The organism is Mycoplasma sp. 4044, from assembly GCF_053851695.1.
In genome coordinates this window covers 230,687-288,357 of sequence record NZ_JBSQBD010000001.1, presented here as the reverse complement: position 1 = coordinate 288,357, position 57,671 = coordinate 230,687, and the positions used below count along the sequence as shown (strand labels likewise).

At 31.8% G+C, this 57,671-nt stretch carries 32 protein-coding genes and 1 pseudogene (2 of these 33 running past the window's edge); 26 read left to right on the top strand and 7 right to left on the bottom strand.

Annotated elements, in window-relative coordinates; all coding sequences use genetic code 4:
• The 7 genes from ACWXVN_RS01305 to ACWXVN_RS01275 all read left to right on the top strand — a co-directional run.
• On the top strand, positions 1-7,998 hold the 3' portion of the coding sequence (locus ACWXVN_RS01305; protein ID WP_455978850.1) for a hypothetical protein. The gene continues 465 nt to the left of window position 1, outside the view; only the last 7,998 of its 8,463 coding nucleotides appear in the window; its start codon lies off the left edge, out of view; the stop codon is at positions 7,996-7,998.
• Positions 7,999-8,018: 20 nt separating this feature from the next.
• Entirely contained in the window at positions 8,019-16,460 is an 8,442-nt protein-coding gene (locus ACWXVN_RS01300) for a hypothetical protein (protein ID WP_455978849.1), read from the top strand.
• A gap of 85 nt (positions 16,461-16,545) precedes the next feature.
• Positions 16,546-18,723 (top strand): ATP-dependent DNA helicase, encoded by a 2,178-nt coding sequence (locus ACWXVN_RS01295; RefSeq protein ID WP_455978848.1) that lies wholly within the window; start codon positions 16,546-16,548, stop codon positions 18,721-18,723.
• A 9-nt stretch (positions 18,724-18,732) separates the two neighbouring features.
• Positions 18,733-19,287 (top strand): aminoacyl-tRNA hydrolase, encoded by a 555-nt coding sequence (gene pth, locus ACWXVN_RS01290; RefSeq protein WP_455967644.1) that lies wholly within the window; start codon positions 18,733-18,735, stop codon positions 19,285-19,287.
• The gene (gene tilS, locus ACWXVN_RS01285) at positions 19,280-20,155 is read left to right on the top strand and encodes a tRNA lysidine(34) synthetase TilS (protein WP_455978847.1); all 876 of its coding nucleotides are present in this window, start codon (positions 19,280-19,282) and stop codon (positions 20,153-20,155) included. The genes pth and tilS overlap by 8 nt, the downstream gene beginning before the upstream one ends.
• Before the next feature lie 57 nt (positions 20,156-20,212).
• Positions 20,213-22,462 (top strand): ATP-dependent zinc metalloprotease FtsH, encoded by a 2,250-nt coding sequence (ftsH, locus tag ACWXVN_RS01280; protein ID WP_455978846.1) that lies wholly within the window; start codon positions 20,213-20,215, stop codon positions 22,460-22,462.
• Positions 22,463-22,542: 80 nt separating this feature from the next.
• Positions 22,543-25,098 (top strand): MIP family Ig-specific serine endopeptidase, encoded by a 2,556-nt coding sequence (locus tag ACWXVN_RS01275; RefSeq protein ID WP_455978845.1) that lies wholly within the window; start codon positions 22,543-22,545, stop codon positions 25,096-25,098.
• 152 nt (positions 25,099-25,250) lie between these two features.
• On the opposite strand, the gene yidC is transcribed toward ACWXVN_RS01275, so the two are convergent.
• The 3 genes from yidC to rpmH are packed head-to-tail and all read right to left on the bottom strand — an operon-like array spanning position 25,251 to position 27,744.
• Complete coding sequence (yidC, locus tag ACWXVN_RS01270; RefSeq protein WP_455978844.1) at positions 25,251-27,287, bottom strand: membrane protein insertase YidC; 2,037 nt, start codon at positions 27,285-27,287, stop codon at positions 25,251-25,253.
• Positions 27,256-27,588: a ribonuclease P protein component gene (gene rnpA / locus ACWXVN_RS01265; RefSeq protein WP_438341521.1), complete on the bottom strand. Its 333-nt coding sequence runs from the start codon at positions 27,586-27,588 to the stop codon at positions 27,256-27,258. The genes yidC and rnpA overlap by 32 nt, the downstream gene beginning before the upstream one ends.
• Before the next feature lie 6 nt (positions 27,589-27,594).
• Positions 27,595-27,744 (bottom strand): 50S ribosomal protein L34, encoded by a 150-nt coding sequence (gene rpmH, locus ACWXVN_RS01260; RefSeq protein WP_438341802.1) that lies wholly within the window; start codon positions 27,742-27,744, stop codon positions 27,595-27,597.
• 308 nt (positions 27,745-28,052) lie between these two features.
• Here rpmH and ACWXVN_RS01255 point away from each other — a divergent pair, with 308 nt between their 5' ends.
• Genes ACWXVN_RS01255 through ACWXVN_RS01245 form a run of 3 tightly spaced genes read left to right on the top strand, consistent with a single transcriptional unit; the run spans position 28,053 to position 30,799 of the window.
• Positions 28,053-29,438, top strand: a complete 1,386-nt coding sequence (locus tag ACWXVN_RS01255; RefSeq protein ID WP_455978843.1) for a DnaA ATPase domain-containing protein — start codon at positions 28,053-28,055, stop codon at positions 29,436-29,438.
• A gap of 9 nt (positions 29,439-29,447) precedes the next feature.
• Positions 29,448-30,584, top strand: coding sequence for a DNA polymerase III subunit beta (dnaN, locus tag ACWXVN_RS01250; protein ID WP_455967638.1), 1,137 nt, complete (start codon positions 29,448-29,450; stop codon positions 30,582-30,584).
• Complete coding sequence (locus ACWXVN_RS01245; RefSeq protein WP_438341524.1) at positions 30,584-30,799, top strand: RNA-binding S4 domain-containing protein; 216 nt, start codon at positions 30,584-30,586, stop codon at positions 30,797-30,799. The genes dnaN and ACWXVN_RS01245 overlap by 1 nt, the downstream gene beginning before the upstream one ends.
• 72 nt (positions 30,800-30,871) lie before the next feature.
• On the opposite strand, the gene tpx is transcribed toward ACWXVN_RS01245, so the two are convergent.
• The gene (gene tpx / locus ACWXVN_RS01240; protein WP_438341525.1) at positions 30,872-31,354 is read right to left on the bottom strand and encodes a thiol peroxidase; all 483 of its coding nucleotides are present in this window, start codon (positions 31,352-31,354) and stop codon (positions 30,872-30,874) included.
• Positions 31,355-31,586: 232 nt separating this feature from the next.
• On the opposite strand from tpx, the gene ACWXVN_RS01235 reads away from it, so the two are divergent.
• The 7 genes from ACWXVN_RS01235 to ACWXVN_RS01205 all read left to right on the top strand — a co-directional run bounded on the left by ACWXVN_RS01235 (position 31,587) and on the right by ACWXVN_RS01205 (position 45,919).
• On the top strand, positions 31,587-37,238 hold the full coding sequence (locus ACWXVN_RS01235) for a PDxFFG protein (protein WP_455978842.1): 5,652 nt from the start codon (positions 31,587-31,589) through the stop codon (positions 37,236-37,238).
• Positions 37,239-37,246: 8 nt separating this feature from the next.
• Positions 37,247-40,282 (top strand): ABC transporter substrate-binding protein, encoded by a 3,036-nt coding sequence (locus tag ACWXVN_RS01230; RefSeq protein ID WP_455978841.1) that lies wholly within the window; start codon positions 37,247-37,249, stop codon positions 40,280-40,282.
• A 2-nt stretch (positions 40,283-40,284) separates the two neighbouring features.
• Positions 40,285-41,340 (top strand): ABC transporter permease, encoded by a 1,056-nt coding sequence (locus tag ACWXVN_RS01225; protein ID WP_455967635.1) that lies wholly within the window; start codon positions 40,285-40,287, stop codon positions 41,338-41,340.
• A gap of 29 nt (positions 41,341-41,369) precedes the next feature.
• A complete protein-coding gene (locus ACWXVN_RS01220) occupies positions 41,370-42,356 on the top strand; it encodes an ABC transporter permease subunit (RefSeq protein ID WP_438341529.1) in 987 nt (328 codons plus the stop codon).
• Between the two features lie 7 nt (positions 42,357-42,363).
• A complete protein-coding gene (locus ACWXVN_RS01215) occupies positions 42,364-43,572 on the top strand; it encodes an ABC transporter ATP-binding protein (RefSeq protein ID WP_455978840.1) in 1,209 nt (402 codons plus the stop codon).
• Between the two features lie 131 nt (positions 43,573-43,703).
• Positions 43,704-44,930 carry an ABC transporter ATP-binding protein gene (locus ACWXVN_RS01210; protein ID WP_455978966.1) on the top strand — a complete coding sequence of 409 codons (1,227 nt, stop codon included), beginning with the start codon at positions 43,704-43,706 and terminating at the stop codon, positions 44,928-44,930.
• On the top strand, positions 44,930-45,919 hold the full coding sequence (locus tag ACWXVN_RS01205; RefSeq protein ID WP_455978839.1) for a hypothetical protein: 990 nt from the start codon (positions 44,930-44,932) through the stop codon (positions 45,917-45,919). The genes ACWXVN_RS01210 and ACWXVN_RS01205 overlap by 1 nt, the downstream gene beginning before the upstream one ends.
• A 42-nt stretch (positions 45,920-45,961) precedes the next feature.
• Here the strand turns inward: ACWXVN_RS01205 and eno are convergent, their stop codons facing one another.
• Entirely contained in the window at positions 45,962-47,329 is a 1,368-nt protein-coding gene (gene eno / locus ACWXVN_RS01200; RefSeq protein ID WP_455978838.1) for a phosphopyruvate hydratase, read from the bottom strand.
• Positions 47,330-47,464: 135 nt separating this feature from the next.
• On the opposite strand from eno, the gene ACWXVN_RS01195 reads away from it, so the two are divergent.
• Genes ACWXVN_RS01195 through tig form a run of 3 tightly spaced genes read left to right on the top strand, consistent with a single transcriptional unit; the run spans position 47,465 to position 50,079 of the window.
• Positions 47,465-47,923, top strand: a complete 459-nt coding sequence (locus tag ACWXVN_RS01195; RefSeq protein ID WP_455978837.1) for a hypothetical protein — start codon at positions 47,465-47,467, stop codon at positions 47,921-47,923.
• Entirely contained in the window at positions 47,913-48,623 is a 711-nt protein-coding gene (locus ACWXVN_RS01190) for a hypothetical protein (protein WP_455978836.1), read from the top strand. The genes ACWXVN_RS01195 and ACWXVN_RS01190 overlap by 11 nt, the downstream gene beginning before the upstream one ends.
• Before the next feature lie 58 nt (positions 48,624-48,681).
• Complete coding sequence (gene tig, locus ACWXVN_RS01185) at positions 48,682-50,079, top strand: trigger factor (protein ID WP_455978835.1); 1,398 nt, start codon at positions 48,682-48,684, stop codon at positions 50,077-50,079.
• 719 nt (positions 50,080-50,798) lie between these two features.
• On the opposite strand, the gene ACWXVN_RS01180 is transcribed toward tig, so the two are convergent.
• Both ACWXVN_RS01180 and ACWXVN_RS01175 read right to left on the bottom strand, forming a co-directional pair.
• Positions 50,799-51,986: an acetate/propionate family kinase gene (locus tag ACWXVN_RS01180; RefSeq protein WP_455978834.1), complete on the bottom strand. Its 1,188-nt coding sequence runs from the start codon at positions 51,984-51,986 to the stop codon at positions 50,799-50,801.
• Between the two features lie 22 nt (positions 51,987-52,008).
• A complete protein-coding gene (locus ACWXVN_RS01175) occupies positions 52,009-52,980 on the bottom strand; it encodes a phosphate acyltransferase (RefSeq protein WP_438341537.1) in 972 nt (323 codons plus the stop codon).
• A gap of 263 nt (positions 52,981-53,243) precedes the next feature.
• Between ACWXVN_RS01175 and pdhA the strand changes: the two genes are divergently transcribed.
• The 6 genes and pseudogenes from pdhA to lpdA all read left to right on the top strand — a co-directional run.
• Positions 53,244-54,341 carry a pyruvate dehydrogenase (acetyl-transferring) E1 component subunit alpha gene (gene pdhA, locus ACWXVN_RS01170; RefSeq protein WP_438341538.1) on the top strand — a complete coding sequence of 366 codons (1,098 nt, stop codon included), beginning with the start codon at positions 53,244-53,246 and terminating at the stop codon, positions 54,339-54,341.
• Between the two features lie 43 nt (positions 54,342-54,384).
• Positions 54,385-55,383, top strand: a complete 999-nt coding sequence (locus tag ACWXVN_RS01165) for a transketolase C-terminal domain-containing protein (RefSeq protein ID WP_438341539.1) — start codon at positions 54,385-54,387, stop codon at positions 55,381-55,383.
• 169 nt (positions 55,384-55,552) lie between these two features.
• The gene (locus tag ACWXVN_RS01160) at positions 55,553-55,774 is read left to right on the top strand and encodes a hypothetical protein (protein ID WP_455967626.1); all 222 of its coding nucleotides are present in this window, start codon (positions 55,553-55,555) and stop codon (positions 55,772-55,774) included.
• A gap of 3 nt (positions 55,775-55,777) precedes the next feature.
• Complete coding sequence (locus ACWXVN_RS01155; RefSeq protein ID WP_455967625.1) at positions 55,778-56,506, top strand: 2-oxo acid dehydrogenase subunit E2; 729 nt, start codon at positions 55,778-55,780, stop codon at positions 56,504-56,506.
• 2 nt (positions 56,507-56,508) lie between these two features.
• Positions 56,509-56,738 (top strand): annotated as a pseudogene (locus tag ACWXVN_RS01150) (biotin/lipoyl-containing protein); the annotation flags it as partial.
• A gap of 312 nt (positions 56,739-57,050) precedes the next feature.
• Positions 57,051-57,671, top strand: partial view of a dihydrolipoyl dehydrogenase gene (lpdA, locus tag ACWXVN_RS01145; protein WP_455978833.1) — the 5' end (the start) only. Its footprint extends 807 nt past the window's final position; the window shows 621 of its 1,428 coding nt (coding positions 1-621); it begins with the start codon at positions 57,051-57,053; its stop codon lies beyond the right edge, outside the window.

The following is a 57,671-nucleotide window of genomic DNA, read 5'->3' as shown; positions in this document are numbered from 1 at the left end:
AAGGCTGATAGTGACTCATTTGATTTCACTAAATTTTATTCAAACTTTGATGGAATGGTGAATAGTAGCAACAAGTCAACTTGAGATCTTGAAAAAGAATTTTATCACCTAATTGAAAACAACATTTATGACAATTCATTCTTAAAAAATTCAACTGACAAAGCAAATGTTTTTTCAGCTATCGACACAATTAGAACAAACTTAAATGCCGAAAACTTAACTAAAGATTATTTACAAACCTTAAATAGCATTTTTGCTAATGTTTTAAATACAGCAGCAACTAACATTGATGAATCAATGCAGTCTTTAAGCACAGCAAATCTAGAAAGTATCAACACAAAATTAAACTCTCTAATTGACGAAATTAATGCTTCACAACTACAAAAAGATTCAAAAGATAAATTTATCAAAGAAGTTTCCGATTTCAAAGAAGCAATCCTAAATTCTTACGCTTTAGTTCCAGCAAACAATTTAAGTGCTCAAAGCGATGTTAGTGATTTTATTAATACGGAATTTTCAAAAATTAGTGCCAACTTCTTAACAGATGAAGAACTAAAAAAATCAGCTCAAACTTTACAAAACAGCTATCAAGAAAACAAAGATAACTACGGAATTTTTAGCTCACAAGTTGAAAAATTAATTACTTCAGTTGACACAAGTTCTGTGAATGTAGAAACATATATCAAGATGCTAGACGATAGTTTCTTGATTTCAACTGCTAACCGTTACAGCCAAAAATTAAAACAATTACTTACAAATGCAAAAGACAATCACTCAATTAGTAGTGATGATTTCGATAAATACATTAACAATGAATTACTAACTCAAAATGTTGAAAATCTAGGCGAATTCGTTAAAAAATTATCAGATTTATACAATTCATTAGCCACATCAATTTCTTACAATGAACAATTAATTAATCAATTAGAAGTACTTGAAAAACAAGTAAAAGTTTCTTATCAAAATTTAAAATATACAAAATTGGATTCAGAAAATCAAACTAGAATTCAAAACCTTAAAGATAAATTGTCTAAATACCTTGCACAAAGTCACACCATCAATGAAAATGAAAAAGCATTGGCTGAACTAACCGAAGAAGAAAGACAAATTAACAAAGAGGAACTTAAAGGTTGAGTCACAACCTTGAGTAAATTAAAAGATTCAATTGTTGATGAAACTGAAAAACAAAACGTTCAAAACTGACTTGATAAATGACAACTAAATGATGTCTTTTTAGTTGCTACCCTGTACGATGGTTCAACTCGTCAAGAATTACAACAAGATATTGCTTGAGCTCAGGACGTTTATATTTACCAAAGAGTAAAAATTAAAAAAGACGATGTTCAAAGTTATGCTGATGTAACAAAAGAAAAAGTTGTGGATGTTTTTGGTGAAAAATGAAGCAAAGGAAAAGAAATCTTACTTACTCAAATTAGCACTTTAAGAAACGATGCTGATCGTGTAGACTCAGATAAAACTTTAAGTGTTGAGCAAAAAGAAGAACAATTGCAAAAAATCTACCAAGAAATTAAGGCTATCAATGATAATGCTGAGAATTTCCACAAACTTGACACTATTTACCCAGTAGCACAAAACACAATTTCAAATCTACCTGAAAGTTTAAAGATTGAGCTAGGCGAAGAAATTAAAAACATTGAAAAATTGCTAAGCAGAGCAAAAGAAGATTTTGACAATCCACAAAATTCAGATCCTGTTGATACATACGAAAGATTGCAAAGAGCAATCGAAGATTTCAACGAAAAGAAAAAACAATTTGATGTTAATAGTATTTACAAACCTACTCTACAAGCAATTAAAGATGCTTTTGAGCCAACTCGTTACTCAAGTGAACCAACTGCAATCGAAAAAACTTTCTTAGATAAATTGGAAGCTTTAAAGACAGCTTATTTAGCAACTGAAAATACTGATGAACGTGAAGAAATCAAAAACCAAATGTTGACAATGCAAAAATCTGCTCCACAAGCAGCAAATTTAGAACTTGCTTTGCAAGCCTTGCAATCAACATACAATAGCTCAGCTTCTTCTGTAAATAAAAATGGTGAAAACTATCCAGAGTTAAAACAAGCATACAACAAAGCACAAGAGCTATTGCAAACATACAGTAATGGTGCTGATTTCAATAAAGACAATATTAATGAAGCTAGCGAATACAACCAAATTCAAGCTCAAATTGATGAAGCAAATAAAAACTTACAAATTCAAGTTGCTTTGGCAGAATTGAAAAATGAAGCAGCAAATCTTGCAAAAAGTTTGTATACTGGAGACAACAAAAACTTAGAACCTTATGCTTCAGTAAATAATTCAATCCAAGCTCTTTTAGATCAAAAAGATCAACTTTTAGCAAATCCTGATGCTACTGTGGAACAAATTCAAGAGATGACTGAAAAACTAGCAAGACAACAAAAACTTGCTAATAAACTTAACGATGCTTTAAGTCGTTTAGACGCAATCGATAAAGAAACTAATCCAGTTGCTTGACAAAAATTTGCTGACACCATCAATGAATCACTTGTTAATGATGGTGACAATGCGTTACAAATCCAAGAAAAAATTAATAATCTAAATGAAGAGCTTTCAAAATCAAATAGTTACATAGAAGCTGAAAACGCAATTAACCAACTAAAAAGTGTTTACAATGATGCGGAGAAAAATAAGGCTATCTATTCAGCTCCTGCAAATGAACTTGAACAAAAAATTAACAAGTTGAGTGAAAGCTTAAACAATGAACCAATTACAATTTCTGAATTAAAGAACTTAAAAGTTGAAGCAGTTAAAGAATTAAGAAAACGCAATAGCGAAAAAGATCAAATCACTAGTGATTTTGCCAAAGCTAAAAGTGATATTGAAGCTAAATATAACGATTTAGTAAACGACGCCAAGGCAAAAGACGTTGTCAATGGTTCAGAAGCAGTAGTGCCTAAACTAAATGCTTTATATGAGCAATATCAACAACTAAAAGATGCTGATAGTACCACCCAACAACAACTAGACGATATTTATAATCAAATGAATTATCAATATCAAAATGATTTATTTGATTTCCAAAAACAATTAGCTCAACAAAAACTTGATGAACTAAGCCAAAGCCCTTACTCAGAAAGTCCTTTAGCACAAGAAACAAAACAAAAATTACAAGAATATTTAAATTCTATTGATAACCATGTACAAAGTCTTCAAGTAGGAGATGAAAAAGAAATCGCTAATGAAACTGAAAGATTAAAAAACTTAGTTTCTTTAGTTGATACGCAAAAGAAAGTCTTCGACAGAATCAAGGACCTAAAAGATAATCCACCTGCTGATGTAACTATTACTCCTGATTATCTAGAACAATCGATTCGTGATAACACTCCTTCAGCTGCTGACAATACAACAACTGAGCAACTAAAAACTGAAAAACAAAATCTTGAAAACGCTTTAATTGACTCATTGTCATTAGAACAAGCTAAAAGACAAGAAGCACAAAAGATCAATACTGCTAAAAAAGATTTCGATAACTCGATTAACTTAAGTGAAACCGATCAGGACTACAAGGATGCTATTGATGCCTTATTTGATCAACTTTCACAAGAAAATACAGATGCTAATACAACTGCAGATGTAAAAGTTGTTGACACAAAATTAAATGATCTTGTTGGACGTTTAGAAAAAACTCGTTCACTAGCTAAAGTAGTTAAGAAAGCAAGTGATTTAATCACCAACACTGGAACTCAAAATCTAAGTCAAGCCGAACAAGAAGCGGTTCAAAAGCTACAACAAAAAATAGCAGAAGCTAAGACAAAATATGGTTCAGATAGTGCAACAGAAGCAGATGTTTTTGAACTTTCAGAACAAATTAATGAACTATTAGATAAATTACGTAGTTCAACCAACTTGCGTCAAAAATATGCTTCAGTTAAAGAAAAATTAGCAACAATTACTTACCCACAAGGAAGTAATAATTTTGGTACACCAGATGCCAAAAAACAAGAAGTTCAAAACTACATTGACCAATTGTTTAAACAGTCAGAAGCATCTGACACAACAAATGAAGAAGTAACAAGAATAACCCTTGAAATGAACAAATTGAGCAATTTATTTGATAAACAAATCGAAAAAATTGCAGTGCAATCAAGTATTAAAGACGAAATCTTGTATCAAACAAACAAATTTGATATTGATACAACCAACATGGCTGATGCCATTTTAAGAAGTGTTCCTAAATATGCGCTATCAGGACAAAAATTACAGGAATCAAATATTAATGACTTGGCAAGTGATTTAGATGATATGTTTGTTTCTTTAAATGAGATTTATCAAACAAGAAAAGAAGTTGCAAACGTTATCATCAACACACCAAACGAAAACTTGATTGATAAAACCAAAGCAGCATTGAAACAGGAATCATCAGAAGATGTTGAAGCAAAATATCAAGACTTGCAAACTGCTATGGTAAATTACTTCACCAGTCAATTAGAACAAACAAAATCAATCAACTTTGTAAATCCTGCTGTTGTCCCACAACAAAACAACTTTGACAATGTTATTAATAAATTGTTAGATGTTAAAAAATCTTCTAACAATGCTTTTGGTGTGCTAAGTTTATACAAAGATATTGCTGACAGCATTGCTAAAGCACAAGAAGAAATAACAAATGTAGAGTCGAATGATGATATTAAAAACAATCCAAAAATTGTTGAACAATTGAAAGTACTAAAAGGAGATGCTAGTGCAAATCCTGCTGTAAAAGGTCTAATCGAAAAAGGTAAAGAAACATATGCTAAAGATTTTGTTGATCTAAACCTAAGAACAAGAAACACTGAAATTTTAAATGCTATTGCAAAATTAAAACTTATCGCAGCATATGCAACTGCATTAAATCAGCTAAATACCAATAATTCATTATCAGAAGAAGAAAAGACACCAATTAGAGACATTCTAGAAAACATTTTTACATTGTTAGCTAACGATAGCACTTTAGAAAATGAAGAAGGTTACAACTCTCTAAGACAAAAATACATTGAGAGTTCAGGACCTTATTCATATACAACAGCAATCAATGCTACAACCCAACTAAAAAGTATTATTGCTGATGCTCAAAATTGATACAACCAAAAAGATGTAAATGCACAAACTCCAGCAATTCAAGGTTTATTTACAGAATTAGGAACTGCTATTGAAAAAGCAAAAGCAAATACAACCAAAACAATTGCTACTGCTAAGAGTGAAAACACTCAAAATATGACAACTGATCAAGCGATTGCTTTATTAAATTCAAACAAAGAAGAAAACATTAATAAAATAAGTGATTCATTTGATGGATTAATTGCTAAATTAAAGAAAACAAAAGAATCAGAAGCACGTAATTTGTATGATGAATCAAAATCATTATTCAGCTTTATGACACTTCAAGGAATAGAAACACTTGATAGCATTTCTAATGATCCATTCAGTTCAATGAATAATGTTCAAATTCAAGACACTGACAAATTTAATGCTATTTCTGAAAACTTTAATGAAGCAACTACAAAATATCAACAAAATCTTTCATGACTGTATGAAAGTTCATGATCTAGAATCTATTGAGAACACAAATGACTAAAACAATTCATTGACAGTATTAATAATGCAGGAACAGCAAATACTGCTCAAGATTGACAAAACTTGCAAAAATCACAAGTTCTGGAATCAATGAATATGACTGAACAAGATTTAGAAAGTTTCAACACATATCTAAACAGCTTTAGCTTTGATTTAGAACAAAAACCGGATGAAACTCACACAGCAAAAGGAACAGACTTATTTGCCAATTACCGTTCAAATATTATTAACAACTATGTGCCTGTTCAAAAAGCACTAGAATCACAAATCAAAAACTTATGATCTAAGTTTGTTATAACCACCCCGCCTTTATTAGCTCAATATAATGACTTTGCTAATGAAATTAAGTCACACTTGTCAGATGATTCAAACTCAACATACTTTACTCAAGTTCTAAAAAATATCGATAGATATTCAGAAATCGAAAATCTTATTGCTGCTTTTGCAAATTCAGACACAAGTTCGTCAGAAACTGCATGGGCTAACTATCAAAACTCTCCATTTGCATTTTCGAAATACAAATTTACTTTTGATAAAGCAACTGTCAAAGAAGATCGAAGTGATGCAAACAATAAAGTAAATGAATCAATGAATGGTTGAATTACAACAGTGGCTAATATTTGAAAAAGACATGAAAAATTCAACAACATGGTTTATGGAACTTCTTCAAATGAAGATGTGTCATTGAAGAATATTTTTGCAAACTATATAGATGCCCGGGTTGATTTACGTGTATTTTTAGAGAACATTGCAGGAAGAGAATTCACTGCTAAGTTGTATAGTTTGGAAGATAATGCTCCAAGTAATGCTCCTTTCCTAGATGCTACAACTTCGTACAAGGGAATTGCATTTTCTTCGCTTAATATTAAAAACTCATTGTTGCAATCATGAAACAAAAATCAAACTAACATTTCAAGTGTTGTCAATAACGTTGAAAAGGCTTATAAAATGACAAACAACTTGTGAAAATGAATGCATGACAAATCGAATTTGGATTTATTCTTTCAAGCAATAAGAGAAAATTTTATCAGTAGACAAGTTTCGTTGTATCCTGCCCAATCTAACACTCTTGCTGAAACTGTTATTCAAAAACTAAATGAGATTCCTGTAGCAAGTGATACCTTTACAAAAGATGGAAAAGTGTATCAGTACAAGGAAATCAACGGACATACTGAATTTACAAACTTGTTTGGTTTTTTTCCAGTTTTAAAACTCTTTGATGAGAGTGAATATAGAATTATGGAGTCATATAATCGACAAAATGTGAAAGTTTGAATTTATAAAGAACAAAGTGAGGAAGATTTTGCTAAGGTTATTTTACAATCAGACACTAGTGTAAAGAAAGTAAGTTTTAACATAAGAATTTCATATACACCAGCCGATTATGAGCAAAACTCTATATTTAAAGATGTGCCACCTTTCTGAATTGATATTGAAAATCTAATGGCAACGTTTAAAACACTCGATGTTTCAACATTAACTAAAGAAAACTTTCTAAGTCCTGATGCTATGAGAAATGCATCATTATTCACAATGAACGAAGCAGGATGAAACAAATATACTGCAGTACCTAACTACTTAGCAGCTTACTTGAAATATTCTTATTATGATCTACTAAAGAGAAAAATTAAGTCATTCGCTTCATACTCAAAATTAGGTTCTTCAGAAGGCAGAGATGATGTTAACAATAAGCAAAATGAAAACTTTGAAGTTAAGTTCAAATTCAAAGATGACTTTAGATTAAATATAGAAGGATATAAATACAAACAATATGTGCGTCCAAATGGAGATGCAATAATTTACTGAGCTCCAATGGAAACTAAATTTGAAGTTGAAGGAAGCATATATAAATACTCATATTACATCGATATTATGGTTCCAATGGTAGAAGAAAATCAAACTGTTTCAGAAACAGAAGTACCAAGAGTAGCAATTTACAACTTGCATACATTTGTTGGTGGAAGCATTGACACGTCATCAAATGAAAACTTCAGTTTCAAATTAGGATATTCGAAACAAAGTAGTAGTGTTGGTTCAGAGGGAAATGAATGAAGAGCATTTTGACCTAAGCAAAGTTCTACTCGTTCTCAAAAAACAATTACATTGAGTGATGGGACACAAAAAACAATCAACACTAATATTGATGCAGATTCGTTAACACTAGCGCTAAATGAAGGAAAAGAGAATGGCTTAATTAAATACATTCCAGAAATTTATGCTCGTCGAGCTGCAGAAACAATTACTGGACGTGCCGACCGTCTACGTTCTATTTGAGATAGTAGCTGAGATAAAGGTACCTGATGAGACGGAGCTATTTATTCAAATGGTGATTACTATCCAGGGGATCCGAAATTTGTTGAGGCCGTAGAAACAATAAACATAAAAATAAAATTACACTAATTAGGAAATAAGGAGATATTATGACTAAATCAAGCAAAGTACTACTTGCATTAAGTTCTGTTTTGGGTATTGTTATAACTGCATCAACTGTAGGACTTGCTCTAACCAAACAAGACTTTGATAAAAATCAAAGCGATTTATATAAAACTTTCACTCGTTCAAAAGAGCAATTCCAAACTTACAAAGATTTTTGAAATTTTAGTCAAGAATCACAAAATGATTTAAATAAAAAATTAACAACAGCTGAAAGTAGTTGAGCAGATGAAACTAAAACACTTAAAGAAAAAATTCAAGCAATCAATGATTTCCAAAATACTTTCTTAAATAATGTAATTAATTGACTAAAAAACAATATTGACTACAGCCTAAGTTCAAGCAATCAAATAGAGCTACAAAGTTTTCTTTATTCACAAAGAAACCGTATCCAAGAACAAAGCGTTTATTCTTACTACTATGCTAACAATCCACAATTTAGTACTGATATTGACACATTTGTTTCGGAGTATAACAATATTTCAAAAGAAGATAAGCTAAAATTACTAGACAATTTTAGTGAAATGTTAACTGACGCAAACAGCCGTCAGTCACAACTTTTGGATAATGTTTTAGGAGCAAATGACACTAATTATCTAGTGCAATACAAACAAGAAATTGATTCATTACCAAGCAAAGTTCTTAAAAATCAAGCTAATGATTTAATTAATCAAATTGAATCTAAATTGCTAGAATCAAAATATAGTTACAATGAATTAACAATCTTAAAAAATAAAGTACAAGATGTTTTAAATCTTTACACAAGTAACAAAGACAAAATTGATAATTTCGTAGAGAACATCAATGAAAATATCAATGTTTTAAAGACTTTTGCTACTCAGAATACTGAAAATTCTGTAGTAAGTCAAAAATTAATTGACTTAGCAAATAATTATCTTGATAAATTAAATAACTGTGTAAGTGTGGATGATTTTGAAAAGTTATCTGCTGAAACTTCAAATGCAGCAACTCACGCCATTGATAGAACAAAAAGCATTGAAGAAATTAAAAATAACTGAAATTCTTACCTTTCATCGCAAGAAAGCAAAATTTCAGTCTTGAAACCTTACGCAGAAAACATCAAAAATTCTGATAGCTACAAAAACTTTATTGAAAACAACAATTACAATGAAGTTATAGAGTCCAAAGCAAATTACACAAGTCAGTTTTCAAATTTAGTACTATTAGAACAAAAAATAGCTAACATTCACAAATCACTAAGTGATAGCTTTAACGAAGATTTGATTGATAGTGCAAAATACAACTTACTAAAACAAGAATTAACACAGTCGGTTAATGCAAATCTAACTGTTGAAAGTCTTGATAAAAAAATAAGTAAAGTTGCCAGCGATGTGGCGGCTGTTGTTTCAGCACAACTTTTTGCTAAAAATACCAAAGAAAGTATTGAAGACTTAAACAACAAAATTTCACAATATTCGAACGTTTCTTGATTTAATGATGACAAAGATGTTTTGAAAGCTAAACTAAAAGAAATTTATTTACAAATTGATTCAGTTTTCAATAACAAAAATTTAAGCTCTGAAGATGCTAAGACATTAAGTGCTTCTTTAGAAGAAAAATATCGTCAAACTTTAATTGAATCGCTAAACGGTATTGATGCAAAAATTGCACAATTCTTAGCATTGATTTACAACAAGCCAAATACTGATGAATTAGCAAAACAAATCGAAGATTTCATCGAAGAGGAATATACAAAATCAATTGCAGACGACACAACTGATACTGCTCAAATTTATAAAGATGCATTAATAAGAAGATTGAAAGAACTTGCTCAGGCTTCAGTTATCTACAAAACTATTGAACTAAAAGAAGCATATGATGATGCGGATAAATATGCTCGTATCACATATAACCGTGCTAATGATTTAATTTGAAAACCATCTAATGCAGTTAAAAAACAATTAGATATGTTGGATAAGTATCTTGACGAATATAACAAATTAAATTATCAATCTTGATACCAAGAACCTTCTGACGATCTAACTAAAAAACTCGATGAGCTAAATAAATCAATTCAAAACTATCGTCAAAACATTGATTCTTTGAACGACATTGACGCTACAAATAAAGAAATTAATGATTTAATTGAAAACATTTCTAAAGACCCACTTAAAAAAGAGCAATTAAAAGACCAAATAGCTAACATCAAAAAATTACAAGAACAATCTGAACAATTGTTTGCTGATGAAAATGCTAAAAAAGAAGATATTGAATCACTCAAAAAACAATTACAATCAGCTTTAAACTCACTAAAAGACTCAGGTCAAAGTGCTGACTTGACAAACGGTCTAGACTTGATTCAACAAGAGTTGGACAAATATTACAACACTGATGAATTAAAATCTCAACCAGGATACCAAACAATAGTTCAAAAAGCTGCTGACTTAAAGAAACTAAGTGAACAAAAACAATTGTCAGATGAAGATAAAGCAAGTCTATTACAAGAAATATACAAAGTAAAAGATGCTGTGTCTCTAACTTATTCAATTGAAGAAGAAATTAAGAAGCTGCAGACTGAAGAACAAAAAGTAACATCAGATGCCGACGCTAAAGATTTCGTTAATGGTGCAAAACAACTAAATAGCGCACAAATCGAAGAAGCTCGTTCATTGGTAAGCAAAATCAACTCTGATTTAGTTCCTGATCTTCGTGTTTTACAGAGTGAAATCGATGCGTTGAAAAATCGTGAGACCGAAACAAACAACGCTTTATTAAAAGATAAAATTACTAAATATAATCAAGGGATTGCAAATAAAACTACTGACTCTGATTCTGAAGTTGCAAAACAATATGAAAATGCTAAAAATAATATTACCAATACTTGATATGGAAGCTTAGTTAACTCAAATTCAACAACTTCTCTTGAAGATGCTTTAGACAAAATAAAAGCAATAGACTCATTAAACAAAACCACAGCAGATGCTTTAGACTGAGTTGCTTCAAACAAAAATAGTAAATATGACAACATTTTTAGTGAGTTAGAAGATGTGGTTAGTGATAATCTTCTATTAGCAAATGACACAGTAGAAAGCTCACAAGAAAAAGAAAAAAATATTAAAACTGCTTTCGAGGTAGCAAAGTCTAAATTAAGTCTAAGTGAGTCACTTGATAATTTAAATAGCATCTTTACTCAAGATGATAAAAAGAAAGTAATTTACGAAGACTTAGTAGCAGAGGTTGAATCGTTATCAGCTGAATATTCAAGCTATATTGATTCTAACTTCCTTTCAAGTGCTGAATTAGACAACAAGAAAAAAGAATTGGATGCCAAAATTGCTGAAATTCTAGCTGCTAAAAAACAAATAGATACAAACTGACAACAAGCTGTTGATGATATTGACACAAATGTTGTTAACAAAACAGATGCTGCAATTGAAGCCTTAAAACAAGTGAGCGGAAATGAAAATGATACTTTCCCACTTTATGATGCGGCAAAAGCTAAATATGAAGCAGCTAAACTAGACCCAAATACAGATTTAGAAACTTTAGCAAACTTAAAAACTGAAATGTTAAATGCTTTTGAAAGAGATAAGCTAAACAACCGTCTAACAAAACTAGAAGCTTTAGCGAATTCAGACAACTTCAATACAGATAATGTCGAAAATCCAGCCAAAAATGCTATCGACACAACAAAGGCAAAAATTCTTGCCTTTACAGAAGATCTTAAAAATAAATTAACAAACGCTAACTTGACTGAAGAACAAATAAATCAATATAAACAACAGATTTCGGACAGTGAAAAGCTTTCTTCATTGCAATCAAATGTTGCTCAACAATTAAAAGAATGAGATGCTATTCAGGATGTAAGTGAAAAAGAAAGCAAACAACAATCATTGTCAAGTCTTGCTACTGCTTTAACCAAGTCTTATCCAACTAGAGACTTAGATTACAACGATAGTCCAGAAAAATATGAAGAATTGAAAAAAGCATATGATTTTTCAAAAGAAGCTGATAAGTGAAAAACTGATAACTTCAATGCTATTCAAGATCAAACTAGTGGAATCAAAAAACAACTTAACGATGATTTAAGCTCAAATGCAACAGAAGTAGATCCTGACACAAAGCAAAAATTAGAAGAACAACTAGACAATTTGTTACAAAAAAACAATGACGCAAAATCTATTGATGAGCTAAAGAAATTACAAGATTTTATTGAAGAATTAAAAGACAATCAAGACAAAGTTATTGATTTATCAAAAGAAGTACAAAAAGCTAAAAATACACTAGAAAATGCTAAAGATACAACACAATTGAGTGCACTAAATCTAAAAAGAGAATTGGAAAGTCTTGTTGAAAAAGCACAAAATAATTACGTGCCACAAGATATGAACATTGACACGTTAAATTCCCTAAAACAACAAATTATTGAAACAAGAAATAATTTAGAATTAGCTTTAGAAATTGAAGATTTAATCAAACAAGCAAAATTAGTTCTTAATGGTCAACCAAACGAAGATAACGGAGTCAAATATTATGAATTCCAAGGTACACCAGGAACTACAAAACTTTCACAAGTTAACAAATGATTAGATAATATTCAAAACGACTCACTTGCAACAGACGGAACACAAAATTCGGTGCTTTTACCAGCAATAAAGGCAAGAGCTCAAAAAGCCTTGGAGTTAATGCAACAGCTTAAGATAGTTTCAGACCAAATTACTGATTGAAAAGCACCTGAAAACACGTATAGTGGGTATGCAACTGATATTGAATTATTGCTTTCAAAATTGTGAACAAATTCACCTAAGGCTAGCGAGCGGTACGAAGATGACAAAGACTCACAAAAAATTGTTACTCAAATCAATAATTTAAAAACAAGTCTACAAGCTATTCAAGACTTACACAGTGCGAGAATGGCAAATAATGAAAATATTGAGTCATTTAAAACATCTAAAGTAGAGCAAGATTCATTCAAGACTGATTTTGCGACACTTTATAAATACATCTCACGTTCTTTAAGTGCAATTAATAAGCAAAATATTGAATCAACAGAATTAAGTCAATTGAAGGCTGAAAGTGGTAACATTGCAGTCAATAAAAAACTACAAGAATTGGAAGATGCATTCGAAAGTTTATTAAAACTAGCAAAACAAGTTAAGGCCTCAAATACCATTTACGATAGTGTACAAGCTAACTATCCAGAGGTAATGAGTAGTAAAACAAAACTAAGTAATCTATTAGAAGATGCTATTGATTTATATGTTTCAACAGACGTTGCTTCTATCAATCAAAAAACAAAAGAGCTTGCAAGTGAAAGCGCTAAATTAAATCTTTTAAATAAATACCAAATCATTAGGGCGCAAGTTGATGCTGATAGGGTGTTAAGTCAATCAGAAAAAGCGTATTTAGAGTCTCTATTCACTGAATTTAGAAGCAAATTAGATTCAATAGATACAAATAATAGTAGTGCTGCTGATTATGACGATCTTTACAATACATACTTGAACAATGCAACAAAAACAGAAAAATCGATTCCTTTTGTGTTTGAAAACACAGTTGCTTTAAAACTAGCAATCAACAAAGCAAACGAGTATCTATCATATGAAAATATTGGTATCAAATCATATGAAGATAGTTCTGACACAAAAGCAAAATATAGTGCATTGCGTGCTGTTGTTCAAAATGCAAATCAAAACTTACAATCTGGAACAACACAACAGAAAAAGGAATCAGTTGAAGCACTAAATACAGCAATAAGTGAGCTTATTGAACAAAGAAAATCTGATATTGATAAAGTTAAGGAAAAAATCACTTGATTAAAAAATAAAATTCAAGAACAAGTTGACAATAGCGAGCAAACAAAATATGCTGATTTTTTACAGATTTTAGATTCTGATTTTGACGCTAAAACTTTAGATTTGTTAAATCAGGAAATACCAGCTGACTCAAACCCTATTGATGAAGTTAATAAGAGAATTCATACAGCACTCGAAACTTATTCGGTAGCTATTGTTAATGCTTATGACTTTATAAAGAGTCGTTTGGATAATGTAATAAAGACCGCCGACGAAGCTGAGAACGATTTCTTAGATGCAATAATTAGAAGCTATGCGGGAAATGATATTTACACTCAAATGATTTCATTAGCATCACAGGCTTCTCAACATTCTAACAAGACATTTAATATTGATAATTACTTAACATTAGGTCTATCAGAAAATCAGGATTTCAGTACTTGATTTAAACAAAGTAGAGATTATTGATGACAACTGGGAGATCTTCCCGCTCAATTAGCGAACAATGTAAATCAAAAATTACACACACTTGCTAACAACAATTCAACTGGGCTATTTGATAAATTAAAAGCATTCCTTATTGATGCAGAAAACCAATTAGGAATTAAATATATTTTGGAAGCAGGAGCAAACGACATTTTTACTAAATCAGAAATGACTGACGCTAAAAATATTTTTGTTAGCGAATTCTTACCAAAATATTCTGAACTAAGATCAACTTATGCTTTTACTCCAGACTTGTCGAAATTTGATTATAACAGTACTTTTGTACAAGAAGCAAGTGCAATGAACGACATACTAAATTCATATTATTCATTTGTTTCATCAATTAAATCAAGAGCCAATAAAATATATAGTGATACTCAAGAAAGTGCTAATCTACCAATTAACAATTTAATTAAAGAGGTTTATGGTCGTAATAATGTAACCGTAAGAAATATACTTGACGGTAACATACAAATGTGAAGAAATAAACTTGGTTCGTCTATAAGTGACGTTTCAAGCGAGCATACTTTGTTTGCGGTTAATGAACACCTTAAATCACAAACATATGAAGATTCCGATTTGATTAAACTAATAAAACACGTTTATGAGTTTACAACTTTGCCTTCTAAATTTATAACAAGTGTGTTTGCTGGGTTATACCTATATGGCTCGAGTACCATTCCTTCTGCTGCAATAAAAATTCAAAATTACAAAAATATAAGACTTAAACCGTCAATAACGAGAAGAGAGTTTGGATCGGTTTTATCTAGTTTAGCAAAAGAAAATTCAGATGAGATAGACATAACAAACGCTAAGTCGTTCTTAGACTTGTTTTATGAATTTACTCCTGTATATATTTTCGATGAAACAAATGTAAAAGTAAAAATACTAAAATGAGATGATGGTTCATGGTACAAAATTGTCCCTTCTCAAGACACAGAAACCGTTAAAAAAGCAGTATTAAGATTTAAGTATGAATATACACCAAACAACTTAACTGAGTTCAAAAACATTGAAAGTCTTTCAATCATCACAGGGAGTGATCCGTACGATGTTTACACAAACGGTGTTAAAACAGGTGAAATGAGTTTTGATGATATCACATTATCATTTAATTCAGTAGATTGAGCTCAAGTTTCAGATGGAAGTAGTGAGCTAATTTTCCAAGGTGAAAACACTGGTTATCAATCAAAAGTTGCTCTATTAGATGTTAATGATGCTGGTTGAGCAACTGGTTTGACCAAAGAACAATATGAAAACAAAATGTTCGAAGCTTTCAGAAATACATTGAAAGCAAATAATTCTGATTTAAATAAAAACCAAGTAGTTCAAAAAGAAAATAATAATGCTTTAGTGATGTTTAAACCAAGCAACACTGACATTGAAAACATGAAAATTGAATTTTTAAACTCACCTGTTCTAAATTATGAAAGAGCTGGCTTCTCAGCTATTTATCAAGATTTAGCTAACCAAATGATTGTGATAAATGCCGATGATACCAATAAGGAAATAGTTCTAGTGGAAGTTGTACCTGGTACATTAGTTTCTGGGCCAACTGCAACAGCTGCTGCCAATTCTAGTGAATATGGTGATCTAGTTGGTCAAGGAAAGGCATATGCACCTACAAAAGCTGGTATTTCTGTGTACCAAAATCAATACACAATGCCTGCTGCTACTGTTTATCTATACAAATTCAAGTTTGAATACAATGAATCAGATAACAAGATGTATTTATACAATAGTTGAATGGAAACACAAAGTTATTACAAAGATCCATCGTTCCATGATTCAGTAAATCCAAGCTTATCTTCAAACTATACCCCTTACACTATTTCATATACTGGTGGAACACCAGACACTCAAATTTGACAAGTTGCACCAGAAAAATGAATTATCAATATTGCTGCCAATGTTTTAAATAAGTATGCAAGCAATGTAGATACAGGAAGTGTTGTACCTAACAACAATTCAACAATTACGACAAGTGGATATGGTAAAGGTTATTTAAAAGATGATGACTTCATCTCATCAGATGCATTTGCTAAAATATACAAAGCGAGTGGAAGAGGAAAATTGATTTGATCATCAAGTGATAACCCAACTCAAACAACCACAACATCAGATCTAACACAAAAACCATTTATCTTTAACTCAGGAACAAAATTCTTTAAATTCAAGATTAGATAATCTAATTACCCAGTTTGAGTGCTGGGTAATTTTTCTTAAAACTTTAGTTTTAAGCCAGTATAAATGTGTAAAATTAATAAATATTATGAGTGAAACAGTAAAAGGAAGATTTGTCAGAGATATATTCGTTTCTAAAGATAATACCTTTAGAATTTCAAGTTTTGTAGTTGATGAACAAGTTAAAACAAGCCCCAACTTTGTTTTAAACAGGTTTCGGAGCATTTCTATTAATACTTCGAATGTCAATTTTGAGTTTAACTCCATTTATAAACTAGACTTGATGAACGCTAATAATGCACGTTACAAAGACACTTATCTAGTTGTGAAAATGGAAAAGTTAACAAATGCCGATTATCAAAACGTGATAAAGTTGTTATCTTCGAATGCTTATAAATCAATAGGAGCAACAAAAGCCAAGGAAATTGTGGACAGCTTGGGTATAGACGTGTTAGAAAAAATTAAGCAAAACTTGGTTTCAGAAAAAGATCTTAATATTTCAAGAGAAACTTTTGAGTTATTAAAAACAGATTTAACTTCTTCACAAGACAACATCAAGCTTAAACTTTTCTTATACGAATGTGGGCTAAGCGACAACTTTTACTCAAATTTAGTGAAACATTGCAAAAGCAACAGCTTTTTTGATTTATATGGTTCGAATCCTTGACAACTTTACTTTGACATGGCAGAAGCGAAGTTCAAGGACGTTGAAAAAATAGCATCAAAATTAGACAAAAATGATGCTTTCTGAAAAACTATGGCTTTAATCTATGATCTAATTCTTGATTTTTGTTTTAGTTCAGGAAATACAAGAGTTTTTGAGTCAAAAATATGAACTGAATTAGAAGCAAAGAATATTGTTTTAACCCCTGCAGATTTTAAAAAAGTAGTTGATACTCTAGAACAAAATAAACACATTTTAAAAATTAAGCGCGGAAACTATAACATCTTAGAACCGCGGGAATTGTTCGAACAAGAAACTTACATTGTTAGAAGATTAAAATACATTGCTAATAATGCTAATGTAAAAAAAGTGAGTTACTCATCATCATATCTTGATAACATTCAAACAAATGCAGTTCAAGAAGCACTGAATAACCCATTATCACTAATTACTGGAGCCCCAGGAACTGGAAAAACAGTTGTAACAACTGAAATAATTCGCAAGTTAATGACTTTATACCATGAAGACGACATAGCTGTTGTAACTCCAACCGGAAGGGCGACCATTAATCTTAATAAAAAAAACACTGTACGTGCTTCAACTATTCACTCACTTTTGAAATGAGATACAGACGCACAAAAATTCTATATTAATGAAAATAATGCTTTAGACATCAAAGTTCTAATCATTGATGAGTTTTCAATGGTTTCAAATACAATTTTTTATCACTTACTAAAAGGAATAAAGAACAACAGTTTACAAAAAATTATTCTAGTAGGCGATTGCGATCAATTACCAGCAATAGGTCCTGGTAACTTGATTAGTGATTTTATTGAGAACAATATTTTTAAAACTATCTATCTAGAAAAAAATTATCGTCAGAAAGAAAACTTTGCCATCATTGATGATGCAAAGCAAATAAATCAGGGTCTTTTGCCGTTGTTTTCTCAACAACGTTCAAAATTTATACCAACACAACGTTTAAACTTAACAGACCAAATTATTGACGAAGTAAAAAGATTGATTTCTGAAGGTTTTAGCAAGAAACAAATTGCTATCCTTTCACCGATTTATGATTTTCCAGTCGGAATAGATAACTTAAATGAAAAATTACAAAATTTCTGATCGCAACATGAAAACAAAAAAGAGCACAATGTAAATGGAAGAAAAGTTTTTCTAAATGATAAAGTCATTAATTTAGAAAATGATGTGCAAAAAAATGTTTTCAATGGTGAAATTGGCTATGTCGATAGAATTAGTTATTCCAAAGCTAATGAAGAAGGTAATGTTTTATTTGTATACGTAGTTTTTGAAGATGGAAAAACAATAGTTTATACTCCTTCTGAGTTTAAAAACAAAACTATGCTGGCTTATTGCACTAGCGTGCATAAATATCAAGGTTCGGAATGTGATGTTGTACTGACAGTTTTATTTAGCGAAGCCAAAAGATTGCTATCCAAGAAACTGATTTATACTGCGATAACACGAGCAAAAGAACTTTCAATTATTTATGGTGAACAAAGTGCACTAGAATTTGGAATTCAAAATGACAACGACTCAAAAAGAGACACATCAATCAAATTGTTGTGACAAAAATTATAAGGAGGTAACATGAAACTTATTGTTGGTTTAGGCAACCCTGGCAAAGAATACGAACACACACGCCACAATGTTGGTTTTGATGTTATCGATATTCTAGCTTCAAGATTACAAGCTCCTGCTTTTCGTGAAAAATTTAAAGGAGAATATAGTAAAACTGACGACTACATTCTTGCTAAACCACTAACTTTTATGAACAGCAGTGGGGATTTTGTTAAAGCTTTAATGCAATTTTACAAAATTAACATAGATGACTTGATTGTTGTCTATGATGATATGGATCACGCAGTAGGAAAGGCAGTAATTAAAACTTCAGGTTCGGCTGGTGGACATAATGGCTTAGATGACATAATTCAAAAGTTAGGAACAAAAGAAATTAAGAGATTAAAGATTGGAATTGGAAGACCAATTGGTAATCTAAAAAATTATGTTCTTAATCGTTTTAGTCCTGAACAAGACAAAATAGTAAGACAAGTGATGGAAAAATCAGCACAAGTATTAGAAACATGCATTTTTAATGATATTCGCTTTGCAATAACGCAATTTAACACAGAGAATAATGACTAAAAACATTTTGCTTGCAGTCAGTGGTGGTCCTGATTCAATGTTACTTGCTTACAAGTATCGCAAAGAACCAAATGTTATTGTTGCCTGCGTCAACTATCACAAACGTGTTGATAGTGACATTGATGAACAGGTTGTGCGCGATTTTTGCAAAAAATACAATTTAAAACTTGAAGTTCTAAATGTTAATGAAAAAGAAGAAAAAGTTAGCAACTTCCAAGATCATGCTAGAAAAATTCGTTATGAGTTCTTTAAAACAATTTATGAGCGAGAAAATTGTTATCAGCTAGTAGTTGCCCACCACAAAGACGACTTTATTGAAACTTGTTTGCTACAAAAACAACAAAAACGAAAAAAAATTTTTTTTGGCATCAAAAAACATACTTATATAAATGGGATGAATGTTTATCGTCCATTTATTTATAAACTTAGCAAAAAACAAATTTTAAAGAAATTAGCAAGCAAGAAAATTCCTTATGCTTTAGACTATACTAACGATTTAGATATTTATGAAAGAAACAAAATTCGCAATCAATTAAAGTCAAAATCTTATTTCTATAAGCAATTGATTTTTTGAAAATTTAGATTCATAAATTTACTAAAAAGTATTAGTAATTTAAAAGTAAAAAGACAATACAAATATTGAGAAAGCAATCTTTTCTCTTGTCGTCCTGAAGTTTTAAAAGCTATTAAAAATAAAAATGAAGTACTATATCTTTTTCTAACTATTCATTTTGGTTCAATTAATATCAGCAACAAAAAAATGAATTCAATTTGACAATTTATTGAAGCAAAAAATGGTGCAAAGCAATACAAATTGGCAAAAGATATCTTTTTAGCGAAGAAAAACAACATCTTAGTAATCAAGTAAAAGACTTATTTTGAATAAAAACACATATAATTTTATTAATAATTTGAAAGGAGAGTAATGGATAACCAAAACAACAAACCGAAAAAAAATGGTTTCTTCCGCTCAAAAGCAACTAAATGAGCAATAGTTATTTTAGTTCTTGTTGCAATTATTATCGGAATCGTTGTTGTTAGTGTTTTAAGAAGAACAAATGCTACTGCAATTGATCTTAACACATTCCAACAAGCCTTAAAAGATGCATCTGCAAGCACATCAGATAACATCTACTTTACTTCGATTAGCGATAATCCATTTACAAATCAAATAGCTTTTGAATATGTAAACAATGGATCAGCATTGAATGGTTATGTTTATGCTTCGTCAAATCAGATGAAGAGTTTATATGAACTATACCCAGTAAACAATGCAATCTGAACTGATGCTTTATCTTATGTAAAAGATGGAAAAACTGTTATAGGTTCATTTAAATCAGTTGAAGTACCAAGAGAAAACGGATTTGTTTCATGAATTCGTCTTCTATTACCAATCATCATTTATGTCTTATTCTTTGGTCTAATCATGTTCTTAATGATGAGACAAGGACAAAGTGGTGGCTTGGGGGCAAATGCTTCAAAAAGTCAAGCTATCAGAATTCATTCAAAAACTAAATTTAGTGATATTGCTGGAAATGAAGAAGCAAAAGAAGAAGTTATGGAACTTGTCGATTTCCTTAAAAATCCTAAGAAATATACTGCTGCGGGAGCAAGAATTCCTAAAGGTATTTTATTAGGAGGTCCTCCAGGAACAGGAAAAACTTTACTTGCAAAAGCAACTGCTGGAGAAGCTAATGTGCCTTTCTTCTTTATCTCTGCTTCAAGTTTCGTTGAACTATTTGTTGGAATGGGAGCAAGAAGAGTTAGAGAAATGTTCCGTGAAGCAAGAAAATATGCACCGGCTATCATTTTCATCGATGAGCTAGATGCAGTTGGTCGTACACGTGGAGCTGGTATTGGTGGAGGACATGATGAAAGAGAGCAAACTCTTAACCAATTGCTAGTTGAAATGGACGGTATTACAGAAAATAGTGGTGTGCTAATTATGGCAGCAACAAACCGTACTGACGTTTTAGATCCTGCACTATTGCGTCCTGGACGTTTCGACAGAACCATCACTGTAGGATTACCAGATGTTAAAGAACGTGAAGCAATTCTAAAACTACATGCTCGCGGAAAAAGAGTGGATAAAAATGTAAGTTTTGCTAAAGTTGCAAAACGTACTCCAGGTTTTAGTGGAGCACAATTAGAAAACGTTATTAATGAGGCTTCATTACTAAGTGTTAGAGAAAATTCTTCAGTTATTACTCTGGATCAAATTGATGAAGCAATCGATAGAGTAATGGCAGGACCTGCTAAAAAATCAAGAACAATTTCAAAAGATGAAAACATTGCAGTTGCCTATCACGAAGCCGGACACGCTGTTGTTGGGCTAAAAATGAAAGGCGGAAACAAAGTTCAAAAAATTACCATCATTCCTCGTGGAAATGCTGGTGGTTACAACTTGATGATGCCTGAAGAAGAAAAATACAATATGTCTAAACATGACTTAATTGCTGTGATAACTTCATACATGGGTGGAAGAGCAGCAGAGAAGATAATTTACGGTGCCGACAATGTTTCAACAGGTGCTAGTGATGATATTTCTCGTGCAACTCAAATTGCTCGTCGTATGGTTACTGAGTGAGGTATGAGTGAATTAGGACCTATCAAATATGAAGAAGATAGTTCTAACCCATTCTTAGGGCGTGACTATGCTAAAAGTGCTTCATTTGGTTCTAAAGTGGCGCAAGAAATTGACTTAGCAATTAGACACATCATTACTGAAGCAGAAAGAAAAGCTGAAGAAATCATTTCTCAAAATCGCGAATTATTAGAATTAATTAAACAAGCTCTAATTATTAAAGAAACTATTGTTGCAGAAGAAATTGAATATATTGAAAAACATATGTCATTGCCTGAGGAAGTTCTAAAAGATAAAGAACATTATGATGTTAAAAATGATGATGAGCCTTCATTTGAAGAGTTAGTTTCATTAGCAACACAACCAAACAAAGAAGAGGCAAAACCACAACAAGAAACTAAGGTTGAAGAAAAAGCTGAAGACTCAGCTCCTGCAGTAGTAGGACAACTTAAAGTTTCAAATGACGTTTTAGATTTTTCAATGTTTTCAAAGAAATCATCTGAATCTAAAAAAGAAGAAAAAGTCTTGGATGAAAACAATTTGACACCTCGTGAAAAAGCAATTCTTGAAAGAAGAAAAAAAGCTCAATAAGACAAAGAAAATAAAAAAGACTCTAATAATTAGTCCAAAGTCAGCTTTAAGCTGGCTTTTTTAATACAATTAATATACTAATGAAGAAAAAAATCTTTTTGTCAGTTTTAGCATTATTAGCATCCGCAATTATTCCCACATCTATTGCCTGTGGTGTTTTAATAAATCAAAATAATAAAAAACAAAACAATATAAATATACTTGAAAAACAAATTCAAGACTTAAAAAATCAAACCATTTCACTTAGCAAAAAACTTGCAACTTACGACACAGAAAAAAGTAATCTTTTGATCAAAATTAGCAATTTAAACAAGTTAGTGAATGAATATAAAAATAATCTTATAACAGCTCAAGAAAAACTTAAAGATAACGAGGATAAAAGCGGCCTAAAAATTCAAAGTTATCAAAGTACAATTGATGATTTAAAAGCCAAAATTTTGTTAAAAGATAAAGAAATTGAACAGCTTAAAGATGACTTGGATGATGTTAAAAAAACTTCTTCACCGAGTGAGTCTCACACTGATAACAAAGATATTCAATCGTTAAAGGCCCAGGTAGACAATCTTAATAAGATCCTAAAACACAAAGATGAACTAATTTCAGAATTAAAAAAACAAATTAGCGCCAAAAACATTGAAAATAACGCTCTTTCTTTACGTTTAAATACACAAATTATTGATTTGAATACTGAAATTAAAAATAAAGACCAATTAATTGAAATTCTTAAAAAACAATTAGAAGAAACAAAACATTCAAACGAAAACGATAAAAATGCACAGATTGCACAATTGAAATTTACCATTCAAACACTTATAGAACAAGTTAACACGAAGGATAAAGAGATATTAAAAGCAAAGCAAGAGTTAGAAGCATTAAAGACAAAAGATTCTAACTATTTAAAACAGATTAGTGATCTGCAGCAGAAACTCACACAGCTAAAGACTGAAAAAGACTCATTATCCACTCAATTGAATACTCAAATCACTCAGTATCAAAATCAAATAAACACTATTCAAGAACAAAATAAAAACTTGCAAAATCAGTTAAACTTGTTACAACAAACTAACAAGCAACAAGGTGAAAATATTAAGTCTTTACAACAAACTATTACTCAAAATCAGGATGCTATATCTTCTCTAGAAGAAAAACTTAAAGACTACAATCAAATTCAACAAAAGAATTTTGATCTGGAAGCAAAAATATTAGAACTAAACAAGCAAATAGAAAATTTCAAAAAACAAAATAACACTGATTCGGAAGCAAATTCTGAAGAACAAACTTTTGATGCAGTTGAATTTTTTAAACAACATCCAGAAGAAAAACAGTATCAAGAAACAAGCGAAAATAGGCCTGTAAACTGAACTAATGAACAATACGTGCAAAAGATTGTTGATCAAAGTTTTTCATTAATGTGAGATTTTCAAGACGGAACAAACACAGCCGGAACAGTATGAGTTTTAGACTATAAAAAATTAACTGATTCTAAATACACATTTTACTTTGCCACCAATTATCATGTTGCCTTGGAACTTTATCAAGGAGACAAAGATTTTAAAGAGTATCAGCAATTAAAAAGAACTAATACAATAACAAATATTAGATTGCTAAGTCCTAAAAATTGAAAAGATAATTCTTCATCTAACACACCATCGTATTTACTAAATTTGCCAAAGGATAATTGACCAAGAATTTTCTTCTTAGCTCAAAACTTTATGGATTCAACTGCTATGGATTACAATCAAAATCCCTATCATTATGCTGATTTCGCTGTTATTGAATGAACTGTTGATCTTAATGAATTGAGTGCTATAAAATATAAGACCACAAAACAAGATGCTCTTGAATTCAGGAGAAAATTGTTGAGAATTGTTAACAATTTTGACATAAATCCAGATGTAGATACTTTGATCAATGCAACTAAAACCGACAAGTTATTGAGCTTAGATTATTCCACTGTCAATGACATAAAAAAATCAGGTAATGTTACAAAAACCTTCGAATCTGCATTACCTACAAGCGAACAACAAGCAAAATCACAGTCAGCACTTGTGAAAAAATACTTACATGGTTATCAATATAATTCATCTACTGATAATGTGTATTGAGCTGGGTTTCCTTTAGTGAATGGTATTGAATGAAAATTTTTAGCTTCAGTACCTAATCAATATTTAGCAACAAATAATGTCAATAAAGAAGATGGGATTACTAAGAGCATTTTTACAGTTCAATCCCTGTTTCACAATCAACCAATTGCAAGTCACGGTGCTAAGTTTAATGAAAGCGCTAAATCGCTGTACTATGGACTTTCTTATGGTATTTATCAAAAAGTAGGCCCAGTAGGTGGAGTCAGCGGTGGGATGGTATTGAATGCACAAATGATGCCTATTGGTTTAATTTACGGTAATCAAGGCTGATATGATTTGCAAAATGATGATGGTACAATGAGTAAGTATTCACTTAATATAGTGCAACCTTTTACACAACAAAAAGACATATATACTGAAAATGGAATTGCCTATGCTTTTAATTTAATAGATGGCACAGACAAACAAAAATATCCACACCAAACAAATTCTTATCGTGAACAGCTAATTGCTAAATATGGAAGCAATTACAAGACGAAACTTTTTAAATAGATTCACTTATGTACTTGACTTTAAATCAGTGAAGTAATATAATGTTAGTGTGTTTAAAATAACTTTTTTAAACATAAATATATTTGAAACATTTCTCTAATTTGATATGAATAAAAGCACGCGCCAGTTAAGAGCGTGCTTTTTATCATACTTTATAATCTTGGCAAGATTTTCGTTTTATAGAATGAGGTTCTTTCTAATTTATAAACTGCCAATGTTTGACATATTTGTCAAATACCAGTAAAGATTCAGTAAATTTGAAGTCCAGCCTGGAAGATAACCCCAAAACCAACGAATACTATTGTAATAATTGTTTGAGTACGGTTAGATTTCTTAAACGCTTCTCTTTCAACAGCATTAGTACGTAACTTATCTTTTTTCCGATTCAATATTCTTGGTAACAGTTGAGCGAATAATTGAATTACAACTGAAATCAATATAACCGGTAAGTAACCGAATTCGCGATTGTATACTAAATTTCTTCAAGAAGTTGCAGTTAGATCTAAACCAAGGAACACTGTGCTTTTAATATCAGGAGACCCTTGAATAACCCTAAACATAACCAAAAGAATAGGTAACGTTATAAATGAGCTAATTAAAGCGGTAAACGGATTGGCTTTGTTCTTTTTATACATTTCGTTAATTTCCATCCGTTTTTTTTGTTCCATTTGTTTGTCACCTTTGTAAGGTGCATATTTTGCTTCGATTTTTGCTTTTTTAGCATTTAATTCTGTTTGTTTTGTTGAAGCAAGAATACTCTTGTATGACAATAGAATTGTGATTAGACGAGTAACAATAATAGTAATAATAATTGCAATAATGAATGATCAACCACCAATACTATCCATTGCCCGCATCATACCCACTAACATTTTGAAGATAGGTCAAACGAAGATTCCATAGAATGGTCCGTATGATCAATAATCTCCATATGTAGCAATAGGGCGTTGTGCTTCTCCAACTAGTCCACTTAGCAATTGGCTAGGATTTACATAGTTATTGTAATTATCTAGCAATGTGTAACCAACTAAATTAGCACCATTTTTATCAGTTTTGTTTGTTAATAATCTGTATCCTGTGTATGAACCATAAGTTCTGAAATTGTTAATTGAAATTTCTCTAAGTTTACTAATGGTTTTGTAATATGCTTCATCTACTTCAACATTTTGTTTGTTATTTTTGAAATTCAAGATAAATGCATTAATAACATCAAGCGCTGAAGCATTTTGCAATTGTTCTTCAGTCAACCCTGATTCTGAAGCTATTTTTTGTCAGTATGTTGTTGTTTTTTCTTTATCAACATACAAGCTTGCATCATTAAGATCTTGTTTGTCATAGTGTTTTTTGAATTGTTCACTACCTTCGTTAATAAATGCTTGGTACATGTCACGGTAGAACTTAATTAGTGCATTACCGTTGGCGTTACTGTATGCCGGCAGGACTGAGAAACTACTGATTGCCAGTTTGTATTTATCACTAACTTGATCATTTGTTGTTGCTTCTGAATTATTGTTAGTTGTAGCATCAGTTGAGTTATTTGTTTTTGGAAGACTTGTAATAGCAAAGTCAAAGAAATAAATGTCTTCTAGTTTTGTTACATAGTCGTAGTTTGTAATGACGTTTGACACACTTCCATCTTTATTGGTTTGTCCATAAGACAGAACCATGTAGTTTGTGCCATTGTTATAAACTACACCCTTATTAGCATCTGAGTTGTTAATTAAAGCATTACTACTATCACGCAATTGGAAAGCAAGGTTACGTGTGTATTTTTCACCATATTTTCCACCGTTGTTATTGATTTGGTTTTTGATAGCTTCTAGTTCTTGCTTATCTTCTTTTCAAACATAAGGGTTACCATTTGTGAATCCGCCAGTGTTGACGTTTTCAAAAGTACCAGTATTGTCGTTGTAACGTAGAGGCGCTACGTTAGGCGAAACTTCTTCTTTTGCACCGTACATTTCAAAACCTGTTCCGATTTTAACTGGTGAACGAAGAACAAACGATTGCACACAGCCAGCAAGTCCTGTTCCGATTACGAAAATAATTAGTAAAATCTTGATTCATTTTCAAATCTTTTTCAGGATATTTTTCCGACCCTCAGGTGTATTTGCTCCTTGTTTTGATTTAGGGCTAAAGAAGTCGTAATGTTTAGATCTATTTTTGTACGACACTACGAATCCTTTCATATAGTTTTTTTATTTCCAATTCTTTTTTAGCGAAATCGATTGTAAAAAAATCTTTTCTTACAATGATGACACTGCGAGCACTGATATTAAAAAAATCGCTTTTACGAACAATTTGGCGTATTTGATTTTTATATTTGTTACGAGTGCAAGCATTTGCAAAAGCTTTGGGAATAGAGATTCCAACTTGAAATGTAGGTCATTTTTCATAATAAACGATTACATAGCGAGAAACAAACTGCTTCTTGCCATCAATTATTTTTTGGAACTCTCAATTTTTCTTAACAACGTGTTTTTTATTCATTGTTAACTATTTTTCATCTGAAACTGTTAATTTAGCTCTTCCTTTAGCTCTTCTTGCAGCTAAAACTTTTCTACCATTTTTAGTTTGCATACGAGCACGGAAACCGTGAACTTTAATGTGTTTACGTTTTTTAGGTTGATATGTTCTTTTCACAATTACTCCTTTTAACTAATATTTTGATTATCTTCAAGCTGATAAATTTGAAAATATGTAATATTATTTTACCAAAAACCTTATTCTTTTATACATTAAGTATAAAGGGGCAGCGAGCAAGGTATTGTTTGCAACCCTTAAACAAAAAATTTAAAAACGACAAGCAAATTTTGTCAATAAAACAAAAAAACACTCATTTTGTGTGCTTTTTGTGTAAATAAATTGTCAATAACTATGTAAATAACTTTACAAATTGACAATTTTTATTTCAAATTTACTTTATAAAGTAAATGTTATTTATAATTTTTTTTATGACTTCAAATCACAATGAATTTACTTCAAAAGAATTCGACTTAGAAAGCAAAAACACCCTAATTCAAGAAGATTTTCTTTCTTCTAATACTGACCAAATTCTTTATGACACATTTTTGAGTGAACTAAAGTTAGTTGCAGAGTATGATGATAGAGTTTTCTTGTTAACTAACAAGAATAATTTAAAACTGACTGAAGATGAAAATGTTAAAGCTTATGTGTTTCGGGTAATCAAAGATGTTTTTAATGAAAACAAGCACGTAATTTATATAACTGATATCAATGATTTGCCTAAAAATATTCAAAGCAGTGCTCGCCAAAAACCTAGTTCACGTGTAGCAAAGTCTTACAGAATTTCATCATCATTAACACTGGATAAATATGCGCAATTAGAATTTAACAAGTCAGCATTAATGGGAGCAAAAGTAATAATTAACGATGGAGAAGAGGCTACTTATACTCCAGTATTTTTCTATTCAGCATCAGGATTTGGAAAAACCCACTTGTTGCATGCTATCGCTAATGAGTTAGAAAAAAAGGGTAAAAGTTGCTTTTATATTACTCCTGAGCTTTTTACTCGTGACATAGTCTTAAATTTGCAAAATAAAAATCAACAAGCTATTGCTAAATTAATTGAAAGTTTAGGACAATATGATTGTTTAATGTTTGATGATGTTCAAGAATATGGAAGTAGAGACTCAACACAGAGTGTACTTTTTAACATTTTCAACAACCATATTGCCAAAAAGAAACAAATTATTGTAACTGCTGACAAAGAACCACGTGAACTGGGTGGATTTGAAGATCGTTTTATTACTCGTTTTTCAGCTGGATTAGTTTTGCAAATTAACCGTTTTAATAATAATGATGTTGAAGAAATGTTTAGATTTCAATTCAAACAAGCTGATATCGATCCAAACATTTTCGATGAAGAGTGTTATAGCTTTTTTGTACGGAATTTTTCTTCATCAGTACGGGCAATTTTAGGAGCAATCAATAAAATAGCGCTTTTCAAAAAGAATGATACTGATTTTAGACCAACATTAACTTATCTAAAACGCACAGTATTCCAAAACACTGAAGCTGACATAGATTCAATAACACCAGAAAAAATTATAGAAACTGTTTGTAAATATTACAATATCAACAAAAAGGATATTCTTGGCAAAACAAGACTTAAGCCAATTGTGCAAGCACGCCGGATTGCAATGTTTGTGATTCGTACTAACCTAGATAAAACATTCCAGGAAATTGGAGACATTTTTGCTCAAGCACACTCAAGTGTAATGGCAAGTGTTGAAAGCATTGAAGCAGAAGCTAAAACAAACAATGCTTTAAAAACAGCACTAAAAAAAATTGATGATAATATTCGCAAGTTGAAATAGGAGATCAAGATGTATATAAAAATTTCAAAAACTCAACTAGATAAAGCCTTAGAAAGAGCGGCTAAAATTTACGACGGAAACACATATCTAGCTTCGCTGAAAGGAATTTTGATTGAAGCGATCGACTCAAAAGTTACATTCATTGTCTCAAATGAACAATTGGCAATCAAACATACTATTCTTTCGACAGGTAAAGAAATTGAACATTATGACATGGAAACATGTCAGGTAATTGAAGCCGGAAAAATTTTGGTTCCTTTAATTTTATTTAGAAACATAGTAAAAAACTTAGATGGTATTATTGAACTTAAGAAAAGCGGACAAAATTTATTGGTAAAAACCGAAAACGACAAATTTGAAATCAGCCTAATGGATCCATTTGAATATCCAGAAATGGATTTCAGACAAATCGGAAACAATGTAAGCTTGAATATTGAAGATTTAAAATCAATTTACAAAAATGTCGCTTTTGCAACAGATTTTAACAATGTGACAAATCAAATAGTTTTGAATATGATTAACATTGAAGCAAAAAATGGAGCTTTAATAGCCACTGCAACTAATAGTTTTAGACTAGCAAAAATGTCAATTCCATTTGATAAAGATGTTGAATTTTCATTCTTGATATTACCTAAAAACTTAAGAGATATCTTGAATTTCGAAATTAAGGGCGAAGTTGATTTTAATGTTGACGAGTCAAAAATCAGTCTTACTTATGATGGAACAATCATTCAATCAAGCATTTCACGTCTTCAATATAAAGATACTTCAAAGGTTATTCCCAAAACTTTTGACAGCGTTTTAGTAATCGATAAGAAAAATTTAAGCAGTCTTTTGACGAAAGCAAAATTATTAAATAGTGAAAAAAACAACAAAATTAGGCTTACCATTGCTAATGGTGTATTAAGCGTTTCAAGTCAAACAAGTGAAGTTGGTAAAGCAGAAATTAAAACTACTGATTTCAAATATGGAGAAGAAAAACTTGATATTCTTGTAATTAATCGTTACTTGACTGATGCCATCAATGTTTTTGAAGGACAATTAAATATCTTATTCGCACAAAATAATCAGAGAATAGTTGTAACTAGTCAAGAAAATAAAAATATTGTACAATTACTTACACCACAGAAAGGACACAGTTCATAATGCTAATTGAAATAACAGGTAAAGAAATTAAAATTTCGCAACTATTAAAAAAAATGCGCATCATTGAAACAGGTGGAAGAGCAAGATATTTCATCGCTACACACGAAGTAACTGTCAATGGTGAAAAAGTAACAAGTCGTGGACAAAAAGTCTATGTTGGTGATATCGTTTGAATTGATGATGAAATTTATAAAATCGTTGAAAAACAAGAATAATTAAAACAAAAGCAGCCTTTTACGGGCTGCTTATTTGTTGAAAAAAGTGCTTATTTTGAGTACTTTTTCAGTCTAAAAGAATTTCATTACTTCTTCATAGTTAGGTTCTGAAGCAACTTCTTGACAATATTCAACATGAACAACTTTGTCATTTTCGTCAACTACAAACACTGCTCTTGTTAAAAGTCCTAATTCAGCAATTCTTGTTCCTGTTTTTTTACTAAAGTCACGATATTTAAAATCACTTACTGTTACAACTTTTTCATTATTTTTTGCTGCACATCAACGATTCAAAGCGAAAGGTAAATCCATTGAAATAACAACAACTGGATTAGGTTTCGATTTAAATTCATTCATGAATCTTGTTGTTTCCATTTCACAAACACCTGTGTCAATTGAAGGGATTGAAAAAATTAGACGCTTTTGTCCTTTTAGATCGGCTGAACTAAAGTCTGAAAGATCTAGATTTGTTGCAACAAATTCTGGAAAGCTGTCTCCAACTTTTAATTGTGAAGCTTCTAAAGTTACATTGTTTCCTTTAAATTTAACTTGCATTTTATCTCCTTAGTGAGTGGTTAATCACCTTAATTTTATCAACAGTTAACAAACTTTTATGCACAAAAATGCCCCCTTTGTAATGAACAGTTCAACTGTTAACAACACAAAAAAACCTCTTTATATGTTATACTTTTTAAGTATATTTATTTTTTATATATTTCATATATACAAAATTTTCACTCAATAACACACCAGAATGTGTTGTGAGTGTCAACAGAAAGGGATTTTTATGGCATTAAAATTAAGTGTTAAAGTAGCAATCACTCTAGGAGCAATCGCAGCAGCATCCGGTGCTGTTATTGGTACTATGATTGCCTTTGCTAAAAACTCGGACGAAGTTAGAGGGAAAATTTCTCCAACTGAAAAAGATAAGTTTAGCAACGACTTTAGCAAGATGTATGCTAACAATGAATTAAGTCCTGAAATTGCAATTACTAACCCGCTAAAAGACAAAGATGTTGCTGGCTATGTGGAAGATGCTGATGGAAATGTATTTTTCTACTTCAATGAAGACAAAAACACAAAATTAACATTTGAACAATTCTACTCAGAATACTACAAACGTTATCAAGAATCATTTATTTTCAAAGTAACTTATGGATCATTTCACTTCTACGATGAATATGTTCTAGCAGTTAAACCAAAACAATTCTTAGAATTTACCAAATGATTTATCACTAATGTCGCTTGAGGACCAGATTTAATGACTTTAGATAGTTTTAGAATCGTGCCAGGAGTTGAACAAAACGGTAACTCAATCACTTTAGGATCACACTCAACTCTTCACAAGGAAGAAAGTGAAATTAAATTCTTCCCAGATGCATTCTTTGGTTCAATGCCTATGTTCTCATCAGCTGGGGGACAAGGAAATGCAAGTGACTCATTAACTTTCTCAGTATTCGAAGACAATAAAGACAAAGCAACAATTGATACATTCTTAAAGAATATTCCTTTAGCAACAGTACTGCAAAACACACAACTTCAAGGATTTAATGGCAAAGCAGTCAAACCTTTTAACGCTATCATCTATCCAAGTGCGCTTATTGGGCAGCAATTTTTAGTCTTAGACAAAGAGAACTTACAATATAGCGAAGACCCTTCTGTTTCAGTTGTTAATGAAGACCTAAAAACTATTATTCTTCCAAAAAACATTACTCAGGAAGAGTTTGCTAATCTACAAAACGGAACACTTTCACAATACAAAGACTGAAATACAAGTTTAAATGATTATAAATTAATGACCCTGAAAGGTTTTGCTCCTGGAACAAAACAAACTTCAGCAGGTAGTCATGAAATATTATGAGTAAGATTTGAAGACAAAGATGGTAATGTAGTAGACACTGCTCTGGTAAAAGACAAAAAAACCTTAACACAAAATAGAAGCGAATTATCTCTATCATCAGCTTGGCAAGAAGATATCAAAGGATTCCTTGACTTCTATGATGTGCAAAATTACGCAAATCAAAAAGTTTATTTAATTAGCAGTGAAGATGGAAGCCAAAAACAATTCTTTGGTTCAAAACTATCAGCATTAAACTCAAAAATAGCAAGAAGCCAAAATTTCAAACTTGTTAGTGCAACAATAAAATCATTAGACGTTGTTAATGAAAACGATAAATGAAATTTAAAAATCACTTTTGAAGATGCACAAGCTGAAAAAGACCAACTTGCTAGCCAAGAAAATTCTTCTGTAGCATGAGTTGACAAAGTAAATGATATCTTGGGTAGTTTAATTAAAGGTGACAGCGATAAAAGTTGAAGCGATATTCAATCAATTTTAAATTCTTCAAAAAATAATTCACAAGCTAGAAATACAACCCAAGATAGTGACACAAATCTTCTAGACAGTGTAAGCTCATTTTCAACAGATATTGCAAACAAAGGAAATGAAGTACAACTTGACTTATTTAACTCACTAAAAGATTCATTGGGATATGTTGGATCAATTAACCCACTAATTACTGGAATGACTCCACTTGATGTTAGTGCCACTGATGAAAAAGGAAATTTACTACCAGAATTAGAAAGACGTAAATATCAAGTTTACATTGAAGCTTACCCAGGACTTTTAGATAAAATTGTTCGTAAATTCCCTGAAATTCTTTCTAAACAAACAGGACCTCACATTGCAAAACATCTAAATGACAAAGGTTACTATGAATATACTCTAGAAAATGGAGAATTCTATGGATTTAAAGATTCTGATCGGGTAGGATTACCATTACTAATGCAAGCAGTTTTAGACGATTTTGAAGGAATTTCAACTGACTTCTTAAAATACGTTGGAACCCACGAATATGGACACCACTTAACATTAGAAAGAACTCAAGCTATTGATGATTCAAACAATGCAGTTCTAGTTGGAGGAATTTCAACTCGTGGAGGAGCTACAGATAGCTCATTCTATTCAGCAAAAGCGCTGAGAAATTACTTAGAAGCTAGAACTAACTTAGATTTCGACCGTGTAGATGCTAATGGAATCCCAACTGAAAATGGAAATTTCGTAAGATACAAATTTATTAACAACAAGGGTGAATGAATTACCGAAACAAAAGACTTAATTTGAGGAAAAAGTTCAACAAGCGCTTCAACATCAGAAATTGTTGCAAATAAAGAACGCCGTTTCTTGCAAGACTGAGATGGAATCGTTGAGGCCGCTAAGCTAAGAGGAGTGGGGCTAAGAGATTTATTCTTTGCTAACTCATTTGATGAAAATTCTGGAACTCTAAACCCATTCATTAGCAGTGCTTTAAGTGGAATTAATAATGCTAAAGTATTTACAAAAACTGAAAAAAATAATGCGACTGCAGGAGCTGATGAATTAGCAACTTACAAATTCGTTTCTGCTGCCGCACAAGAAGTTTTAAGTAACTTTACTGACGGGCAAAACACACCATTATCACAATTCTCAACAGTTGAACCAGATGGTGAAATCAACGTAAGAGTTTTTGAATGAGCAACCAACCAAGATGGTCAAACGGTTATTGCCAAAGTTAACTTAAAAACAAAAGACAATCAGCCAATTTTCAATGTAACATTAAACACTCCACTTTCAGCTTCGGATATTAATTATCTAAGAACTCAAGAACAATTAATTAACTCAAGTATTAACAACTTAGTAATCACTCAATTTAATGACAGTGGATGAAATAATGCCGGAACATTTTTAGGTGGAAGTGCTAACGTTTCAACAAGAAGTGTTGCTGAATCAGGAATCTCTACAGATGTTGAAGAATCACTAATTAAAAGAAATTCAAGTGCTGCTGATTTCACTTCTTCAAACAACAACCAATTGTTTATAAATGACCCACAACAACCAAACCGTGGTGAATATACTCGTTTCAATTTAGTAGGAAATCAAGCTAACTTAGGTTATGACTTGTGACTAACTTACAACACACTATTGCAAGAAGTGCAGTTAGGTAAGAAAGCATATACACAAATTGATAATTCTAACTTTGCGAAAGTATTAGGATTCACAAAATCGGGTAAAAAATATGATGAATTTGTATTTCCATATGCTAAAGATGCTGCTTTCTTAAAAAACATTTATTCATCTAATGACGGTTTCACACAGAGCATACAATCAGCACTTCAAAGATTTAGAGCTCCAGCTGCCTATGGGAAGTTAATGTCTGACTTTAGATTCGGATTTTTAGATTATTTAGGAGTTTTATCTAGTGGAAGCACTGATCCACAAGACTTAGCAAAAAACAAGTTTGCGCTAGTAAGAGCAACTCAAACTGAAGATAATAAATTAGTTCCTGAATTAGTTTCTACTCCTTCGTTCGGAGCACTTAGAGATGCTCTTTTTGATGAACAAGGAAGAGAAGTTATCGGTATTGCAATAAAAACTACTGGTTATGCAATGCAAGTAGAAAAATATAAACTTGTAAACTTCATCAATAGCAAAAACGCAAAATGATTAAAAGTAAAAGTAGGTGACTCATTACAACCTACACCAGTATTCATGTCAATGTATGACTTGATGAGTTTCGGTTCAATCGATTACTCAAAGGCAACTAAATCAATCAACGATTCTAAAGTAACATGAAACTGAGACATTGATTATGTAAAATCAAAATTTGACTTAGATAGCTTCAAAGAATACTTGCTAGAAAACGAAAAAGACAATGAAAAATTAAATCAAATAACTGAGTCAGAACAATCTCTAGCTAATGAAATGATGTATCGTTTCAGACATTCAGGACTATTCCTAGGGGTTAAAAACTTTAGTGTTGTTGAAAGCTTAGATAAAAATGCTGCCTTTCTTTCAAAAGACTATGGAATTGATGTTTTAAGCCCAATATTTGCTAATTACTATGAAGATCCGCAACTTGTTGCTGAACAAAAAGCAAAGGACAAAAACAGCCTTGCTTATTCATATGATCAAATTATTGATGCAGTTAAGAAACAAATGGAATCGATTGCTAATCGAAGAGCAAATGATGATGAACAAAAAGAAACCCTTTTAAAAACTCTAGAGCACAACTTTGACGCTCATGACTTATCGATGTTTATGGGTAATATCTTATATTTCCAAAACTACGGAATTCGTTCATATTACGTAGATATCTACTATGGAATATTGTCAGATGGTGAACCTTCATCAGATGTTATTGACTATGCAGCAACAAGAACTGAATCACAAATTCAAGATAAATTCACTGACTATGTTTACAACTTACCAGAAACATTAACACGTGATTATGTGCAAACTACATACATTCCTTCAACTCAAAACTTTGGTAACTTACCTAAATATTTGAGCAATGTAAACGAAGCTACAACCGGACTTGACTACGTTGTTGATGGTACACAACTAAATTACATTAATTCAACACTAATCGATATTGATTCTATTGCTAATTCAGTTGCACTTGCATCATCATATAAGGCGCGTGTTGATCGTCTAGAAAAAGATCAAGCTATCTATCAAAAATATAGCTATCTAAAAGAAAAACAAAGTGAATACAAAAAACTAAGTCAGCAATTAAATAACAATAGTGAAACTCTAAGCGCCAAAGAAAAAGCGGACATTCAAAAGAAACAACTTGCTCTTGCTGAAGAATTATTAAAAATCTCGAAAGAAAGACAAGACGAACTTGTTGCATTAACTGAAGAGATGAATAAAAATTCAATTCAAGCAAGTGATATTAATACGGACCAAGTGCGTAGATCTTCATACTTTGGACAATTTATTACTAAGAGCAATGGATATTTCAAAGATCGTTGACAAAAAGAAACTATTGGTGCTGAGCTTTACGATGATAATCTAAATGCTATCCAAGACGATACTATTCGTATCAAGGATTGAAATGGAAACAAAATCACAAACCGTCCTGAAGCATTCTTTGTTTCACAAATGAAAAACTTTGGAGTTGGTGAAAGAACTGTTGCTGGAATTTTCAGAAATAAAAAACTTGATGCTATCTCAATGTATGGTTTTGTTAAAAAAGAACAGGCTGAAAAAATTAAATATCTAGAATTTACTGATGTTGATAGTGGTAAAAAGCTATACCTACCAGTAAATATTGCTAAAACTAATAACTTATTCTATTTAGAAAAACAAGGTGACATTACTTCAAAACAAACCCTTGAAGATAAATATGGATACACTTCATGACTAAGTGACTATGCTCTAATGGCTAAATATAGAAACACATTGTTAGAACCAAAACACAAATACTATGTAAACTTTGCTAACGAAAACAAAGAAACATTGCCAGGATTTAACATGACTGGATATGACTTTATGTCAGAAAACGGAAAAGCTGTTGAGCAAGCACCAGTTAAATTAATTAATAACGCAGCCAACGCAAATGGCGACATTAACCAAGTAATTATTGATATTGACTATCAATTCAACATAACAGGATAGGAGGAACAGTGAAAAAAAATAACTTGTTAAAATTACTGTCCACTCTGCCGCTCGCAAGTATTGCATTAGTACCATCTATTGCGGTTTCTTGTGGTTCAAACGAAGAAATAAAGTTAAGTTATGACTTGGGTCTGACTGCTGAACCAATCAATAACCTAAACTATGTTCGTTATAAATCAATGGACAAAATTTTACCTTCACTAGTTGATGCGTTCCTTAAAAATGGGCCAACAACTAACTTAAAATCAATCATTCAAACAAATAACTTCTATATGTCAATGGTTGATACTTCAAAACTAAAAGATTCATCAAATTTTGATGACTTTTTCAACATATCAAAAGACAAATTAAAAGAAAAAAATGGATATGGTGAAGTTAGTGGTTCATACTATGGAATTCATGATTTCCAAATTCTAGGAGGAACCGGACGTCCTTCTTTAGGAGCAGATCCTACTAGACTTGCATCACTTTATGCTTTCAGAAACCCTCGTAACCCAAATAATTACATGGCTGTAACAGGGTTTGTTAATGATCAAAAAAATAGATGAAGCAATGGAGATTTCGTTACTGCAGCCGATATTCGTGCTTACTTAGAATACATTTTGGATCTAAACACAGGTTCGCAAAAACTAAACAACATTGAAAAAATTGGTCTAAAAGGTGTTGATGAATTTATCGCAATTCAAAAAGAATACGCACTGAAATTCGGAAGAAACTATAAAAATCCTTTTGGTTACCGTAAATATATTGAAGCACCTTGATCAACTAACGATAAAAAAGAATACATTGAAGATGCCTCAGAAGAAGCTTGAAGCTCACAAGTTCCTGGTGACCAAGAATACGTTGAAAAAATCAAAAAAGCTGCAAAAAACATTGGTTTCTACACAGGGCAAATCTTTAGAGATTACACTAATGAAGAAGTTGCCAAATCATTGTCACTAACAGAAAACAAAGCATTTTCAATTAACAGTGACATTCAAGACTTTACAATTTTGAAAAATGGTAAGACCTACAAAGTAAAATTAATCAAAAACGAATTCTTGAATCCTTATCAATCATTTACTGTAGATTCAGCAAATGGTTCCATAACTGCTGATATTGCCACTCTTTCAAACGATGAAAATGCATTCACTATTGTTTTTGATGAAAACAAAACACCAAGTTTAGCTTTCCTTCTTTCACAAGTTTTAGACAAACTTTATCCAATCAATCGTAAATATGTCGAAATGGAAGCTGGTGGAATTGATAATTATGGTTCAGAACCTTCAAAATTCTTAACTTCAGGACCTTTTATCATCAAGGATGGTGATGTGGTTTTAGGGCCTCAAGGATACTTAATCCTAACTAAAAACAAAGACTACTTTGATGCGGATAATGTAATTTCAAACAAAATTAAGATTTATTTCTCAACTGATAAAACAATTAACTCAACATTGTTTGAAGATGGTTATGTTTCACAAGCATACATTCCAGCAAACAAAATTAATAATTACTGATCTGATCCAGTTTATAAACAATATCTAAACAAAAACTCTGGATATGGAACAATTGCTTTTGGATTTAATCTAGATAATGAAACAAATGCGCAAAGTTATATTCAAGATCAAGACTTAAGAAATGCAATTTACTATGCAGTAGATCGTGAAGCCATTCTTAAATCAGTTGGTTGAGACTTTAGTTTCCCAGTTATTACTTGAACTGCTTTTGGACAATATAAAGCAGCAGATGGTAAAAACATTGAGTTATATTTCAATGATCAAGACACATTGACAAGAAACAATGTGAAATTACCAATTCAAAACTATGATTTCTTTGTACACCAGTCAAAATCATACAATTTTGAAAAAACTGATCGTCGTGACCTAGCTTACAGTCAAGATATTGCTAAATATTACTTAAATAGATTCAAAGCAAAACACCCTGGCTTAAAATCAATATCACTACGTTACATAAATAATTCAACAGATGAACATAAAAAAGCCGGTCAATATCTAAAAGAAGCATTAAAAGTTATGTCAGATGGATTTATTGTGATTGAAAACAAATCGTTACCAGAAAACACATATGCTTCTTGAATTGAAGAAGGAAAATATGACATCATTTACCAAAACTATGACCGTATTGGTGGTAGTGGTGCGTCTGACTATGTAGTTGCTTTCTTTAAAACTGACGAAATTGACTCACTTTCACAGAAAAACATTGGATTTAAGAACAACCCAGTTGGTTCATTTACATACGCTGATTACTTATCGGACTATGTTTTACAAGCATTGCAAAATTCAGGGCAAAGTGATTTAACTAAAGAAAAAGCAGTAATGCCTTATATCAACAAAGTTTTAGAAGAAACAAATGATGTTGCTGCTGACGAGTTCCAAAATGCAGATAGTACTGCTAAACAAAGTGATTTTGTGCAAAAATATGCACAAGTTATTGCTAAATCACTTGCTCTTAAAGCAGAATCAAAAGATGAAAACCTATGAACTGACACAGTGGTAAAAAACGCTTTAGAATACCACTGAACAACAAATGACAACATTAAAGCTTCAAGAATAAATCGTTTATTCAATCTTTATGTAAAACATACTTACACAATCAATCAAATTATTGATTTTACAAAACAAAAAGATCCTAACTATCCAGATGAAAAAAGTCTTGAAGAAAGACTAATGATTGATGAACACTTGAAAAATGCAACTGAGTCACAACCAGACTACTGAGCTAAATTTATTGATTTAGCTTACCAAAGAGAAGGTGAATCATTAGTGGATTACACTGCTAGACTAAATGCTTTCTTCTCAGGAAACTTTACAAAAGAAGAAAGAGAACAATACTGAGATAGCGAAGCAAACATTTTCCAATTTATTGCTTTATTAGAAAAAGTTGTGCGTGATGCCAGCCCAGTTGTGCCACTAATGGAAGTTGACACCAACTGAGAAATTACAAAAGTTGGTGGAACTTCAAGCCTATATACATTCAACTTGCAATACGCTTATGATGTAACTAAACCACCAAGACCAGGACTACCAAGACAGAGAGGAACATAATAATGGCAAAAGAAAAAGTTTTATTCGATAACAAAATCTACCAGCTCAATGATAATAAAGTGCATTTTGGTAGTCAGAGAAACAGAAAAATGACATTTATGCAAAAAATGTCTGCTATCGATTCTCCTGTTCTTCGTGCACTTTGAAAAGTTCTAAAAATCGCTCTTGAATTTATCATTATTGCGTTTATTGTTATTACCATTACTTTCTTTTTAATTAACTTAGTCCCAGGTTCTAACTCATTAACAAGTGGTCTAGATGAAGCATCAAGACAAGCAATTGAGAAAAAATACGGTTTAGATCAACCACTAGGATTAAGATACTTAAGTTATCTAAAAAATCTATTCCACGGAGACTTCGGTATCTCATTATCTCTTTTCCCAGGTCAAAACATTAACTCATTTATTTGATCTCGTTTCTATAAATCATTCTTAGTTGGAATTTTCTCAGTCTTACTAACTGTTGGAATTGGAATTCCACTAGGAATCTGAGTAGGAAAAAACCCAGGAAAAATTGTTGATAACGTTTCAACCTTCTTTGTTTCAATCTTCAGTTCAGTGCCTTCGATCGTTTTTGCGCTAGTGTTACTATTCATTGGTCGTCTAGTTAATCTTCCTTACATTTTTGAAGAACAAAACTTCGCAACTTACATTCTTCCTGGTTTAGCTTTATCGCTTGGAAGTATTATTGTTTACATTAAATATATAAGAACTGAATTAAACCGTGAGCTAAATTCAGTGCATGCTAAGTTTGCTTACTTAAAAGGTTTATCGAAAAACCGTTTTGTGTGAAAACATGCATTAAAACCTTCACTTTTCCCAATTGCCACTTTCTTCCCTGCTGTTATCTTTGGATCATTCATTGGAAGTATCTTCATTGAACAAATTTTCTTCATCGCTGGTTCAGGAGCAACTCTACTACAAGCAATTCAATCAAAAGACTATAACGTTATTCTTTTCTTAATTGCTATGTTTGCCCTATTAACTATTCTTTCATATGCTTTCCGTGACATGCTTTACGAAGCAATTGACCCACGGGTAAGAAGAAGAGGTAAATAATGAGCTGACTGAAAAATAAATTTAGTAATATGAAGAAAAGACAAGAATTGGGAAAAACAAACCGCGAAAATATCATGGATGCACCAAATCAGTTTATTCAACCAATTAACTACCAAAAATGAAAACTAATTGGAGAAGCATTTGATTATCAAGCTGATACTCACATGGGTTCTCAACCAAAAATCTTCCGTGAATTCGTCTATCGTTTTTCTAAAAACTTTGGAGGAGTAGTAGGATTCTTAATTCTTGCAATCTTAATTATTTTTGCCCTAATTATTCCATTCTTTACTCTTAACCCAAATACCCAAGACGTTAATAATCGTTTCTTAACATTCAGTAGTTCTGACAGTAATGGTGTTTACCACTTCCTTGGAACTGATGATCTAGGACGTGATATTTGAGCAAGATTATGACATGGTCTTCGTTATTCATTAGGACTTGCATTTATGGTTACTTTGATTGAAGTTGTGATTGGAGTAACATTTGGTATTATGATGGGACAATTCAACAAATTTGACGTTGTTTTAACCTTCATTATCAAAATTATTTCAGTTGTTCCAACCATCTTAATCTTGATTCTAATGACTGTTGTTGTTAGCCCAAGTTTCTGAGTAATTGTCTTCTCACTATCACTAACTGGATGAACCGGAATGGCAAACCAAATAAGAGCTCAAGTTAAAAGAGCAAAATACTTTGAATGAGTATCTGCTTCAAAAGTTTTAGGTACTCCTACTTGAAAAATATTAAAAAATTATGTTCCAGTTATCTTGCCAATTTTAATTACTCAATTAGTATTTACCATTCCTGGAGTTATTCTTTCTGAAACATCACTAGCCTTCATAGGTTTATCAATTGATGATGTTTCAACTCTTGGAAACTTAATTAGTCAAGGTCAAAAAGTGTTCCCTCAATACTTAAGATATGTTTTTGTTCCTTCTTCAATCTTGATTTTAATCACAACTAGCGTGCAATTAATTGGTGCTAGTGTGCAAGATGCTTTAAGAAGACAAAGATAGGATTGATATGAATGAAAAATATTGCCTAATCAAAAAAAGTCGTAAATTTGTAAATAAGGTCAAAAACACTGACTGAAAATACTTTTTTACCCCGGGAAAACAAAAACACTTTGACTGAGACCATTTTTTCAAAGATGTTCAATTCGAAGAATTTAAAGACGGAACAAAATTAAAAATTGCAGCAGAAATTAAAGATGTTAATTTATCATTCAAAAACCCTGCTGTACCAGGACAAAAAAACAAAGTTTTACGTGGCCCAAGTTTAAAAATTTATGAAGGTAAAGTTCACGCCATCATTGGTGAATCTGGTTCTGGAAAGAGTGTTATCACTTCTTTACTATATGGGCTAACCGGAGAAAATGCAATTATTGATAGTGGTGAAGTTAAACTTTACAATAACAATGTTGAAAAATTCAGTCTAAAAGATTGAGAACGTAGTCATTATCGTGGAAGAGTTGTGTCAGCAGTCTTTCAAAACCCAATGTCAACACTAAATCCGACAATGAAAGTTGGAGAACAAATTATGGAAGGAATGTTATTGAACGGAGTGGTAAAAACCCGTAAAGAAGCTCGTGCAAGAGCAATCGAATTCCTTCAATTGACAAAAATTAATGACCCAGAAGCTGTTATGAAATTGTACCCACACGAAATGAGTGGGGGAATGATTCAACGGGTAGTTATCGCAGCAATTGTTGCCCTAGAACCAAAAATTCTAGTTATGGACGAACCAACAACTGCTCTTGACCCAACTGTTCAAGCTTTAGTTTTAGATGTCATTAAAGATTTACAACAAAAATTGAAATTATCAATCGTTTTCATTACTCACGACATCGGAGTAGTAGCGTCAATAGCCGATTACATTTCAATTATGTACGCGGGACAAATCATCGAAGAAGGTTTAACTAGAGAAATTCTAAAAAACCCGCAACATCCATACACATGAGGACTAATTATGAGTATGCCTGATGTTAATAAAGGTTCTAGATTAGCAACTATTCGTGGTTCAGTTCCTTCGAATCTAAATAACATTGTCGGTGATGCTTTTGCAGTTCGTAACGACTATGCTTTAGATATCGACTTTGTACAAGAACCAGATTTTTACTGAGTAAGTGAAACTCACAGAGTAAAATCAGCTCTACTTGATAAAAGGGCGCCAGAATATGTTCCACCACAATTGATTCAAGACTTATGAAAGGAGTTTAAAAATTCTAAATAGTTATGGATACAACAAATAACAATACAGAAAACAAACTTCTTACTGAAAATGATGTTTACATTGAAACAACCAAAAAATGAGGTTTTGTAAAAAAACAACAAATTAGAATCAAAACTCCCGGAACTAACGAAATGTTGGCTAACAAAGATAATCAAGAAGTGTTAGCAACTATCAGAAACGTAGATATTACCTATGGTTCTGGTTCAAAAGCTTTCAAAGCAGTAAAAGACTTGAATTTAAATATTTATAAGGGCGAAGTTCTAGGACTTGTAGGGGAGTCAGGTTCTGGAAAAAGTACCATTGGTAAAGCACTAGTGGGACTAATTCCTTATAGTTTTGGCCAAATCAAGATGTTAGGTAGAGAATTACCTAAAAAATTACAAAGAGGTTGAAAAGTAGGTAAAGCACTGAAAGAATATAAAGAAATTGAAAACTTCATGGTTAATAAAGTGCAAATGATTTTCCAAGACCCTGCTAACTCACTTAACCCACACATTAATGTTGAATCAGTTGTTTCAGAAGGGTTAAATAACACTAAGAATGCTCGTTTAATTTACTTAAATTCTTTAGATCAAGCAGCGATAATTGCAACATATGAAAAAATTAAAGATTTAGCTAAATTTGAAACAAGAAAACCAATTTTATATAAAGAAATTAAGCAAGATCCAAAAGATGCTTTTGAATGTCTTTATGTAAACTTTGCTTCAGAACTTCTAGAAAATAGAGAACAAGAAGCACATGACATTCTAATGGAACACAAAAAAATTCGTGAAGAAAAAGAAAACATAACAGAACGTGAAGCAAAAAAAATCTTAGTTGTGGAGATTTTAAAAAGTGTCGGACTTGATGATTCGGTTTTACGTCGTTACCCACTAGAATTTTCAGGAGGGCAACAACAACGTATTGGTATCAGTCGTTCAGTAGTATTAAGACCTACTCTTCTTGTTGCTGACGAACCGATTTCAGCGCTTGACGTTTCTATTCAGGCTCAAGTTGTTAATATCTTCAACGATTTAAAAGAAAAATATGACTTAACTATTGTATTTATTGCCCACGACTTGCGGATGGTTGAATACATTAGTGACAGAATAGTTGTTATGAACAAAGGAGTGGTTCTAGAAGTTGGAACTACTGAACAAATAATGCACAATTCATTACACCCTTACACAAAATCACTTTTAGATGCAGTTCCTTCAATTGACTCAAAACAAGGAAGCTTAATTGGGTATGTATATGATTCAAAAATTCATGAATATTCAGAATCAAACCAACCAAAATGATTGAAAGTAAATGATGATCACTTTGTTCTAGCAACCGAACAAGAATTAGAAGAATGAAAGAAAGGAATATACAAATAGTGAGAAAAAACAAAAAACTATTTAATATTTTCGCTGTTTCTACACTTTCTCTTACTGCTTTTATGCCTTTAGCAGCTATCTCTTGTGTAGAAACAAATAACAAAGACACTAAAAATCCAGTGCAACAAAAATCTTTATCAGAAAGAATTGCTGAAAACTTATCTCTAGTCACTTCTGATACTCAATCAGAACAAAAAACTAAAGACTGATTGCAAAATGGTGCTGCTCGTAACTTATTAGAACTTAAATACGATCAAGAGAAAAAACTATTCTACTATACAACTGAAATAACAGAGAACAATGTTAAGAAACTAATTAATCGAGAATTGGTTAAACTAGCAAGTGATTTTGAAGTTCCAGCAAACACCACACTAAAGGCAGCAGTTGCTATAGACCTTGCAAAAAATAAATTATTGTTTGAAGTTTCTGCTGAAGAAGGACAAAAAGGTACTTTTGAAATTAATGATGTTAAACCATCAGCAAGCACTGCATCAATACCAAATGCTGATTTAAGAGCTAAAGATGATACTTTAGAATACTTGACACTTGACAGTAGATCAAAAACAAACCCTACTTATTTTGTTCCGCTACAAGCACCAACAATCAAAGAGGGAATTAATTTAGTTCCAAGTAATGAAAATCTAGAATTATTGAATAAATTTAAAGACCTAAGACAGCTTGTAATTGATACTTTCTTTGAACCACTTACAAATGTTATCGGTACAAACAAGAAAACTAGACAAAATACGTTCACTTCAAAATGAGGACTATTAGGAAAAACACAATCAGTAATTACCACAGCAGTAATTTCAAGAATAGATTACGCTATATATACTGCGAGAATGTCAGAAGATATATATAATAATCTTTTTGGTGATCCAAGCAAGGATTATAATGATTTTAGAAATACAATGGATCCAGAACAACAAATAAACTACACTTATTTAAAGCAAAAACTAGAGCAAATGAATAATTCTGGAAATCTATAATAAAAAGTAAAAGACTCCGGCTTTCGGAGTCTTTTTTGCTACTTATTTATAAAGATTGAAAAATGATGCTAAACCTTTAAATTCACTATCTTTTGCTAATTCTTCTTCAATTGCCAGTAAACGATTGTATTTGGCAATTCTGTCAGTTCTAGATAGAGAACCAGTTTTAATTTGTCCTGTGTTGAAAGCAACTGCTAAGTCAGCTAATGTTGTGTCTTCTGTTTCTCCTGAACGGTGACTGACAACAGCAGTCATTGAAGCTTTGTTTGCCATTTGGATAGCTTCAATTGTTTCAGTCAATGTACCAATTTGATTCATTTTAATTAACACTGAGTTGATTGATTTGTTTTCAATTGCTTTTTTGATGAAACGTGGGTTAGTTACAACTAAGTCATCACCAACTATTTGCACTCTGTTTCCGTACAATTTAGTCATTTTTTCAAATCCCGCTCAGTCTTTTTCTGAGTGCGAATCTTCGATTGAAATAATTGGATATTTATCAATTAATTTCCCATAGTATTTAACTAATTCGTCACTAGTAAATTCGTATTTTGCTTTGTTGTATTTTCTAAAACCAGGCATCTTGTTTATAACTGCATTATGGAATTTTTTAAACACGTATTTTTGAGTTTCTTCGTTGTAAAGTTCGCTTGCAGCTGCGTCCATTGATATCGCAACAGCATTATCACCTTCACGTCCGGGCTCAAATCCTGCTTCCTTAATAGCTTCAACTAAGAAATCTAAAACTTCTTCGTGAGTGTGTAAGTTAGGTGCGAATCCACCTTCATCTCCTACTTGTACTCCGTGTCCTGCTTTTTTCAGTAGTTTAGCTAGAGTATGAAATACAAAGTTAGCCATTTGTAATGCTTGACGGAATGATTTTGCCCCTACTGGCATAATCATAAATTCTTGAAAGTCAATAGTGTTTGAAGCATGCTCTCCGCCATTAATTACGTTTAACATTGGTAGTGGCAATAAATGGGCATTTACTCCTCCTAAGTAGCGATATAAAGGAATGTTTAGTTCTTGACTAGCGGCACGAGCTGCGGCAATTGAAACTGCCAATGTTGCATTTGCACCAAGCACTGACTTGTATTCAGTACCATCTAGTTCATTAAGCACACGGTCAATTTCTCTTTGGTTTAAAACTTCAAAACCAACAAGTTTAGGAGCGATTTTTTGATTAACATTATCAACTGCTAGCATTACTCCTTTTGCTCCGAATCAGTTTGAAGCATACTGTGAATTTTTATCACGAAGCTCTAAAGCTTCTCTTGAACCTGTTGAAGCACCTGAAGGAACTTTAGCACTTGCTGTAACTCCTTTTTCAGTTGTTAGAACAACTTCAACAGTTGGATTTCCTCGACTATCAAGGATTTCACGAGCGTGTATTTTTGTAATTTTCGACATATTACCTCTCTTTATTCTTAATTTTATACAAATTAGAATAAGAAAGCAAGGGATTTTTTTCCCAACTTTGTGTCAAAATAGTCAATCTGAGTGTATGTTGTAATAAAATTTATATAAATTATAGAAAGGACAAAAATGGTATTTAAACCCGAAGAAATTCAAGAAGTGATTGATCAAAATTCAACCAAAAAATCAACCATTTTATTGAGTCTATTAATTTTTAAAGGATTTGGCATCCCGAGTCTATATTTAGGAAAAAAAATTAATGCCCTTATTTGATTTTTATTAGGGCTTCTAGCGACTGCTTTAATTATTACTGGAGCTGTAATTATAAACACTACTGATATTGCTAAGGATAGTGAAGGTGATATAACAAATTCAAAAGTATTTATTGGATGAATCTTGGCAATCGGATTCTCAATTTTATATTTTGCCATTAGTATCATTTCAGCTGGATGAGATTTAGTGTTAATTTTATTAGGTAGACTAAAAGATGTAAACGATAAGAAAATAGTTTTGGAAAAAGAGAAAAAAGAACTTGCTAATTTCTTGGAAATGGCTAAAAAAGCCCAAGAGGAAAATAATGAACAATAAAGAATTGGAACTTCAAAAAGTCAAAGCACGAGTACTTGCTAACTGAGAAAATGATCCAATTGCAAGTCTTTATGAATTAAGATTAACAGCCAAAGATGTTGATTTGTTTCAGTATCGCCCAGAATTAAGAGAGCTGGAACAAGCAATCTTACACAGACTTTTAGAGAAAAAAAGAGAACACATTGAAACTCAAATCACCACAGAACAATTGATTGATTTGTTGGCAGAAAACCCAATGGGATATGACTGAATGCTTTTTTACAATGCTCTAAAAATGAAGGATGACTTAAAACAAAAAGCTACTCATTTTAATAAATTGTTTAATAAGAAAGAAGACATTGACATTTTGATTTTTACTTTATTAAGCGAAAAGAAAATTGACTATGACTACAAAATAGGCGAAACAGTCATAAATCCTGCAAAATGCGTGAGTTTGAAAGATAATGATGAAATTACAAACACACAAAAAATGATTGTTGACACGATGAATAATGATGTTGTAAGAGCTAAAACAGCAATATCAGTTTTCTATGTGTTTATAACTAGCAATTGAAAAGATTATGTGCTAGGCAAAGAAATTAATTGTTTAGACACTATTGTCAATGTAACTGACACATTGCTAGGAATTAAAGATGAAAAAAGTTTGAATGCTGAAGAAACTAAATTGTTCGAAGTGTTGAAGAAAACAAGCAATGTCTAGGACACTAACAAAGTGTTTTTAGTTTATAATTTTATAGAATATAACAAAGGAGTTTTTTATGTTAAAAAGAAAAATCGATAAGAAAAAATCTGAATTATCAGTATCAGTAGAAATCGAAGCTAAAGTTTGACAAGAAGCACAAGAAAAAGCCCGTAAAGAACTAAGAAAAAAAGTTGAAATTAAAGGTTTTAGAAAAGGTAAAGTTCCAGCCGCAGAGGCAGATAAATACATTACTGAAGGTCAAGTACAAGCTCAAGCAGTTCAAGAATTATTACCAAAAGCTGCTGAACAAGCTGCAACTAAAGTTAAAGAAGAAGATTTTATTTTAGATGCTCCAGAATGAAACATCTTAGAAGCAGACAAAGACAAACTAGTTTTAGAATTTGTTTATCCACTACTACCTGAAGTTAAACTAGGAGAATACAAAGATTTAGGAATTAAATTACCTTCAATCAAAGTAAGCGAAAAAGATGTTGAAGAACAAATTCAAAAAATGCTAAAACGTCATGCAATGTTAGAAGTTGCTGAAGACTTAATCCAAGAAGATGACAGGGTAAACTTTAGCTTTAAAGGATTTGTAGACGGTGAAGCATTTGATGGCGGAGAAGCTGAAAACTTTGATATTATCATTGGTTCAAAACAATTTATCCCAGGATTTGAAGATAACCTAAAGAAATTCAAAAAAGGTGATGAAGGAGAATTTGACATTGTTTTCCCTAAAGATTACCACATGGAATACTTGAGAGATAAAAAAGCTACTTTCAAAATTAAAGTTAACGAAGTTAAAAGACCACAGCTTTCAGAATTAAACGATGAATTTGTAAAAACATTGGCAATTAAAGATGTTAACACTGTTGAAGAGTTGAAATCTTACCTAAAAGACCTAACTAAACGTGAAAAAATCGAACAATCAAAAGAAAAATTTGCTTCAGAAATTATGAAGAAATTACTTGAAACTTCAGAATACCCACTTCCAGATCAAATTGTTCGTAAAGAAATGTCAGAATACTACAAACGTTTTGAACAATCTTTAAAACAACAAGGCGCATCAGTTGAACAATACTTAGAAGTTGTTAAAAGTACTAAAGAGAAACTAGCAGAAGAAATCAGAACTGAAGTTGTTCGCAATTTAAAAATTTCATTCACATACACTGCTATTGCTAAAGCTGAAGACATCAAAGTTGAAGATGCTGATTACGAAAATGAATACTCATTGTTAGCAAAACTATACAATATGGATGTAGAAGAAATTAAAAAATACATTACAAAAGAACAAATTCAACTACCTCTAATTAACAAAAAAATTATTGCTACTTTAGCTAAATACAACGACCCTAAAAATTACAAATCAGTTTTTGGTGACATTCTTTTACCAGAACCAAAAGAAGAAGTAAAAACTGGCGAAGACAAAAAAGCTCCTGCCAAAAAAGCAAGTGCTAAAAAATCAGAAAAATAATAAGTAAAACAGTTAAGCAAGATTGATTACAGTCTTGCTTTTTGTTTAAAATCAATAGGTATTTTAGTATTGAAGGATAAGAATTAAATATCCAAAATAATTAAAAAAGATTGAAAAAATATCATTTGATTCGCTAACTCAGTAAACAATCTTCGCTGATCAATAATAATTAACTTTATTTAAAAAGAAAGACCAAATAGTTTTAGACGAAAACTCAGTAAAAAACAAGTAAAACTTAGTGTTTTGTCGAAAACTTAATTAAAGTTAGCAATAAAATCAACAAAAATCTCAGTTCTTTTAACAAAGAAATTGACATCCCAGCATCCTCTGGGATTTTTTTATTTAAGTGAATATTTAGATATTTAAACGGACGAGTCAAAACTCACTAGCAGTTATTTTTTAAAAACCATTAATCTCTCAGGACGTTGTGATTTTATAGCGCATCAACTAAAAGACGCTGCCTTTAATAAGTTATGTCACAGTTAGTTTTCTATAAAAAGGTGTGTTGGCTATTTTTTATTTGTTTAAATATAGCTATTTTCCAAGATTTTATATACTCATCTTATAAAAAAACGTTTCACAAAAGAAAATAAAAAATTTTGAGATTTAAATAAATTAAAGCTATAAATTCAATTTGTTGTTCTATTTCGTTGCTAATGAGCACTTTAGGTTCAAAACTTATAAAAAAACAAAGCCAATAAAGGCTTTGTATGCATTAATTATTTAGCTAAACTTTTTACATATTTAGCAATAACAACTTCTTCATCTGTTCTAATTTTGTAAACTGGAATTTTTGAAGCAGGAGAAGAAATTAATTTGTAATCTGCATATTTTTCTTTGTTTGCTTTGTCCGATAGTCTAACACCGAATGATTTTAGACCTTTAACTACTAGATCACGAACAATATCATCGTTTTCACCAATACCAGCTGTAAAGACAATGGCATCAATAGGTTTACCAATTTTATTAATATATTGAGCAATGTAATCTACTACTTTATGGCAGAATAAATCAATTGCAAATTTAGCATCTTCATTTTTGTCATTTTCTCAAGCGGCATGTAGATCACGAACGTCGTTAGAAATACCACTTACACCTAGTAAACCAGATTTTTTAACCATCATGTTGAATACTTCTTCAACATCTTGTTTTTCTACCCGCACTAAGTAGTCAGTAATTCCTGGATCAATTGCACCACAACGTGTTCCCATCATCAACCCATCTAGAGAACTAAATCCTACTGAAATGTCTAATGATTTTGAGTCTTTGATAGCACAAACTGAACTTCCAGATCCTAAGTGTGCAACAACAATATTGTTTTTAGTTTTACCTAAAATAGTTTTCATTTTGTCATTAATGTAGTCATAACTTAAACCATGGTAACCAAATTTATAGATGTTGTATTTTTTAGCTCATTCTTGATTGATTGGGAATGTCGCATTAATTTTTGGAATTGTTACGTGGAAAGCTGTGTCTTGAGCAATAATTTTTTGTACATGTGGCAATTCTTTTTCAAAAGCCTCAACAGCCGCTAGTGTAGCAGGCGCATGTAACGGAATGAATTTAGCAGCTTCTTCAATTGATTTTTTAACATCTTCATTGTAGTGAACAGGAGTTAGATATTTGTGTCCTGATAAAGGAGTTCTGAAACCAATTCCGATTACTTCGTCTAAATTTTTGATAATTCCATATTTTACTCATAAACGAGTTAAATTTTTAACAGCTTCAACGTGGTTTGGTAAGTCGGCACGATCTTCAAATTTTTGACCGTTAAACTTGGTAATAATGTTTCCGTCTAAGTTAATTCTTTCACATAGACCGCTAGCAAGTTGTTCCAATTTGTTAGCTGAGTATAGTGCTCATTTTAAAGAAGAAGAACCTGCATTAACAACTAAAATTTTCTTCATATTTTTATTAATCCTTAAGTAATTATTTGTCTAAAAATTCGTATCCTTTTAGAACTGTAATTGAAGTAACGTCGATAACGTCTTGAACTGTTGCTCCACGGCTAAAGTCATTGATTGCTCCGTTAACTCCTTGCATAATAGCTCCAACAGCTCCGTATTTTCCTAAACGTTGTGCAATTTTGCATCCAATGTTACAGCTTTCTAGGTTAGGGAATACGTAAATTCCTAATTCTTTTTGAGGTGCTGAAGGGAACTTGTGTGCTCTAACTTTTAAATCGTAAGCTGAGTCGAATTGCATTTCTCCATTAATCATGTTAATGTCTGTTTCTTGTGCTAAAGCAACAGCGGCACGAACTAGGTCAGGGTTTTCTCCTTTTCCAGATCCATTTGTTGAGTATGTTAAGAATCCGGTCAAGTCGTTCATTTTCATTGTGCGAGCGAAATCGGTTGCATTTTTAGCGATGTCAACTAATTGTTCAGCAGTTGGTTTTTCCACTGTTGAAGGATCAGTTAGAATGAATTTTTCATCATCTTTGTGCATTACCATAATTGATGAAATGGTTTTGATTCCTGGTTTTGCTCCGATGCATTTAAAAGCAGCTCTTAGAATGTCAGCTGTTGAGTAAATTAATCCCCCTACTGCTGAATCGACATCTTTGGTTCTAATCATCATAGCTCCAAAGTATGGTCTTTGATTTAGATTTTTACGGCATGTATCTAAATCTTCTTTTCCTTTACGGATAACAACAAGTTTTTGAGCATATTCCTCAATCTTGTCAGCCATTTGTGTCATAACGATATTTTCTAAACCATCATTTACGATTTGTGATTCGTTTTCTAATAACATAATAGGTTTAGCTAATTTATTTTCTTGTAGATATTTAGCAGCTTCACGGCTTCTTTCATCATCCCCATCGATGAATAAAACACTTAGAACTTTTTCAGCAGCTTTTTCTTTGATTAAACTGTTGATATATTCACTAAATTTTGACATTTTGTCTCCTTAAATCTTGTTTTTGAATATAAAAAACTATAATAATCTAAATTTTACCCTTTTCAAAGTAAATATTTTAAAAACCTTATATTAATATGCTTTGATTGGCCATATCTTACTTTTTACTTTTTGCAAATCCTTAATACTTATTAAATTTAAGGAAAATAGAGGGCAAAGATTTTCGCTCCAAGCAAGTAAAAAAGAATTAAAAATTATTTATAATTTAAGTGCAATACTTGTAAGAAAAATGAAAGGAAAAATAAATGAGTTTCAAATATATTAAATCTGCTACATATGTTATGTCAGATAAAAACGAAATGGTTCGTTTATTAGACGTTGATGGAAACTTAATTGACAAATCATACAAACCATCAGCATCAAATGAAGAACTATTGAAAATGTATGAAACAATGGTTAGATCTCGTCAATGAGATATCTACGCTCTACAACTACAAAAAACAGGACGTATGGGAACATTTGCTCCTAACTTAGGAGAAGAAGCTACCCTATCAGCTCTTGGAGCAGTTATGCAAAAACAAGACTGATTCGTTCCTCACTACCGTGTACTTGCAGCACAACTATCACACGGTGTAAAAATGAAAGACGTGTTTAACTACTGAAGAGGATCAGAACAAGGTTCAAACTTTGCTAAAGATGTTAATGCTTTACCAATGCAAGTTGTTATCGGTTCACAAATTTCACAAGCAGCTGGAGTTGCTTATGCACTAAAACAAACCGGTAAAAAAGATGCTATTGCTGTTACAACAATCGGTAACGGGGGAACAAACGAAGGGGAATTCCATGAAGGACTAAACCTAGCTGCAGTTCGTCACCTACCAGTATTAGTAGCTGCAATTAACAACCAATGAGCTATTTCGGTTCCAGAACACAACAGCTACATCGTTCCAACACTTTCACAACGTGCATTTTCATATGGAATGCCAGGACTACGTGTAGATGGAAACGACTTACTAGCAGCTTACGAAGTTGCTAAAGAAGCTGCTGACTACATCCGTCAAGGAAATGGTCCAGTTTTAATTGAATTCGTTACATGACGTCAAGGACAACACACCACATCAGATAACCCACGTATCTACCGTACAGCAGAACAAGAAGCAGAAAAAGAAAAATGAGAACCAATGCACCGTATTGAAAAATACCTATTTGACAATGGAATTCTTACAGAAGAAATGAAACAAAATATGTGAGATGCAGCTCTAAAAGAAGCTAAAGAAGCATATGAAGAATCAACAAAAGACCTAGCAAAAGAAGGATACGACGACATTTTCAAATACACCTACGCAGAAATGCCTGCTGAACTAAAAGAACAACACGCAGAAGGACTAAAATTCAAAAAATAATTGCTAGTCAATTATTAAAAGAATATTTATTAGGAGAATTTTTATGGATAAAAAATTAATTTCAGTAAATAACATCGGTGCTCTAAACCAAGCCCTACACGTTGCTATGGAACGTGACCCATCAGTAGTTCTATACGGAGAAGATGCAGGGTTTGAAGGTGGAGTTTTCCGTGCTACAGAAGGTCTACAAAAAGCTTTTGGTTCAGATAGAGTTTGAGATGCTCCAATTTCAGAATCAGGACTTGCTGGTATGGGAATCGGAGCTGCTGTTGCAGGTCTAAAACCAGTTGTTGAATTCCAATTCTCAGGTTTCTCATTCTACGCTCTTGCTCAAATTTGTACAAATGCTGCTCGTTTAAGAAATAGAACACGTGGAAAATACCATGTTCCTGCTGTATTCAGAATGCCTTGTGGAGGAGGAGTTAAAGCTCTAGAACACCACTCAGAATCAATCGAAGCTATCTACGCTCACATTCCAGGTCTAACAGTTGTTATGCCATCAACACCTTACGACATGAAAGGGTTAATGTTAGCTGCTATTGAATCACCAGATCCAGTTATCTTCTTAGAACACAAACGTGACTACCGTGCTTTCAAACAAGAAATTCCTGAAGGATACTACACAGTTGAATTAGGAAAAGCTAACGTAGTTGTTGAAGGAGACGACTTAACATTAGTTACTTACGGACACATGGTTCACGAAACTACTGCTGCTCTAAAACAACTTCACGAAGAAGGATTTGACATTGCTGGAAGAGTTGAACTAATTGACTTACGTACACTAAAACCATTAGATACAGAAACAATTATTAAATCAGTTAAGAAAACAGGAAAAGTTCTTGTTGTTACTGAATCAGTTCAATCATTCTCAATCGCATCAGAAGTTATTACTCGTGTTAACCAACATGCATTTGACTACTTAACACACCAACCAGTTCGTTTAGCAGCTCCAGACGTAACCATTCCTCTACCTGCATTAGAACCAGAATTCATGGTTGACAAAAACAAGATTGCTCAAACAATTAAAGAAATGTTAAAATAGTCATCAAAATTAACTTGAAAACTCAATAATAAAAATCTTGCCAAAAACGCTATTTGCAGCGAAAAAAGGCAAGGTTTTTTCTTCTTTTTTGTAAATTAATATATAATTTAACGTATAAATAAATTAATAAATTTTATCGATCTGCTTGATCAAATGAAGGAGGCTTTAAATGGCTGATGAAAATAAAAAACCACAAGTCGAAGAACAAGATGCTCCTGCTGTTGTAGGACAACTACAAGTTTCAAACGACTTACTAGATTTTTCAATGTTCAGTAAAAAACCTAAAAAATGTGACGGAGAATGCTCTGCTCAATCGAAAGATGAAGCACAACTAACACCACGTGAAAGAGCAATTCTTGAAAGAAAACAAAAAGCAGAACAAGGAAAATAACTTATGGAAGAAATTGTTAAAGTAAAAGAATTAGTAGCTAAAGAGGAAAAACTAGCTCCTATTCGTAAAGCTATTGCGAAAAATCTAAAAAACGCTATGGATCATGTTGCATATTGTTCTTTAGTAACTAAAGTAGATGCAACTGAATTATGAAACTACCGTAAAGCGGTATTAAATGATGTTGTTGAAAAAACAGGAGTTAAATTAACATTCCTATCATTTATTGTAAAAGCTGTTGCTATTACATTATCAGAACAACCAATGTTTTCAGCAAAAGTTGATGAAGAAGCTGGAGTAGTAAAGTTCCCAGGAGAATTAAACATCGGTATTGCTGTTGACACACCATACGGACTTGTTGTTCCTGTAATCAGAAACGTAGAAAAACTAAGCATCGTTGAAATTCAACAAGAAATCGTTCGTTTAGCAGGATTAGCAAGAGACAAAAAATTAAAAATGTCAGATATGCAAGGAGCTTGCTTTACAATTACCAATATAGGTACCGTAGGAGCTCTTTACGGAACACCTATCATGAACTATCCAGAAATTGCTATTTTAGCAACTGGAGCAATCATTGATGATGTTGTTGTTAAAGACAAACAATTTGTAGCAGCAAAATCAATGTGACTAACAATCGCAGCTGATCACCGTTGAGTAGATGGTGGAGATATGGGAAGATTTAACTATAGAGTTAAAGAATTATTAGAACAACCAGAAAAATTAGGAGATTTATAATTATGTTTAAAATGCAATTTACAGACATCGGAGAAGGTCTACACGAAGGTACAGTAGCTGACGTTTTCGTTAAAGAAGGAGACGTAGTTAAAGAAGGTGACAACCTATTCTCAGTTGAAACAGATAAAATGACAGCTGAAATTCCTGCACCAGTTTCAGGAAAAGTTGCTAAAGTTTTAATCCACCAGGACAAGAAATCACAGTTGGAGAAGAAATTTTCTACATCGAAGAAGCTTAATAATCTGCTTCGCCAAACTGCCACTTTGGCAGTTTTTTTTGTTACTTCTTTTGTAAAAACGTCAAATTGTAAAGAAAATGAGTGATTTTTGGAAAAAAATATTTTCAGCATTCATTATCTAAAAGCCTAGAGCAACAATTGTTGCTGCTATTTCTTTGCACTTTTTAATCAAAAGAATAGTTTTTTATCAAAGTAGGCAAAAATTTAAAAAAGTGTAAAATGGTACTTTTTAGCCTTTTAAAGACTATTTTTAACCTAAAGTTATATAATTTATAATTATTAAATTTAACGTCAAAAAGGAGAAAAATGAGTTCAAATTACAACGGACCAATTGATGCAGAATATGATTTAATCGTTATTGGAGCAGGTCCTGGTGGATACTTAGCAGCAGAAGAAGCTGGTAAACATGGTCTAAAAACTCTTATTGTTGAGAAAAAATACTGAGGAGGAGTTTGTTTAAACGTTGGATGTATTCCAACCAAAGCTCTTTTACACTCAACAGAAGAATACAACAAATTAGTTAAAAACCAATTAGCAGGTTTAGGAATTAATTTAGACCTAAGCTCAGTAGCAGTTGACTGAGACAAAATGCAAGCACAAAAAATGGCTACAGTTAACAAATTAACTGCTGGGGTTAAAATGTTAATGAAAGGAAGCAAAGTAGACGCTATCGAAGCTGAAGCTGAATTCGTAGGAAGCCACGAAATCAAAGTGTTAGACAAGGTATACAGTGGAAAATACATGATTTATGCAATGGGTTCACACAACCGTCGTCTAAACTTACCAGGTTTCGAAGAAGGATACAAATCAGGTAAAGTTGTTACTTCAACTGGACTAATCAATTTCAATAGAATTCCAAAAAGTTTAGTAATCATCGGTGGAGGAGTAATCGGAGTTGAATTTGCTCAAGTTTACTCAGCTGTTGGA